We start from the raw sequence: 57,671 nt of genomic DNA, 5'->3' as shown, positions 1-57,671 counted from the left end.
GCCGGCGGCGTGCTGGCCGGCATCCCCGGGGCGATCGCGGCCGTGCCGTTCGTCGCCGTGGTGAACCGGGTGGCCGGATATCTCGCGGCGACCGGGAAGCGTCCGCCTCCCTGACCGGTTCTAGTCCGGCAGGCGCAGCCGTCGATCGAGGAGGCCTTCCATGACCACCGAGACCCTGACCACCCCGGCACCGGGATCGGCGGCGGCCGAGGACGAGCCCGGCACTGTCCTCGCCGACCTCTGGTTCGACCCGCTGTGCCCGTGGGCGTGGCTGACGTCGCGCTGGCTGCTGGAGGTGGAGAAGGTCCGCCCGGTCCGGGTCCGCTGGCACGTGATGAGCCTCGCCGTGCTCAACGAGGGGCGCGACCTGCCCGAGCAGTACGCGGCCATGATGGCGAAGGCGTGGAGTCCGGTGCGGATCTGCATCGCCGCCGCCGAGCGGCACGGTGAGGGCGTCCTCGCCGCGCTGTACACCGCGCTCGGCCGCCGCCGGCACGTGGAGAAGGCCGAGTTCGACGAGGCGACCTTCGCCGCCGCCCTGGCCGAGGCGGGCGCGGATCCCGCGCTCGTCGCCGCGGCGACCTCGACCGAGTGGGACGCGAAGCTGCGGGCCAGCCACGCCGACGGCATCGGCCGCGTCGGCATGGACGTCGGCACCCCGGTCGTCGCGGTCGGCGAGAACGCGTTCTTCGGGCCGGTCATCACCCCGGCACCCAAGGGCGAAGACGCCGGCCGGCTGTGGGACGGAGTGCTGCTGGTCGCCGGCACGCCCGGCTTCTTCGAGCTCAAGCGCTCCCGGGACGTGGAACCGATCTTCACGTGATCAGGCATGATGACGCATCATGCGCGTCCATCTAGGTTCTGACCATGCAGGCTTCCACCTGAAGGCGGCGCTCGCCGAGCGTCTGGTGGAGCTGGGCCATGCGCCCGTCGACCATGGTCCCGTCGAGTACGACCCCGACGATGACTACCCGCCGTTCGTCCTGGCGGCGGCGCGGGCCACCGCGGCCGAGACGGACAGCCTCGGCATCGTCATCGGCGGTTCCGGCAACGGCGAGGCGATCGCGGCTAACAAGGTCGTGGGTGTGCGCGCGGCGCTGGTCTGGAGCGAGCAGACCGCGACGCTGGCTCGCCAGCACAACGACGCCAACGTGCTCAGCCTCGGCGCCCGCATGCACACCGTCTCCGAGGCGCTGGCGTTCGCGGAGGTCTTCCTCGCGACGCCGTTCAGCGGCGAGCAGCGGCACGTGCGTCGGCTGCGGATGCTCTCCGCCTACGAGCGGACCGGCGAGGTCCCCTCGGCGTCCGGCACGGCATCCCCGGCGTCCTGACCGACGACTGACCGACCTGGCGGGGCGGGGGCTGGCAGGCGGGGCGCTGGCGCGGGTCGGCGAGGTCCGGCGGACCGCCCGTCGGGTCGCCGCGGCGACCGCGGCCGGCCGCCGTCGCCCTGACCGGCCGCCGTCGTCTGTGCGTCCGCCGTCGTCCTGCCGCGTTCCGCCCCCTGTCCGTGCTCCGCCTCCTGCTTCGTCGCCTGTCCGTGCTTCGTCGCCGAACCCAGGTCCGTGGCCTGGCCATACCGCGCCGTAGGGAGATCGGGGTCGGCCGCCGGGGTGGTGCGTTGGCCGAGGCGCAGCACCACCACCCGTTCCGCTTCGGCGAGGTCGTCCTCGCTGGGCCGGGCGATGTCGCGCGCCCGCATCGCCGTCGCTGGGGGCAGCCGCGAGCGTCCGGCGCCGACCAGGCCGCGTAGCTGAGCATCGGGATCGCCGGCCTGGGGCGGTCGTACCCGCGGGCGGGCGGCGCGTTCGGATCGCGGCATGTGCCCTCCTTCGGCTGCCGTCCTTGCGGCGGCGCCGCCGGCCGGGCGCGGCGTCCACGAGTGTCGCCGGCCGTCGGCGCCGTGATCGTAGCCCGCGGAGAGCTGATGTGCCGGTCACATGTACGGGATCGGAGTCGGATCTGGCGATCCGAATCGATGACGCAGCGCGATTGCGCCCGCCGTTTGCGTCTCTTTCCGGGTGTCCCGGCTTACCTCGCGGGTGTCCGGATGCCCGCACAGGAGACCGCGCCGATGTCGGGCGCGATCGGGCCGCGTGGCGTCGGGTGGGACGGTCGGCCGCGGCGGCCGTCGGCCCTGGCAGCACCGGTCTGCCGGCAATCGTGGGGCCCGCCGTTGCGGCGTGCCGGCGAGGGAGTGGCGGATTCCGCAAGCCTCGTGGCGTGGCGAATCGGCGCCCGAGGAATGCCCGCATAGTGCTCCAGGTGGTCTTTCCTTGTTGTACGCGAGACCGGGCGGATATCTGACCGTCGGGAGTTCGTCGCTTTCCGTGATGGATCATTCTCGCGCGCCCGGCCGGCCGGGTCCACCCGCCGTCCGATCTGTTCTTCGGTGTCCGTATGCTGGGCCCGCTGGAGGAACGCCCGATTAGCCAATGTATGGCCGATAAGTGCCTGCCATGGAGTAAGGGGACGAAGGTCGGGATGGCGGACTTCGGGACACATACATTGACACTCTTGGTGAATCGTCTGAAACTGCATGCTGATCTCGTCCAGCCGTCACCAACCGCTGCGCCCTCGTTGGCGTCTGTCACCGGTCCCGCCGTCGCAGCCTAGGAGTTGAGTCTTGGACAGCGTGCCCGTGAGCGTCGTCATCCCGGCCTACAACGAGGCGATGCGCCTGCCCGGTTCGCTGCCCCAGCTGGTGTCGGTGATGCGCAAGATCCCCGACGCCGAAGTGATCTTGGTTGACGATGGGAGTACCGACGGCACCGCCGCCGTCGCGGAGGGGTATCTCGCCGGGTTGCCGGGCGGCCGGGTGCTGCGGCTGCCGTGGAACTCGGGCAAGGGCGCGGCGGTGCGCGCCGGTGTGTCGGTCGCGCACGGCGCCTCGATCGTCTTCATGGACGCCGACGGCGCCTCGGACGTCAACGATCTGCCGTTGTTGCTGGCCGCACTGGAACATGCCGAGGTGGCACTCGGCTCGCGCCGCATCGGCGACGGGGCGGTGCGCAGCAGCGGCCGTCGGGTCGGTAGCTGGGCCTTCAACCAGATCACCCGGTCGCTGGCCAGCCTGGACGTCGCGGACACCCAGTGCGGATTCAAGGCGTTCCGTGGTCCGGAGGCGAAGCTGCTGTTCAGCCTCGCCCGCTCGTCGGGATTCGGCTTCGACGTCGAGGTGCTCTCGATCGCTCGCTCGATCGGCTACCGCATCGCCGAGGTCCCGATCCACTGGGCGGAGATCCCCGGCAGCACGTTCCGGGTGACCCGGCACACGCCGTCGATGATCGTCGACGTGGTGCGGGCCCGCCGCTACCTCGGCCGCGCCACGCCCGGCCTGGTGGTGCCCGCCAGCCCTGCGTCGGCCGTCTCGCCCGCCCCGCCCGCCCCGGCCGACCCCGCCCCGGCCCCTCAGCCTGCCTCCGCCGGCCCGACTGACCTGGTTGTCCCGTCCGACCCGGTTGCCCCGCCGGACGCGGTTGCTGCTCCTGACCTCGCTGTCTCACCCGATACGGCTGTCCCGTCCGACTCGCCCGCTCCGCCGGCGCGAGAGGGTCCGGTGGCGCGAGAGGGTCCGGTGGGGCGAGGGAGTCCGGTGGGGCGCCCCGACCGTGCCGGCGCGCCTGCCCGGTCGGTGGGCGGCGCATTCCCGCGGGCTCCGCTGTCGCCGCCGCGCCGCCCGCGGCCCGAGGCGGTCCAGCCCACCGCGGCGCGCCGGATGGACCCGGCTGCGGGGGCCTCCGGCGCCGGGCGGTCCCTGGCGGACCCGGTCGTGCTCGGGTCGGCCGCGGCGGCCGCCGGCGCGGGCCGCACCTCGGACGCCGGGGGTGCAGGGTTGATCCTTCCGGGTGCCACGATCAGTCTCCCGAGCCCGGGTGTGAGCCGGCTCCCGAGCCCGGGGGTCGCCCTCGCGCAGGCGGGGGGGTCCACCGACGAGGCCGTCGTGACCATCCCGTCGCCGGGTGGGGAGCCGACGCCGGCGGCGACGGCCGCGCTCGCCGCGGCGCTGACGAGGGCGAGGGCGACGGCGACGGCTGTGGGCGGCGCCGAGGCGCCGGTGCGCCCCGCGCCTGAGCGGGATGGCGCGGGGCGCTCGTCGTAGCGCTGGCCCCCGGGTCCGTAGACCCTGGGGCATCTCGAGTGAGCGGGACGGGGCGCAGGGGGTGCTATCGGGCGGGGAGGGGCGAGACATCCCGATTCCGGCACCCTAGGTAAGGTCGGGCGTACCAGTTCTCGACCCTGGAGCCAGCGATCTTCTCCCCCGCCCGCGGTCCCGTCGCGACGGCGACCGGCCCGCGCGTGGCCCGGTCATCCGCCGCATTCACCTCCGCCCCCGCCTCCTCACCACGCGCCCGCCGGACCTCGCGGTGGCCGCTGCTCGGGATGGCGGTGGGGTTCGCGGTGCTCTACCTGCTTCAGGCGCCCGGCCGGCTGACCGCGGACACCAAGCTCGACGTCCCGCTCGACCCGTGGGGCTTCATGGGCCGGGCCACCCACCTGTGGAACTCCCTCGCCGAGTTCGGTTACGTGCCGAACCAGTACGTCGGCTACCTGTTCCCGATGGGGCCCTTCTTCGGCCTGGGCAAACTGGTCGGCCTGCCGCCCTGGATGACGCAGCGGCTGTGGATGGCGTTGCTGCTCACCGTCTCCTCGTGGGGCGTCGTGCGCCTCGCCGACGCGCTGCGCCTCGGCGTGCCCGTCACCCGGGTCCTGGCGGGGCTCGCCTACACCCTGTCGCCGATGTTCCTCGGCAAGGTCGGGGCGACCTCCGTCGCGCTCGCCGGCGCGGCGATGCTGCCCTGGATCACCCTGCCGCTCATCCTCGCGCTGCGCCCCGACGGCGCCCTCGGCGCGGACACCGGCACGGCCGCGCCCCCCGGCCCGCTGGACGGCTACGGGCGCCCCGAGGAGCACGACCCGGCCGTCGATCCGGCGCGGCGGCTCTCCCCGCGCCGCGCCGCCGCGCTGTCGGGCCTCGCCGTCCTGGGGACCGGCGGCATCAACGCCACCGTCACGCTCTGCGTGCTGCTGTGCCCGGCGGTGGTGCTCGTGTTCGCGGGCGGAACCCGCCGGGCGTGGGCGCTGCGAGCCTGGTGGGTGGTGGCGGTCATCCTCGCCTCGACCTGGTGGCTGCTCGCGCTGATGGTGCAGGGCCGCTACGGGCTGAACTTCCTCCCGTACACCGAGACCGTCGAGACGACGACGGCGACCACGTCGGTCGCCGAGGCGCTGCGCGGCGCGACGGACTGGATGGCCTACCTCCAGCTTCCGCGGCCCTGGCTGCCCGCCGCGACCGAGTACGTCTCCCGGCCGGTGCCGATAGTCGGCTCCGCGGCCGTCGCCGCGATCGGGCTGTGGGGGCTGTCCCGGCCGGACCTGCCCGCCCGCCGGTTCCTGCTGGTGACGCTCGCAGTCGGCACCGTCTCCGTCGCCGCGGCCTACCCGGGCGATCCGGGCAGCCCGTTGTCGGGGGTGGCGCGCGATCTGCTCGGCAACCAGCTCGGCTTCCTGCGCAACGTCTACAAGTTCCAGCCGGTGGTGCGGCTGCCGATCGCGCTGGGCGTCGGGCATGCGGTGGTCGCCCTGCCCGTTCGGGTCCGCCGCGCGCCCGCTCGACTGCGCCGCGCCGCCGGCCGGCGGAGCCCGGTGCGTCCTCGGACCGGCGTGATGACGGGCGCCGCAGCGGTGACGGTGGTCGCGCTCGTCTGCGGCATGACTCCCGCGTTGTCCGGCCGCGGGTTGCAGCCCCGCCCCTTCACCGCGGTGCCCGACTACTGGGTGCAGGCGGCCGACTGGCTCAGCGGGAACCCGCATGGCGGCCGGGCGCTGGTCCTGCCCGGTTCGCCGTTCGCCGAATACGACTGGGGCCGTCCACTCGACGAGCCGTTGCAGTGGCTGGCGAAGACGCCCTGGGGGGTGCGTAGCCTCATCCCACTCGGCGGAACCGGGGTGACCCGGCTGATGGACGGCATCGAACGCGAACTGGCCACGGGCTCCGCGCCGGGACTCGGTGAGGCGTTGGCCCGGGCCGGCATCGGCCAGATCCTGCTGCGCAACGACCTGGAGCAGAAGGACTGGGACATTCCCCCGTCCACCGACGAGCTGCACCGCGCGCTGCGTTCCTCCGGGCTGACGCCGGCCGCCTCGTTCGGCCCGCAGGTGTCCGCGCGCGCCTCGGCCAAGGAACGGCTCGTCCCGGAGTTGCGCAACCCGAAGCAGAAGGTGCCGGCGCTGGAGGTCTGGACGGTGCCGACGGGCGCGAAGCTGGTCCAGTCCTACGCCGCCGACAGGGCTGTCGTCGTCTCCGGCGGCCCCGAGGCGACGGTGCAGCTCGCCGCGCAGGGCCTGCTCGGCGCGGATCGGCCCGTCGTGCTCGCCGGCGACCTTGCCGACCCGTCCGCCCCGGCGGCGGCGTCGACCAGCCCGAACGCGATCAAGGCCGCGCCTGGGGAGGTGATCGAGCCGTCGACCGCCTGGGTCGACACGGATACCCTCACCCGCCGGGACAGCACCTTCGGCATCGTCCACGACGCCAACTCCTACCTGCTCGGGCCGACCGGCAACGCGGTGGGCAGGACCGGCGAGCCCCACCAGTGGGCCGAGGACGACGTGGCCGGTCACCAGACCGTCGCCGGCTTCGTCGACGGCATGTCGGTCACCGCCTCCTCCTACGGCTACGACCTGCTCGCCGCGCCGGATCTCGCGCCCCCGGCCGCCGTCGACGGGTTCGACGCGACGGCCTGGACGGCCATGCGCAAGAAGGGCACCACCTCCGCCGGCCAGTGGATCCAGCTCGACGTCGGCCGCCGGATGACCGTGCCCTACATCGACATCAGCCTGCTGTCGGAGGGCCCCTGGCGACCGGCTGTGCGGGCGATGCGGGTGACCACCGAGGCCGGTGCGGTCGTGACCGAGGTGTCCCCGGTGGAGGACATCCAGCGCCTCGCCGTCCCACCCGGGGAAAGCCGCTGGTACCGGATCACGTTCGAGCGGGTCGACCGGGAGAACGACGACACCCTCGGCGCCGGCATCCGGGAGATCACCATCCCGGGCGTCACGTTCCAGCACTACGCGCAGCTCCCCGACGACGTCGGCCGGCTGTTCACCGGGGCCGACCAGGGAGACGTCGCATTCTCGCTGGCGCGGCAGCGGGTCGACCCGGCGCAGCCGTTCGGCGGGTCGGAGGAGCTGGCGCTGTCCCGACGCTTCGACGTGCCCCGGGAGATGACGTTCACCGTCAACGGTACGGCGAGCTTCCTGCCGCCCCCCCGGGGTACCCCGCCGGCGAACGACGCGGCGCTGGTCGTGCCCTGTGGCAGCGGCCCCACCCTGGTCGTCGACGGCGAGCGCTACCCGTTGCGAATCACCGGGCGCAACAGCGACGTCACCTCGGTGCTGCCGGTGCAGGTGTCGCTGTGCTCCGACGGCAGCCGCCTGACGCTGCCGGCCGGGACGCACCAGCTTCGCGTCGACCAGGGCCAGACCTCGATCCTCGTCGACTCCCTGGCGCTGATGGGTGCCGGGCGCCAGCCGGTAGCGCCGGCGGCGCGTGCGACGGTGGTGGGCCAGTGGGGTGCGGAGCGCCGGACCGTCCAGATCGGCGCGGGCGAGCGGGCGTTCCTCGCCGTCCGGGAGAACGCGAACACCTCGTGGTCGGCGAAGCTCGGCGGCACCACGCTGACGCCGGTGCGCCTCGACGGCTGGCAGCAGGGCTGGATCGTGCCGGCCGGCGCCGGCGGCACCATCGTCATCGACAACATCCCCGGCGCCGAGTACCGGCGTGACCTGATCGTCGGGCTGGTGCTGGTGCTGGTGCTCATCGGGCTGGCCGTGCTGCCGGAACGCTTCCGGCTGCGGCGCCGCTCCGACGAGAACGGGTACCCGGTCTTCCCGCGGCTGCCGCGGGCCTACCGGGCGCCCGGCGTGGCGCGCCCGTCGGGTGTACCGCCGTCGGGCCGTGCCGTGCGGGTGCTGTGGACCGGGCTGGCGATGGTCGCGCTGGTTCTGGTGGCCGGCCCGGTCGCCCTGGTGGTGCCGGTGTTCGTCTGGCTCGGGCGGTCGCGGCCGCAGGTGCTGGGATGGCTCGCCGCGCTCGCGATGCTCGGCGCGGGCATCGGGGTCGCGGTGGAACCGAACAGCCAGCCCGGGTCGGGGCACGGCGCGTTCGGGGTGCCCGTGCAGGTGCTCGGTTCGCTGGCGTTCGCCGCGGTGCTCGCCGCGCTGGCCGCCTGGGTCTGGGAACGGCCCGGCGCCCCGGACACCCCCGAGCGCGCCGACCTCACCGCGAACGGTGCCACCCCGGGCGCTCGCCGCCCCGACGGCCTCCGCCCCGACGGCCTCCGCCCCGACAACCCCCGCCCCGACGGCCTCCGCCCCGGCAACCCCCGCTCCGACAACCTCCGCCCCTTCGCCGACGGCGGTGGTGGTTACGGCGGTCGTGATTCCTCTGTCGGGCGGCAGACTTCCGGTGGCGGCAGGTGGACCGGAAGCAAGAGACTCGACTAGCGGCGCCGCGACACCGGCAGTTCGAACCTTGGCCGCCATCCGTTTCAGAAGGAGTCACCGGGCCATGACAATGGTTGTGAGCGGATCCTCGACCCGGCGGTCCGGAACGGCCCCCGCATCCGCGGCGGGCACGTCGCCGTTGATCGACACGGGGTGCGTCGAGCGGATGGCGCAGGCGATCCACCGCCGCTACCTGGACCACGAGCTCGGAAAGCGGCACGAGGCGGGTTCACGCCCGGGGCTGCGGCCGTGGGCGGAGCTGGCCGAGCCGCTGCGGGAGGCCAACCGCGCGCAGGCCGCCCAGTACGCGGCGATCGTGCAGGCCCGCGACTGGTCGATCATCTCCGCCGGGCCGGACGGCGACACCTTCACCTTCACCGACGCCGAGATCGAGGAACTCGCCCGCGACGAGCACGTGCGGTGGCGGCGGCACAAGGAGCGGCAGGGCTACTCCTACGGACCGCTGCGCAGTGACGCCGAGCCGGACAGGCGGCACCCGTCGATGGTGGACTGGGAGGAGCTCACCGAGGAGGACCGCGACCGCGACCGCGACGTCATCCGCAACATGCCCGCCGTGCTGGCGCAGGCGCGGCTGCAGGTCATCCGCCGGCCGGCCGTCGACGCGGGCTGAACCGCGCCGCGTCAGTCGAAGCCGTTCTCGCGCAGCCACCGGCGCCGCTGGCGGGCGAGCAGGAGCCGGATGGCCCGGGGCCGGCGGGCGTAGTCCTCCTCCAGGATGCGGCGACGGATGGTCGCGTCGCTGACGTAGCGGAAGCCGTCCTCGTCCGCCGATTCGCGAAACCCCATCTCGACCAGATCCTGCAGGTCCGGGGTGCGGTCCACCCACCCCAGCAGGAACCGCGACGCGTCGGGGAGCTCTACCGCCGCGGCGGTGAACTCGTGGGATGGGTCAAGGCGCAGCAGGCTCGCCGTCCGCCAGAGCGGGGCGAGCGCGCCTAAGTCGTCGCGGTGGTCCATGCTGCGCAGGCTGGCGAGGGCGACGGCGAGCAGCCCCAGGCGCAGCAGGTCGGGTTCGGTACGGCGAACCGCCAGTGAGGCCATCCGCACCCCGAAGGCCCGCAGGGTCTCCGCCTCCACCTCCGGTCGGATCAGGTCGAGTAGCTGCTCGAGACCGCCGCCGCGTCGCACCTTGCCCAACAGTTCGACGATGGCGAGGTCGCGTTCATGGGGAATCGTTTGATTCGCGTAGTGTGTAGACGATCCGCCCGTGAGGCAGACGAGATCCGCGAGTTCAATCCGGTCCGACGGGCACCTCTCGTCGCCGTTCATGGCACTCCTTTCGGGAATCGGCCGGCCGGCGCAGTCCTGCGACGAGATGGCCGAGTGCCCCGATCGCGCAGAGTGTCGCCATGATGACCGAGAGGATCATGAGGGCATCCTCTCAGGTCCCGCCAGTGCCGACCAGTGGGTAACACTCGGTGACAGGGTGCCCGTTTCGGGGCGGGGGGTAGGACGAGGGTGCGGGCCGCAGCCGACCTTTGGAATTCGTTACACCCCTAAATCGGCTACTTTGCGTGAGGAGCGGGCTGGTGCCCTGGATGGGCCGTATGCCCCGACCAACCCAGCTTTTATGGCCTCTGCCTGCCATGTCCCTGTTCGGGGTGACCTTGCGGAGGTGGGTTCGGACAGGCCGGCGACGGGTGACCTCTCTCCCAAGCAAGCGATTTCCCCTGGTTACGCTGGACCTGCTCCTCGACGGCGACGCGCGCCATCGCCGTGAAACCGCGAAATCCCCCCAGAGAGGCCGGCCTACGACAATGGGATTGGCGCAGGACGGCGGGGCTCCGGCACCGCCGATACCCGACCGGGTGTTGACTCCGGGTGAGCAGATTCTCGCCGCGTCGGACCGGGCGAGTGCGCCGCTGACCTGCGGGCTGTTCGTCCAGACGACGGGGCGGCTGGACCCGGCGCGGCTGCGGGCAGCCGTGTGGTCAGCGATCCGTCGTCATCCGATGGCCCGCGCTGTGCTGTATGGATCCCGCCAGCACGCCTGGCGGTTCGCCGCCGAACCCACGGCCGATCCGGTCGGCTTCGTCGACGACGGAACCGACGGGTGGCGCATCCACGAGATCCTGTCGTCGGCGCCGTTCGACCTGCGCCGCTACCCGCCGATCCGGGTGGCGCTGATCCGTCGGGCCGACGGCGACCAGCTCAGCGTGGTGGCCCATCACCTCGCCTTCGACGGGCTGCGACTCGCCGCGCTCGTCGCCGAGATCCTCGAGCACTACCGCGCGACGGCCGACGCCGACCGAGACGGTGCCGTCGCACCGGGCGAGGGTCACCGCGGCGTGCCGGCGGGCGTGCAGCCGCTCGCCCGGGCCGGTGCGCCCGGCTGGGCCACACTCGTCCGCCACTCCGGGCGCTACATCACGCCGCTGGCGGCGGGCGGCGACGGCTACGGATTCCATCCGCTGATCCTGCCGGCGCCCACCGACCGGCGGACGTTGCCGGACGGCCGGCAGATGACCATCAACGATCTGCTGATCGGCGCGGCGCATCTGGCGGTCGACCGGTGGAACTCCCGCCGGGGCGGGGGGTCCAGCCGGCTGCGGGTCCGGATGCCGATCGCCCTGGCGTTCTCGCCGTCACCGTCGCCGTCGGCCGCGGGGTCGTCGATCCCCGCGCCGGGCGAGATCGGCGGCAATCAGACCGGTCTGAAGATCATCTCGAGTGAGGTCGCGGACCGGGTCGACGCGCTACAGCTCGCCGTCCGCGTGGTGGAGCAGACCGACCTGGCCAAGCAGGCCGCCCCGCCGGTGGTGCCGGGGCTCTCCGGTGCGCTCGGGGTCGCCGCGGCGCGGTTCGTGCCCGGCCCGTGGCGCAGCACGCTGCTGCGCTGCGGAGTGGCCGCGGGGCGCCCGGTGCTCGCCCCGACCGCCGCGGTGAGCAACCTCGGTCGCTTCGACGACCTGGCCGGGGCTGCCGGGCTGCCGATCAGCGCCGTGTACTTCACCGGGACGGCCGGGATGCCGCAGGGGTTGTTCATCGGCGTGCTCGGGATGGGCGACAGCCTGAACATCACGTTCGGCTATCACCGCCATCTCCTCGGGCCCGGCTCGGTGCCGGCCTTCGCGGATCTGTTCCGAGCCGCCTTCGCCGAGCTGGGTGCCACCGGTGCCAGCGCGCCGACACCGGTGACCGTGCCCACGCCCGCCGTGGCCAGGGCCCCGCGGCCGGACCGCGCGGTGGGGCCCGCGGTGACCACCCGCCGCGGCGGAGCCGTCCCGTCGCGTTGACGCGGGGCCGGGTGGCGCGACGGCGGGCCCTGGGCACCGCCCGTCCGGGACCGTCACCCGCGGCCGGCGGACACCCGGGCGGCCGCCCGCGGGAAACCGGGGGCCGGCGGTGCGTCGGCCCCCGACACCAGCTCGCGGCTCGCGGCGAGCAGCAGGTCCTCCCCGGTGCCGGGGCGCAGCCGAGGCTCGGCGGACACTCCGGCCCGGGCCAACGCCGCCCGCGCGGCGGCCTCGCCGGCGCCGTAGAGGATGGCGACCACCTCGTCGGCGTCGAGATCCGGCCGGTACACCAGGTCGGTGCGGCGCAGGGCGGGGCGGGGCGCGCCGGCCGGCAGGGTGAACGCGGCGCGGGTGAGCTCGTCGTCGACCCGGCGGCGATCGCGCGCCGCCCGTCCGCCGTTGCCCGCGCGACGCGGCTGCGCCAGCCGGTCGATCTCGGCGGTGACGACCCGGGCGAGCAGCTCGGCGCCGGCGTCCCAGGTGAAGCCGGCCGCCCAGGCGCGCGCGGCCGCGCGCAGCCGGGCTGCGGCGGGCGGATCGGCCATCGTCCGCAGCGCCTTGCCGATTGTTCCCGCCAGCGGCACGCCGTCGTCGACGAGCCAGCCCGTCGTCCCGTCCCGGACCGCGTCACGCAGCCCCGGCACCCGGAACGCCACCGCCGGTACTCCGAGGGCGGCCGCCTCCAGCACCGACAGCCCCCAGCCCTCCCCGTGCGAGGGGTTCACCGTCAGCCAGGCCGAGGCGAGCAGCCGGTCGCGGGTGGCCGCGTCGGTGTAACCATGCCACCGAACCACGTCGCCACCGCGGGAGCCGCCGCCGCGGGAGTCGCTCTCCCCGAGGGCGCCGTCCCCGGGCGCGGTCGTCAGGCCGAGCGCAACCGCGCGGGCGACCAGCCGCTGCCGGTCGGGGCCGTCGCCGACGACATGGACGGTGAGTCCCGGATGAGCGGCGACCAGCGCCGGCAGCGCGTCGAGGAGCAGGTGCAGCCGCTTGTGCGGCACGAGCCGACCGACGCACACGATCGTCGGCGCCGCGGCGGGACGTCCCGCCGCCGGGTCCGCCCCATCCCCCGAGGACGCCATGCCGGCGGCGGTCGTGGGGGAGGGGACGGGGACGGTCGTGGGGGAGGGGACGGCGGCGGTCACGCCGTTGGGGACGAGGAAGCGCGGGCCGGGCAGGCCCAGCACCCCGCGCGCCTCCGCCCGGGTCGAGGGGGAGACGACGACGACCGGGCGGCGCCGGTAGACCAGCCGGCTGCCCGGTGCCTCGAGCACCTGCCCGACCTTGGCCACCGGACCCGGGAAGTACAGCGGGAACTGCTTCTGGTGGACGTGGTGCAGCACCTGGACGATCGGCGTGGACGCCGGCAGCACCAGGGGGCTGAAGAACGGGATCCCGTTCTGGCAGTCGACGACCGCGTCGACGCGGTGTCCGCCCCGCCCGAGGCCCGCCAGCCGGCCCAGCACGGACGGATAGACCCCGAAGGTGCCACCGCCGCGACGGACGTCCACCCCGGCCACGTGCTCGGCCACCGGGAGCGCCGGTTCCCCGTCCTCGGCGGGCCGGGAGGTCAGCAGCGTCACCCGCGCGCCGGCTGCGGCGAACCGCTCGGCGATCGACTGGCAGAACAGCTCCGCCCCCCCGGCCTGCGGGTGGTCCTGATCACGCCAGTTGAGGAACACCACGTGCCGGCCGGCGAGGGTGGGCAGGTACCGGTGCTCCCCGAGCCCGACGGGATGCGGCGTGCTGGGGCTTCCGATCACCGGTGGCGTTCCTCTCGGTCCGATCGACAGGGCTTAGCATGTTCGCCTGCAACCTACAGATGTCGGAAAAATCGGCGCGCACATACCATTGCCGGTGTTCCGCCACGGGTGATCGACGTGTTCCGTTCCCGATGGGGAGACTGATGGCGAAGCCCTCGCGAGAGGCTGTGTCCGGCCTGCTGGCCGGCCCGGCAGCCCTGGCGGTCGCCGGCATGCTCGTCAACGGCTGTAACCTGCTGATGAACCTGATCGTCGCGCGCGCGCTCGATTCCGACGCCTACGGCGCCGTGTCCGTTCAGGTGAGCATCTTCCTGATCCTGTCGGTCGCCGGCAACGCCCTGCTCATCGCCGTCGTGCAGCACGAGACGTCCGGGACCGGGGACACCCGCCGCGAGCAGTGGTCCTGGATTCGCCGGCTGCGCGGGGCCTGCGGCGTCGGGATCGTCGTCGCCACCGTCGCCGCCCTGGCGTTGTCCCGCCCGGCGGCGGCGCTGATGTCCTACCCCCACCCGGTGGCGATCGCCGAGGCCACGATCGGGGCCGCGCTGTGGACGCTGCTGTGCGTCGAGCGCGGCCTGATGCAGGCCCGTGGCGCCTATCAGCGGCTGGCCGTGAACTTCGTGGTCGAGGGCTTCGTCCGGATCGGTCTGGTGATCGTCTTCGTGGTCTCGGGCATGGGGGTCAACGGTGCGGGGCTCGGCATCGTCATCGGCGTGATCGTGGGCGCCGAGCATGCCCGCTGGGCGGTCGCCCGCACCCCGCGGCTACCCCGTCCGGCCGCCGTCCGCACGTGGTCGGCGCCGCTGCCCGACGACGGCACCCCGCCGGCCACCGGCCCGATCCCGATTCCGATTCCGGCCCCGCGAGCCAGCGCCCGCCAGAGTGTCATCGCCGACACCACCGTGGCGCTCGGTGCGCTCATCCCGCTGGCCCTGCTGCAGAACATGGACGTCGTCATCGTCGGCTGGCTGGGCACGGACGGGGTGGGCGGTTACGCGGCGATCTCAACGGCCTGCAAGGTGCCGGTCTTCATCGGGCTGGCGGTGGCCAACTTCCTGCTGCCCGAGGCGGCCCGCCGGCGCAAGGAGGGCCGTCCGGCCGGGGCGACCCTGGCGGTGGCCCTCGCGTTCGTCGTCGCGCCCGGCCTCTTTCTTGCCGCGATCGGCCTGGTCGGGGCGAAGTGGCTGCTGGGCCTGGTGTTCGGGCCCCACCTGACCGGTGCCGCCCCAGCCCTGTGGGTGCTGGCGCTAGCCATGACGCTGCTGGCCGTCACCCTCATGTTCACCACCTACCTGCTCGGCGCGGGGGTGCGCCGGGTGGTCGGGGTGCTGGCGGTCGCCACGGTGGCGACGGCGGCGGCGCTGGTCTCGGCCGGGGGCGGCTCGATGGCGACGGCCACGGCGGCGCTTGCCGCCGAGTCGGTGACCGCGGTCGCGGTCGGGCTGCTCGTGGTCCAGCTCCATCACGCCGACCGGCAGGCGGCGGGCAGGAGGGTCAGCGACGACGGGCGCGGCGGCGAGGACGCGCCGCTCGGCGCCGCCTCGATCAGCGACGCGCGGCCCGAGGAGGGCTTCCCCGCACCGGTCTAGGCGCCCCCGGACGGGCGTGGTCCAAAGACCTTGTCCGATATGTCGTTCTGATCCGTCGGGTACGGTCGTCCTACTCGGCCGGGGCCCCCACCCTCCGGCCTCGAGAGGGCCCACCGGCGTTGAGAGGCGAGGCCACCGCACATGCCATCCAAGATCCGTTCGGATGCCGACGGCGGTGAGCGCGGGCGCACCACAGTCGGCAGATATGGCCGTCGCGGCAGGGACACCCCCGACGGCCAGGACCGGACAAGCCGTCCCGACACCGCTTCTCCGGCTGCCCCTGACTCGGCTGCCCCTGACTCGGGCGCCGCTGACTCGGGCGCCGCTGACTCGGGCGCCGCTGACTCGGGCGCCGCTGACTCGGGCGCCCCTCCTTCGGGCGCCGCGCCCTCGCACGCACGTGCCTTGGGCGCCCCGGACTCCGCGGCCCCGGACGGCGTGCCCCGGGATCGCGACCCCACCGGTCGGGGTGGTACCCCCGGCGACGGCACCGACGACCACGACACTCTGCCCGGTCGCGGCAGGCAGGTCCGGATCGGCAGGCAGGTCCGCTTCGGGAAGGGCCATGCCTCCGACGGCGGCCATGCCCCCGACGACAGCCGCGCCTCCGGCGGCGGCCATGTCCCTCCCGGCGGCCAATCCCCTCCCGGCGGCCATGCGCGTGCCGGCGGCCATGCGCGTGCCGGCGGCCACAGTGCCGACGGGCACGACGGCGGCGCCGGCAGCGACGATCACGACACCCTGCCGGGGCGTGCCGGTGCCCTCTACGGCGGCGACACCGACACCGACCAGACCGAACGCGGTCGCCGCGCTCGCCGCCGGGGCCGCGCCGGCCGGCGCGAGCGTGCCGCGCAGGCCGCCTGGATCGGGGCCGCGGACCTGCCCGGCGCCGACCAGCCGGAGAACCCCCCCACGCCGGTCGCGGTCGCGGAGAACGACCCGGCCGCGGGTGCGGAGCAGACCCGGCTCAGTCGCCGCCGGCTGCTCGTGACCGCCGTGGGGCTCGGTGCGGCCGCGGGCGGCGGGCTCATCGCCGGGCGGCTGCTGTCGTCGGAGGGGGCGGTCCCCGAAGGCCTGCCCCGGGGTCGGCCGTCCGCGCCGGTCGGCGGGGTCACCGCCGGCCCCTCCGTCTCGGCCGGTTCGGTGACGAAGCTGCCGGAGAACCTGCTGACCATCTACGGCGCGCCCGGCACCTTCGGGGAGTTCGACGGCGGCCAGACGACGGTCCGGGTCACCGAGGTGCCCGGGTGGGGCTTCGGCCCCGGCCAGGCCGCGTTCATGTCCGCGGTGTCGGCCGACGGCACCGTGTTCGTGACGACCACGCCGTTCTCCGACGACCAGTCGAAGCTGACCGGCACCGACATGGAGATCGAGGTCTTCGAGCCGGACATCGAGCGGTTCACCCGGCTGGTGATCCCGTCGACGAAGGGCCGGCTGAGCCTGCCCCGGCTCGATCCGAACTACCGCGGCGTCGGCGGCGGGGACACCTCCGACGTGATCGTCGTGCCCGGCCCGGACGGCGCCCAACGGGTGCTGTTCACGTCGCTGATGCCGTACTTCGGCTGGAACACGGCCGTGGACGGGGAGCTGCCGAGCGTGGGCCAGCTCCGCCGGGACCAGCCGACCGCACGGTGGGTCTACGACCCGCAGGAGTCCTGGACGGCGGAGCAGTTCGCCACGACGGCCTCGCCGTCCCTCGCGGCACGGGCCTTCCCGGTGCTCGGCCCGTTGCAGCCGCGTTCCTCGCGCGGGCCGGCGTCCATCGCCCGCCTGCCGCGCAGCGGGCACCTGGTCATCGCCCAGTACCTGGGCGCCGGCGGCGGCGGAACCGACAACGGGGCGCTGATCGTCATCGACCCGGCCGGCCGGGTCCTGGCGCACTGGCAGTATCCGCAGGTCCGACCGCTGGGCATCGCGCTGGTCGTCAACCCGCGAGAGGTCGTCGCCGATCCGACCAGCGAACCGGACGACGAGCGGTTCGTCCTGATCAGCGACGTGCGGGGCCTGGACTACAGCACCCAGCCGTTCCCGATCCAGGAGTTCTCCTACTCGGCGTCCCGCGGCACCATCACCCCGTGCAGCACCGCGGTGCGCGCCGTGCAGGACGGTTCCCGGATGGAGTCCGCCGTGTTCGGCGCGGACGGCACGCTCTACGTGGCGCGAACGAAGAGTGACGGCCTGCGCGCCGAGACCGTGGCCGTCTACCCGAAGCTCGGCCGCGAGCGCGGCCTGGTGACCCGCGCGCCGGCGACCGGCAACTGGCCGACGGACACCTGGGGTATCGCGAACCAGCCCGACTACCTGGTGGCCGGCACCGACCAGGGCGGACTGGTCCGCAGTGTCACCCTCGACCCGCGGACCGGCGCGATCCTGCTCGCCGGCCTCGACGGCCTGGTGCAGGTCGTGCGGCCGGCGGGGCGCGGCGCGCGGATGACCTTCCGCACCGAGCCGCCCATCGACGTGGGCCTGAACATGCTGCGCGGCCCGTCGACCCGCTACGTCGGGGTGCGCCGCGGCGCGGTCGACCCGCTGCGGCGCAGCCTGTGGCTGCCCGTCAACCAGATGGTGCTCGACGGCCTGCCCTGGCCGTACCCGCCGTTCAAGCTCGACCAGTGGCTGATGCGGGTCGACCTCGACGTTCTGCTGGGCGATGACTCAGGGTGACGACTCCCTAAGGGCTCAGGCTCTCTAAGGGTTCAGCCGCCGGCCACGGCGCGCAGCGGCAGCGCCAGCAGGTAGGGATCGAACCGGGCGTCGCGGAAGCCGACATGGCGGTAGAAGGCGCGCCCGGGTTCCCGCATCGCATGGGCGAGCAGCAGGGGTAGCCCGACCATCCGATGCACGGTGAGTGAGCGCATCACCGCGTCGCGGACGAGCCGGGCGCCGATCCCGCGGCCCTGGTAGCGCAGATCGACGGCGAGCCGGCCGACGAACATGGCCGCGACCGGCTCGGTCGGCCGCCGCGAGCGTCGGCGCGAGCCGGGGATGCGTTCCACGGCAGCCGTCGCCAGGCAGTAGTAGCCGGCGATCCGGTCGGCATCGAGGATCACGAACGTGTTCGTGGTCCGATCCTGCTGGTGTTCGAGGGCTCGGTGCCGCAGCCAACCGTCGAGCAGGTCATCCCCGCTGTTGAAGGTCGTGCGATCCATGGCCTCGGTCAGGGCCGCGGGTTTGGTCAGGGGCACTGCGTGACATCCTTCTTGCCGGGTCGGGGACGCGGTCGGGAGGCGGTGGGGGTGGGCGGTGGCTGACTACTCCGCGCCCGGCTCGTCGTCCAGCAGTCGGCGCAGCCGCGGGGCGTCCGCCGACGGCCCGTCGAGCAGCGCCTCGAACGCGGCCCAGTCCGTGTCCGGCACGCGGAACAGCCGCCTGTCGGCCAGCACCTCCTGGGCGTACCGCTTCATCGCCTCGACGGCGAAGTCCTCGAGGGACAGGCCCTCACCCTCCGCGGCGGAACGGATGACGCCCGCCGAGTCCGCGGGCAGCTGCACGGCGAGTCTGTCGTCCCTGGCGGCACTCATGCTGGCAGTCTGCTCCCCGCGCGTCCGGGCCCGCTCGCTGGGTCTGCCTCATCGTGACAGAAAGGACTGCGCGCCGTGCCGCCTTCGCCTGTTCCCACCGTCCCCCTCGCGCACGGCGCCCGGATGCCCCAGCTCGGGCTCGGGACCTGGCCGCTGGACGACCACACGGTCCAGGGCGTCGTGGAGCAGGCGATCGGGCTGGGCTACCGGCTGATCGACACCGCCCACAACTACGGCAACGAGAAGGGGGTCGGCGCCGGCCTGCGCGCAGCCGGAGTGGCCCGCGAGGAGCTGTTCGTCACCACGAAGTTCAACAAGCGCTCACACAGCGTGCGGGGGGTGCGCCGGGCAGCCGCGGAGAGCACCCGGCGGATGGGCCTCGACTACGTCGACCTGTTGCTCATCCACTGGCCCAACCCGTGGCGGGACCGGTACGTCGCCGCCTGGAAGGGCCTCGTCGACCTGGTGAAGGACGGTCAGGTGCGGGCCATCGGCGTGTCGAACTTCAAGACGACCCACCTGGACCGGCTGCTGGCCGAGACCGGGGTGGCCCCGGATGTCAACCAGATCCAGCTCGACCCGCGGCTCGGCCGGGGCGCGGTCCGCGCCTACCACGCCGAGCACGGCATCGTCACCGAGGCGTGGAGCCCGCTGGGTGCCGGCACCGGTCTGCTCGACGAACCCGTCATCATCCGGATCGCCGCCGCGCACGGCCGCACACCCGCGCAGATCGTGCTGCGTTGGCACATCGAGCTCGGCGTGGTGGCGGTGCCGAAGTCGGCCAGTCCGGCCCGGCTGGCCGAGAACATCGACGTGTTCGGCTTCAGCCTGACCGCGGCGGAGATCGCGGCCATCTCCGGCCTGGACCGCGGGGCCGCCGGCGAGGCCGACGCCCTGGACTCCGACGTCTTCGGACACTGACGTCCTCGGACACTGACGTCCTCGGACACTGACGTCCTCGGACACTGACGTCCTCGGACACTGACGTCCTCGGACACCGACGTCTCCGGACACCGACGTCTCCGGACACTGGCGTCCTCGGACACTGGCGTCCTCGGATACTGGCGCGGGCGAGCGGGCGCCGCCACGGGCGGGCACTGACGCCGACCGGCGTCGGTCAGGCGGTCATGTCTCGCCGCCGGAAGACCATCAGGGCGAGCAGCACCATGACGCCGGCGTAGACCATCCCGCGCAGCAGCGCGTCGGCGTAGGGCATGGGATCGGCGGCACCGCCGGTGGCGATCTCCTGCATGAGCTGCACCGGCAGCCAGGAACGCGCCGGGTGGTAGATGCGCGCGATCAGCATCTCCACCGGAAGCGCGTAGGCGAGCGCGACGGCGATCGCGGCCGCCGGTCCGCGCAGCAGGATCGCGGCCAACGCCCCGATGGCGGCGTACCCCAGCGAGCCGAGGCACAGGTTGACGAAGCCGGCGCCGAGATCAGCCAGCCCCGCCCAACTGCTCCAGGCGGCGGTGGACACCCCCCGGGTCGGTGCGAGCAGGAACGACAGCCCCACCGAGACGGCCGTGGCCGCCGCGACGACCAGGACGATGAAGGCTGCCAGGGCCAGCAGCTTGCCGGCGAGCAGCCGGGCCCGGTGCGGTCGGGCGACGAGTTGGTTGCGCAGGGTGCCGTGACTGTGGTCGCCGGCCAGCGCGGCGGCAACCACCGACAGCGCCACCACCCCCAGCAGGATGCTGACGGCCTGCACCCCCTGGATCAGGCCGTCCGACCGGGACAGGTCGGCGGCGGTGACCGGATCGCCGTCGAAGTCCCGGCGCCCGACCGAGAAGAAGGTCAGCACGGTGCCAAGGAGGGCACACGAGATCACGGCGCCGAGCGTGCCCAGCAGGAACCGGGGCCGCAGCAGCGGCACCCATTCGGCCCGGAATGCCGCGATCAAGTGGCACCCCCGCGGCTGTGGGCCGGGTCGAGCCCGGCGCCCGCGGGCGGCGGCACGCTCCCGTCCGGCTCCTGCCCGGCCTGGGCGGTACGGACCAGGTCGCCGTCGATCTCTCCGGTGACGCGCAGAAAAGTCTCCTCCAGGTTGGGCCGGTGGGTGCGCAGCGAGCGCAGGGTGATTCCGGCGCGCATCGCGAGCCGGTTGAGGTGGGCGGCCAGTCCCTCCGGGGCGTGCGCGGTGACGACCGGCAGGCGGCCCCGGGTGGTCGAGGCGTCCGGGGGACCGTTGCGCAGATCGATCTCGACACGCAGGCCCTCGTCGCCGAGCAGCCCGGCGAGCCGGCGCGCGTCGGCATCGTGCTCGGGGATCATCAGGATGCGGGGGTCCTCGGCCGCGAGCAGGTCGGTGACGTGGCCCTGGAACAGCATTCGCCCGCCGTTGATCATGACGAGGTGGTCGCAGATCTGCTCGACCTCGGTGAGCAGGTGGCTGGAGACGAAGACGGTCATCCCCCCGCCGGCGAGCTGGCCGAGCAGCGCCCGGATCTCCCGGATGCCCGCCGGGTCCAGACCGTTGGTCGGCTCGTCCAGGATGAGCAGGCACGGATCGGGCAGCAGGGCCGCGGCGATGCCCAGGCGCTGCTTCATGCCGAGCGAGTACGTGCTGAACCGGTCATCGGCCCGCTCGCCCAGGCCCACCTGGCCCAGCACCTCCTCGACGCGGCGCTGCCGGCGGGTCCCGCGCCAGCCCCCGATCCCGCGCAGGATCGCGAGCTGATCGAGGTTGCGCCGGCCCGACAGGCCCGGGTGGAAGGTCGGGCCCTCGATCATCGCGCCGACCCGGTGCAGGTAGCGGTCCGGCTCGGTGATCGGCTCGCCCAGGACGTGGCCGTGGCCGGCCGAGGGCCGGATGAGGCCCAGCAGCATCCGCAGCGTGGTGGACTTGCCGGCGCCGTTCGGCCCGACGAAGCCGGACAGCGCCCCGCGGGGCACCTGGAGGTCGAGATGGTCCACGGCGCGCCGAGCGCCGTAGCGCTTGGTCAGCCCGCGGGTCCAGATCGCCGTGTCGGCGCGGGCCAAGCCCGCCGCACCGTCCATGACGGCCGGTGTGGCGGCTGTCCCGTGGGCCGGGTCGTGGTTCGCATGGGCCGGGTCGGTGGCCGAACCGGAAGTCATCGTGGTGCTGCTCCCACCCTGTGTGTCGGATGCCCGCTGCAGGGGGCGCCCCGCAACGGCGAGCGTCGGGGACTGCGACCGGGGCGGTCCGTGAGCGCCCGCGGCCCGGTCGGGTGACGCGCACCCGCGAAAGTCAGGGGGCGGCACGTCCACGGATGTCAACGACCAGCCCGCGGGCCGGGTTCCGGCTCCACGGCTTCAACCTGTGTTTTCCCGCCGGTTGACCTCGTCACGCGCCGAGGCTCGGCGTGGACGAGCAAAACCGCCTTTTTAGCTGTATTGCCAGGCCAGATTCGTTTTTCGTACTACAGTTATTTGGCCCCTTTTTTGGACGAGACGTGGCGGTACCGCCGGCATGGCCCGGTCGCTCGGATCGCCTTACTTCGGCTGGCGGGCGCGCCGGCCCCGTCGGGTTGCAGGTCGGGGCCGCCCGCCAGACGAGCGGCGGGACACTCGGGACGCGGGACGCCCGTCACCCGGCACAACCCGCCCCCGACAGGTGGACGACAATCCTGGCGTGGGCGAAACGGCTGGCCTCCGGCGCGGCATCCGGACGCTGACGCTGCTCGCCAGCATCGCGATCATCGTGATGCTGGTGCTGGCCGTGGCCTCCGCCCTGCGGTCGCGGCACGCCGCCACCGAGCGGGGAAAGCACCTGGACCCCGCGGCCACGACCACCGCGATGCTCCTCGCCGACTTCGTCGATCAGGAAAGCGCGTTGCGCGGCTACATCGTCACCCGCGACCGCGGCTTCCTGGAGCCCTTCGACGACTCCCGGCGTTCGGTCCCCGCGCTCAACGCACGGCTGGACGAGCTGCTGGCCGACTTCCCCGACCTGCGGGCGCAGCGGACCCGGGTGGACGTCGCCTACGGGACCTGGCGGCGCGAGGTCGTCGAGCCGGAGCTGGCCGCGATGGCCCGCGGCGACGTGGCCGGGGCCGCCGGCATCGTCCGCGCGAACGCCCGCCGCGACTTCGACGAGCTGCGCGGCCAGGCCGCTCGCCTCGCCGGACAGATCGACCGCGAGCAGGTCGAGGCGTCCGGTCGGGTCGAGAGCTCCTCCGTGCTGCTGCTGAGCTCGCTGGCCAGCGCGATGTTCGTCATCCTCGGTGTCCTGGTGACGATCATGATCGTGTTGCGGCGCTGGCTGCTGCGTCCGATCGGCGCCTTGCAACGCTCGGTCAACTCCGTGGCGGCCGGGCGATACGACACGCGGATCCCCTCGGTGGGCCCGGCGGAGATCGTGGCGCTGGCGGCCGACGTCGAGACGATGCGCGCCCAGCTCGTGCGCCTCGTGCGGCAGAACGAGCGGTCCTGGGAGGCCCTGGCGCAGCAGGGACCCGCCGTCATCGCCCTGCGTGACGCACTCACTCCCTCACTGCTGCGAGCCCGCGGGCTGATGTTGCACGGGCGGGTCGATCCGGCCCAGGGGGAGCTCGCGGGGGACTGGTACGACGCCTTCGAGCTGCCCGACGGACGCGTCGCCGTGGTCGTGGGCGACGTCTCGGGCCACGGCGCCGCGGCGGGCGTCTTCGCCCTTCGGCTCAAGCAGCTCCTCGACGCCGCGCTGTCCACCGGCGCCGGGCCGGCCGCCGCGGTGGAATGGGCGGTGGAGAACCTCGGCGAGACCGAGGAGATGTTCGCCACCGCCATCATCGCCGTCGTCGATCCACGCAGCGGGGAGCTGCACTACGTCAACGCCGGCCACCCGGACGCGCTGCTGCTGCGCCGGGCCGGGCCGGCCTGGGCAATGGCCGCGCCGGCCACCCCGCCGACCACCCCGCCGGCCACCCTGTCGACCACCCCGCCGGCCACCCTGTCGACCACCCCGCCGGCCACCCCGCCGTTCGGTGCTGCGCTCCCGGCCATTCCCCGCCCCGCCGCGCCGGCAGACCCGCCGCCCGACGCCGTGGTCGACGCCGCCGACCCGGCCCGCAAGCGGGAGGCCGGCGCCGCGGCGAGCAACGCCGGCGCCGCGGGGACCCGGCCGTCGGCGAGCGTCAGCGCGATCGTGGGGCCGGCGGCCGGCGCGCGCCGGGGGTCGACGAACCCGGCGCCCGCGCCGAAGGGGAACCGCCGCCACGCCGCCGCCCAGATCGTGCGGCTGCCTCCGACGGGGCCGCTGATGTCGGGCCTGCTCGCCGCGCCCGGCGCGTGGGAGATCCGGACGTTGCACCTCGAACCGGGGGACATGCTCATCGCCTACACAGACGGGCTGGTCGAGGCGCGCGACGCTGCCGGGCGCCAGTTCGGCGCGCACCGGCTGATCGCGGAGATCCTGCGCGACCCCGGCCGCACCCCGGTGGGCCTGCTCGACGACGCCTTCGACGCCGTGCGCCGGCATGCCCCGGGCCGGCAGGGCGACGACCGCACCGCGATCATCCTGGCTCGCACCAGCGAGCCGGCGTCGATCACCGGCGGCCGGTCGTAACGCCGACAATCGGCGTGGTTACCGGGGTTTTCGGGTACATCTCCCACCATGAACGACGAGCCCGGCACGGACCGGCCCACCCGCTCGAACCGGACCCTGCGCTCCCTGCCGTCCCGCTTCAGCCCGCTGCGGCTGATCGCCACCATCCTGCTCGCCGTGCTCGTCGTCGGCCTGATCGCGGTGGTGGCCGGGTGGCGGCCCAGCCTCAACCCGTTCAAGGAGCGGACGATCGACCGCAGCTCCCCGGCGGTGCTGCGCTCGTTGGAGGACCTCAGCTCCTACCACGCCGCCGGCGCCCACCTCGAGGTCGTCGTCGATCTCGAGGACGACACCAAGTGGATCCCGGCGGCGCTGAAGGGCGAGCGCACGCTGTTCGTGGGGGTCGGCACGGTCGACTCGACGGTCGACTTCGGTCACCTCGACGCCGATGCCGTCACCGTCTCGCCGGACCGCCGATCGGTGACCATCGAGCTGCCGAACCCGACCCTGTCCACGCCGGTGCTGGACCTCGACCACAGCTACGTCGTCGCCCGCCAGCGCGGGGCGCTGGACCGGGTTGGCGGCCTGCTCGGCGGGGTCAGCAGCGACAAGGCGCTGTACCAGAAGGCCTCGTCGAAGATGACCGACGCGGCCAAGACCGACGGCCAGGTCATCGAGCTGGGCAAGAAGAACACGACCGCCATGCTGCGCGGTCTGCTGGGGGCGCTGGGCTTCACCGACGTCCGCGTGACCTACGCCGCCGACCGCCGCTAGCCGGACGGCTCGCTGGTGGCCTCCCGGCACCGCCCGGCCGCTGGACACGGCCCGCTGGACACGGCCCGCTGGACACGGCCCGCTGGACACGGCCGCCGGATGCGGCCGGAGGACACAGCCGTCCCCCGGCCGTCGCCCGGACGGACGGTACCGGCGGCTCAGCGCCGAGCCGCCTGCTCGGCCACCACCCGGTCGATCTCCGACCGGAAATGCTCGGAGATCTTTATGACGTGCGGTTCCCGAAGCAGATAAAAATGTTCACAAGGGACATAGTGAGTGTCGTGGCTGCCGGTGAGGAAAGCTGACCACGCGTCCTCCGTATCCGGATTTTCGGCCGATCGGTAGACGAGGGTCCGGCCGGCCCACGGCTGCGGCCGGTAGAACCGCTCGAGCAGCCTGCCGTGATTGAAGAAGACGTCGAACTGCTCCATTCCGCCGAACTGCACCACTCCGGTCAGCGGAATCTGCACCATTTTCTTGAGCGTCGCGATGTTGGTGAAGTTCGTCCGCTGTTCCGGCAGTAGCCGCTGGGTGAAGCGCGCCAGCCGGTGGCGGTAGGTGCGGGCGTGTTCCTGCGCACCGCCGGGCGCTACCGGCGCGCCGGCACCGTTCGCGGTGTCGGCGCCCGGCGTTGCGCCGTCCTCCTCGCCGGGCGTGATCCGCAGGGAGGACGGCATGTAGGTGTCCATGATCGACAGGAAGCCGACCTCGTCACCGGCCGCGGTGAGCTGCTGGGCGATCTCCATCGCGATCAGACCGCCGAGGGAGTGCCCGGCCAGCAGGTAGGGGCCCCGCGGCGCGATGATCCGGATGATCTCCAGGTGGCGGCGGGCGGTCTTCTCCACGCTCCAGTCGGGGAAGCCGCGCCGTTCCAGGCCGTGCGCCTGGAAGGCGTAGACCGGCTGGTCGTCGCCGAGCCGGCGGGCGAGCGAGTGGAAGCCGAGCGCGAGCGCGCCGGCTCCGGCGAAGCAGAACAGCGGCGGGCGCGAGCCGGTGGTGCGCAGCGGCACGACGGTCGGGTGGCGGGGGCCGGCCTGCTGGGCCAGCGAGACCGTCCGGGCGAAGGCGCCGAGCGTGGGGGAGTCGACCAGGGCCGACGACGGCAGGGAGACCCCCAGCTTCTCGCCGACGAGGGTGAGCAGCTCGTTGGCGGCGAGCGAGTCGCCGCCGAGCTCCATGAAGTCGTCCTCGATCCCCACCTCCTCCAGGTCCAGGACCCGGGTCCAGATGTCGGCGACGACGATCTCCCACTGGGTCCGCGGCCGGGCGGACCCGGCGGGGGCGGCGGGCGGGGGCGGCAGGGCGCCGCGGTCGACCTTGCCGCGCTCGTTGCGGGGCATCTCCGCCAGCGCCACGATCGTCGTGGGCACCATCCAGACCGGCAGCCGTTCGCGCAGCGCCCGGCGGATGCGCACCGGGGACAGCGTGTTGCCGTTCACCGCCGGGACGACGTAGGCGACCAGGCGGTTCTGCACCCCGGTGGTCACCGCGGTGACCACCGCCTCGGCGATTTCCGCGGAGTTCAGCAGGGCCGCCTCGACCTCGCTCGGCTCCACCAGGTACCCGCGGATCTTCACCGCGGCGTCGCGCCGGCCGAGCAGCACCACCGTGCCGTCGGGTTCGAAACGGCCGAGGTCACCGGTGCGGCAGGTGGTCCGGCCGTCCGGACGCGGGGTGAACTTCTCCGCCGTCAGCTCCGGGCTGCCCCAGTAGCCCGCGGACAGGTACGCCGAGGTCACCTCGACGTCGCCCGACTCGCCGGGCCCGGCGATGGTGCCGTCCTCGCGGCGGAACACCACCTCCTTGCCCGGCGCGGGCAGCCCCGCCGGCACGGTGCCCGCGGGCACCGGCGCGTCCGGCCCGATCTCGAAGAAGCCCAGCGAGGCGATCTCGGAGGCACCCGACCAGTTCACGTAGGTACAGGACGCCGGCACGTGTGGGCGCAGCGCCGCGATGTCGCGGCCGTACGCGGCCTCCCCGCAGGTGGTGACGATCCGCAGGTCGGCGAGGACCTCGTCCGGTTCGAGCGCGCCGAGCAACGCCCGCAGCAGCGACGGAGTGGTCTGCAATGCCGTCAGGTGCTGGGCGTTGATCCAGTCACCGAGACCGGGCAGCCCCGCCGACCGCGGGTCGTAGGCGTAGAGGCCCGCGCCGTTGAGCAGGCCGAACACGACCACGGTGATCCCCGCCGCGAACGAGTACGGCAGCACCAGCGCCAGCCGGTCGCCGGGCGCGAAGCCGAGGCGCTGCGCGCCGGCATAGGCATCGCACAGGAACGTGCCGTGGGTCCACACGACGCCCTTGGGTGCGCCGGTGGAGCCGGAGGTGAACACGATGCAGGCCGGGTCGGTGAGCTGCGGCTCGGGCCACCAGACCGCGTCGGACCCGTTGGCGGCGATCCACTCGGCGCCATCGCTGGCCGCGGCCGCGAGGTCCAGCACCAGCCGGGGACCGTTGCCGGCCAGCAGCTCCAGCAGCGGCTTCGGGTCGACGGTCGCTGCGGCGGGCGCCTGCGCGTCCGGTGACCCCACCGGCCGCAGACCCACCGTGGAGCGGGCCACGGAGCCATCGCCCAGGTCGGTGACCAGCGCCACACAGCCGGCCTGACGGATGATCTGAGCCATCCGCTCGGCCGGCACCATCGGATCGAGCGGGACGACGGGCCGGCCGGTCTTCATCGCCGCCAGCACGCCGAGCAGCCCGGGGACCCCGTGCGGAAGCAGCGTCGCCACCGGGCCGTCCTCGGTCGCGTCGAGGCGCCCCAGCACGGCCACCGCGATGTCGTCCGTGCGGCGGTCGGTCTCGGCGAACGTCATCGTGACGCCCGGGGACACCAACGCCGGGGTGTTGGGCAGGTGCGCGGCGACCTCGCGGAACCGGCTGACCACCGAGGCCGGTAGATCATCGAAGTCCAACGCGGGGAAGGGGACGTCACCTCCGGGCGTCGCGACCGCCAGAGCCGCGCGCCGATCGCTCTCGTTCAATGCCACTCCTTGTCTTCTGTGCTGCCGGCGCCATCGGTCCGTGACAGATGACCCGCGACCACGTGCTCTCGCCGATCGTGGGATCGTCAGTCGCGCGCGACCGGGCGGTCCGTCGAGACCGCCCCGAAGGGCCGTCGCCGCAGCGACGGACGGGGCTGTCGGCGGGATGCCGCCTGACGGGAGTGGGTCGTTCTGGGCGACCCCGCCAAGGAAACACGTGCGGCGCTGCAACCGTTCGCTCGAGGTACACGAACAGCCTCCCCAGCATGCAGTCCGGTATAGCGTGGGACTTTATACCACGATGGTGTGGCTTACTTGTCGTCACCCCTCGTAACCTTGACGGAAGTGTCGGTTTACCCGCTCGTAATCGGGGCCGACGTTTCTCCACTCCGTAAGGATTTGCTGGTCTTGCCGGGTATTCCGGCTACGGCGCGAACCGGTCACCGGTGCCGATCTGCGCTCCTCGGACATTCTCCCGACGGGCGCGTCACGGCGCCCGTCGCCGCCCGGCGCGCCGGCCGGTCGGCGTGTCCACCGGTCGTCGGCGGCCCCGGCCCACTGTCGCCCACGGGTGGTGGGTGGTGGGTGGTGGGCTCGCGCGCGCCCGCCCGGATGCGCACGTTGTTCCTGTTCCGGTACGCAGGCCGCGCGGGCGTTCCCTCGCTCCCCCGCCCCCGCCCGGGGGAGGGGCGAGCACTTCTCGGGCAGCCCGAACGGGCCGGGCGCGGCGCCGGGGCGGCGGGCTGCGGGTACCCCCGCGGACGATCGTGGCAGTCGCCCCGGCGACCACGGCCGCGCCATCGCAACCTCGGTGTCACCTGTGTCACTCTCCACCAGAAGTGCTGCCGAGGGTTGCATCCCGAAGATTGAGCGTCCTAGACTCATGAACTGTGAACGACGGGAGGGCTCAAAGCGGAGGCGGAACGGCGAAGGATCGCCGGGATGCGCCTCTGGGCGGCCCTGCCCGCCGTGGCACCCAGAGATCGATCAAGACGAGGGAGGCCCTTGTGAGCACCTACCTGTGGGACCCGTTCGCGGCGCTGGGGCGGATGGACCGGGAGTTCGACGAGATCGTTCGGCGCGCGTGGGGTACCCGGCGCCCGGCGCTCGCCGGCCGCTCCCAGAGCGCGGAGCTCGCCGTTCCCTCGGCCGACGTCGTCACCGAGGGCGAGGACGTGCTGATCAACCTCGAGTTGCCCGGGATCGATGTGGAGCACGACGTGGTCGTGGAGATCGACCGTGGCCGCCTGGTCGTCCGTGGCCGGCGCGGTGGGCGGCGCGAGCAGGAACGCGCCGGTCGCGTCCACCGCGAGAGCTGGTCCGGCAGCTTCCGCCGGGAGTTCCAGCTCCCCGAGCGGGTCGACGCCTCGCGGATCTCCGCGGGCTACGACCGGGGCGTGCTGACCGTCCGGCTCGCGGGTGCGGCGGCCGAGCCGAAGGCGACCCGCATCGCCGTCACCGCGGCGAGCGGCGGCCACGAGCCGGCCGACGGGGCGAAGCCGGTCGAGGTCGCACCGGCCCAGCCGAGCGAGGCTCCGGCCCTGTCGGCGCAGCCCGCGGCGCAGAGCGAGGGCGGGCGGCCCGAGTCCGCGAACACGCCGGCCGCGTGACGGCGCACCCGGGGTGCGAGTCCCTCCGCACCCCGGCCCGCCGCGGCGTCGGGCCCGGGGCGCATGACCTCCCGGGCCCGCGCCGGCGTCAGCGGCGGCGCAGCGAGTCGCCGGTGGACGACGGCCGGCCGCCGCCCGCGCGGCCCGTCGAGCCACGGCTCGACGGCGGCGGCACCATGGGGCCCACGTCCCCGTCCGGCGCGACGTCCAGGTCGACGACGACCGGCGCGTGGTCGCTGGTTCCGGTTCCCTTGCGGGCTGCCCGGTCCACCCACACCGCGCGCACCCGGCCCGCGACGTCGGCGGACGCCAGCGTCAGGTCGATGCGCATGCCGAAGTTCTTCGGGAAGCAGAGCTGGCGGTAGTCCCAGTAGGTGTAGACGACGTCGTCGGGCCAGCGGGTGCGCAGGACGTCGACGAGACCGGCGTCGACGAGCTCCCCGAGCGCGGCGCGTTCGGCCGGTGTGACGTGCGTGGCGCCCTCGAACTGCGCGACGTCCCACACGTCGGCGTCCGTCGGGGCGATGTTGAAGTCGCCCAGTGTCATCAGCGGGCCCCGGGCCACCTCCGCGGTGACGACGTCGCGCAAGGCGGCCAGCCAGGACAGCTTGTAGGCGTAGTGCGGGTCGTCGACGGTGCGCCCGTTCGGCACGTACAACGACCAGACCCGGATGCCGTCGCAGGTCGCGGCGATCGCGCGGGGTTCTGGGTCGGGGAAGCCCGGGCCGCCCGGCAGGCCCCGTACGACGTCGTCGAGGCTGCCCCGCGACAGGATCGCCACGCCGTTCCACCGGCCGTCGCCGTGATGGGCGACCCGGTAGCCACGCCGGAACAGGTCCTCGTCGAACAGCTCCAGGAAGGCGTCGTCCGACAGCTTCGTCTCCTGCAGGCACACCACGTCCGGTCCGGCGCGGTCCAGCCACTCGATCAGCCGGGCCTGCCTGGCCTTCGCGGAGTTGATGTTCCACGTCGCGATCCGCACAGCAGGTCACGGTAGTCCCGTGCCGCGGCGGCCCCGCGGCCGCTCCCGATCGGCATGCCATGCTGACGCGTGGACGGCGAGCGCACGGTGGCGGGGCGCCCCTACGTGATCTGTAGCTGCGCGATGTCGCTGGACGGCCGGATCGACGACTGCTCGGATGCGCGGCTGATCCTCTCCGGGCCGGCGGACCTCGATCGGGTCGACGAGGTGCGCGCCGGGTGCGACGCGATCCTCGTCGGCGCCGCGACCGTCCGGCGGGACAACCCCCGTCTCGCCGTGCGCGCCGAGCATCGTCGCGCCGCGCGGGTCGCTGCGGGCCTGCCGCCGACCCCGGTCAAGGTGGTGCTCTCCGGCGGCGGCGACCTCGATCCGCGTTCCCGCCTGTTCGGCACCGACCCGGTCGACACGCTCGTCTACCGGCGCGCCGGCAGCGCCGCACCGCCGCCGTCCTGGTCCGTAGCGCCGACCGGCGTCGCCGTCGACCGCACCCGAGCCCTCCCTGCGCCCACCCCCGACGGGGTGCCGGAGGCTGGCGGTCCCGGCCCCGGTCCTGGCGGGCGGGTGAGCGTCGTTGACCTGCCCGGTCGGCCGCTGGTGGACGTCGCCGCGGTGCTCGCCGACCTCGCCCGCCGGGGCGTGCGCCGCCTGCTGGTCGAGGGGGGAACCTCGGTGCACACCGCCTTCCTGACCGCCGGCCTCGTCGACGAGCTCCACCTCGCCGTCGCCCCGTTCTTCGTCGGCGAGCGGGACGCGCCGGCGTTCGTCGGCCCCGGAGCCTTCCCCCAGGGAGTCCATTCCCCGCTGCGGCTGGCCGAGGTCCGACAACTCGACGATGTGGTGCTGCTTCGGTATCTGGTGCCGACGTCGGCCTGAGCGCGCCTCGTCCGGTTTTGTGCGCCCCGGTTTTGTGGGCCTCCGGCCGGGCATCGCTCCATCCGGATCAACCGATCCCATGGTCCGAGGGAGTGATCACTGTGTCGGTGCAGACCGGCGGCCGGCTGCGGCACGCCGTCACCAGCGGCGGCGACGCTGGCAGCCAGGCGAAGGGCGCGGCGCGCCAGGCTCGCCACAGCCGGACGGTCGACATCACGGCCCGCATCGGACTCGCCGGACGGGGCCTGGTCTACGTCCTCATCGGGGTGCTCGCCTTCCAGGTCGCCTTCGGACTGAGCAACGCCCAGACGAACCGTAACGGTGCGCTCGGGGAGATCAAGGACAAGCCGTTCGGGTCCGCGGTCCTGGTCATCATGGTCATCGGTTTTCTCGGGTACGCGGCCTGGCGGCTGCTCGAGGCCGCGGTCGGTGTCCAGGACGAGAACGACGAGAAGAAGCGGACCGCGAAGCGGGTGGTCTCCGCGGCGCGTGGCGTCATCTACCTGGCGATCGCCGGCAGCACGATCAGCTTCCTCGTCTCGGGCGGCGGCGGGTCCGGCGAGCCGGCGCCCTGGACGGCGCGGGTCATGCGCAACGACGCCGGCCGGATACTCGTGGGCATCGTCGGCCTCGTGGTCGTCGGCATCGGCATCGGCATGATCATCCGTGGGGCGAAGCGGAAGTCCGAGGAGAAGCTGAAGACCGGGGAGATGGGCGCCCTCGCCCGTAAGATCGCCAAGCCCGCGGGGCTCGTCGGCTACATCGTGCGCGGCGTCGTGTTCGGGCTGGCCGGGGTGTTCGTGACCAAGGCGGCGATCGAGTTCGACCCGAAGGAGGCCAAGGGCCTCGACGGCACGCTGAAGACCCTCGCCGGGCAGGCGTACGGCCAGTGGCTGCTCACCGTGTGTGCGATCGGCCTGGCGCTGTTCGGCGTCTACTCGTTCTTCGAGGCTCGCTACCGCAAGCTCTGACCGGCGGCGGCCCCCGCGACGGCGGCCCCTTTCGGTGCCCGCGGGCACCGAAAGGGGCCGCTCTCGCGCGCCGGGAAGGCCGCCCGGATGACCGGTCCAGCGCGGTAGCGTGCCTCCTGCCCGGAATCGGCGGCCGCCGAGCCGCGGCTCGGCTCGGCTCGGCGGAGGGGACGCGGATGCGGGCTGGCAGGTCGGCCGGCGGGGCGACCCCGGGACCACGCGCACGCCCCGCCAAGCTGCTCGCCGACATCTCCCCGCTGCGCGAGCATCCGGCCTACCGCCGGCTGTGGGTGGGGGAGACGATCTCCGCCCTCGGCTCCCAGATCACCGCCACCGCGGTGCTGCTGCAGGTCTTCGCCGTCACCCGCTCGTCGTTCCAGGTCGGCCTGGTCAGCCTGGTGGCACTGGTGCCGCTCGTCGCCGGCGGGCTGTTCGGTGGCGCCATCGTGGACGCGGTCGACCGCCGCCGCCTGGCGATGATCACCTCGGGTGGGCTGGCGGCGGTCTCGGCGGCGTTCCTGCTGCTGACTCTCGCCGGCGCCGTCGACGACGTCGCCTGGCCGCTGATGTGCCTGGTCGCCGTGCAGTCCGCGCTGCTGGCCGCCGATCAGCCGGCACGCCGGGCGATGACGCCCAACCTGATCCCGCTCGAGCACCTGCCGGCCGCCAGCGCCCTGGCCCAGATCGGCGGCACCGCCGCCGGGGTGTTCGGCCCGCTCATCGCCGGCGTGACCGTGGCTGCCGGCGGCTTCTCGGTCGCCTACGCAGTCGACCTGGTCACCTTCGCCGCCCCCCTGCACGGGCTGGCCCGGCTGCCGGCGATGCCACCGCGCGGCGGCGGGCGCGGCGCGGGGGTGGCCAGCGTCGCCGAGGGGCTGCGGTTCCTGCGCGGGCAGCCGGTGCTGTTGATGACCTTCGTGGTCGACCTCATCGCGATGGTGTTCGGGATGCCGCGGGCGTTGTTCCCGGCGCTCGCCGAGGGCCGCTTCGGTGGGGGGAGCGCGACGGCGGGCGCGATGTACTCGGCGGTCGCGGTCGGCTCCCTGCTCGCCGCCGGGCTGTCCGGCCCGCTCGGCGGGGTCCGCCGCCAGGGGCTCGCGGTGGTGGTCTCGATCGCCCTGTGGGGCGGGGCGATCGCCGGCTTCGGCCTGGCCCACGACATCGCGCTCGGCCTGGCGCTGCTGGCGCTCGCGGGGGCCGCCGACATGGTCAGCGCCATCCTGCGCAACGCGATCCTCAACGTCGCCACCCCCGACGAGATGCGCGGCCGGCTGCAGGGCGTGTTCCTCGTCGTCGTCACCGGCGGGCCACGGCTCGGGGACCTGGAGGCCGGCAGCGTCGCTGCGGTCACCTCGCCGGCGTTCTCGGTGATCAGCGGGGGACTGGCCGGCATCGGCTGCCTGCTGCTGGCGACGGCCGCGGTACCCGCGCTGATCCGCTACGACGCGAAGGCCGCCGTCGCGCAGGCGAAGGCACTGTCGTCGGAGCCGCCCCCGCCCCCGCCTGCCACCGCCTCACCTGCCTCACCCGCCCTGCCCACCTCACCCGCCCTGCCCGCCCTGCCCGTCCTGCCCGCCCGGGGCGAGGCTCCGGCGGTACCCCATCCCTCCGGTGGCACCCCCCGGGACACCCTCGATCCGAGCGCCTAGACGAGTGCGTCCTGTCGAACCTCCGACCACGAACCTGCATCGGTACCGGCCGGTTACGGCGCGCGGGACGCGTTGCGGTGCGATTCGTACGGTCTCGAGGTTCAGACCGTGCTGAACGCACCGCATTCCTCCCGGAGCGCATCGTTACGGGATCGTTACTGTGACGCCGTCCCGCCGACATCGTCCTCTCGTCGAATGTCAGTTGACGATGGTTCATGTGGGGAGACATGTCGGGGGTGGTCGACCGTGACCGGCACGTCGGGCTCCGGGTGCACGTCGCTGGCGGAACGGGCCGCCGCCGACGGCACGACCTTCGTCCTGGCGACCTTCGTCGATCTCGACGGCAAGCCGTGCGCCAAGCTGGTCCCGGCCGCGGCGCTCGACCGCGCCCAGGCCGACGGGGTCGGGTTCGCCGGCTTCGCGGCCGGCGGCACCGGTCAGGTGCCGGGTGATCCGGACATCATCGCGATGCCCGATCCGGACTCGTACGTGGCGCTGCCGTCCGTCCGGCCGGGGCTGGCGATGGTGCAGTGTGACCCGCACGTCGACGGCGCGCCGTGGCCGTTCGCGCCGCGGATCATCCTGCGCCGGCTGCGCGAGCGGCTGGCCGGCGCCGGGATGGCGATGCAGGTCGGCGCCGAGTGCGAGTACTTCCTCGTCCGCCGCGGTCCGGGCGGGACCATCGCCCCCGCCGACGCCGAGGACGCCGCCGTGAAGCCCTGTTACGACGCCCGCGACCTCACCCGGATGTACGACCACCTCACCGACGTCTCCGCCGCGCTGAACGCCCTGGGCTGGGACAACTACGCCAACGACCACGAGGACGGAAACGGCCAGTTCGAGCAGAACTTCGGCCATGCCGACGCCCTCACCACGGCCGACCGGGTCATCGCGTTGCGCTACCTCGTCCGGATGACGGCCGAGCGGCGCGGGATGATCGCCACCTTCATGCCCAAGCCGTTCACCGGGCTGACCGGCAGCGGCATGCACCTGCACGTGTCCCTGTGGGCGGGCGATCGGGCGCTGTTCCCCGACGACTCCGACCCGCGCGGCCTGGGTCTGTCCTCGCTTGCCTACTCCTTCATCGGCGGGGTGCTCAGCCACGTGCCGGCCCTGCTCGCGCTGCTCACCCCGACGGTCAACTCCTTCAAGCGGACGGGCGCGCCGCCGCCGACCTCCGGCGCCACCTGGACGCCGACCCGGGCTACCTACGGCGGCAACGACCGGACCCACCTGATCCGGGTGGTCGACGGCGCGGCGAACCCCTACCTGGCGATCGCCGGGCTCATCGCGGCGGGCCTCGACGGCATCAACGCCGGGCTCGATCCGGGCCCGCCCGGCGGACCCGCCGGGCCGGGCCGCGCCGCCGCCGTGGCCGCGGAACTGCCGCCGACGCTGCTGCACGCCGTGGAGGCGTTCGCGGCCGATCCGGTGATCACCGCGGCGCTCGCGGCCGCGGGCGGTGCCGGCGTCCCGGCGTACTACGCCGCACGGCGGCGGGCGGAGTTCCTGGACTGGCACAGCCGGGTGGGTTCCTGGGAGATCGAGCGTTACCTCACGGCGTTCTGAGGTTGTGACGTTCGGGCGGGGCGCCGGGTCGGAACGTCCGCGGGCGAGAGGAGAAGCGTCGGCATGTGTGGCATCGCTGGCCTGCACCTGAAGGACGACACCTACCGGGATCGGCTCGGCGCCCTGATCGCGGGCATGCTGCGCGGCGTCGCCGAACGCGGCCCCGACTCGGCGGGAGTCGCCATCCACTCCGACGGGCTGGAGGTCCTCAAGGCGGTCGGTGACCCGGTCGCGTTCGCCGCCCGGATCGGCCTCGCCACCCGGTCGGGGGTCCGCGCGCTCGCGCACACCCGGATGGCGACCGAATCCGCGGTCACCGCCGCGCACTGCCACCCGTTCGCGGTCCGCCCACCCGAGCCCGCCGGCGGAACCGTCGCCGGCGGACGGGCGATCGCGACCGCGGCCGCGTCGCCGACCGCCACCGCCACCGCGATGCCGACCGCCGGACCGGTGCCGGGGCTGGGGCTGGGGGCGAAGCCGGTCGACACGGCACTCTGCCTGGTCCACAACGGGTCGTTCGCGAACCACGCCACCATTCGGCGCCGGCTCGCCGACGAGGGCGTGACCACCGAGACCGACAACGACTCCGAGGTCGCCGCCCGCTACCTCGCCGCGCGTCTGGCCGCCGGCGACGACCTGGCTGCGGCCCTGCGCCGGCTCACCGCGACCTTCGACGGCTTCTTCACTCTCGCCGTGACCACCGCGGACAGCTTCGCGGTCGTGCGCGACCCGATCGCGTGCAAGCCGGCGATCATCGCCGAGACCGACCGGTGGGTGGCGATGGTGTCGGAGTACCGGGCCCTGCTCGGCCTGCCGGGACTCGCCGACGCGGCGGTGTTCGAACCCGAGCCGGCGGAGGTCTACCTGTGGGCAAGCTGACCGGCGCCGTCCGCGGCGCCGCTACCACCGCTACCACCGCTACCACCGCTACCACCGCTACCACCGCTACCACCGCTACCGCCGCTGCCGCTACCGCCGCTACCGCCGCTACCACCACCACCAGCACCGGCGCCGAAACGACCGACCCGGCCGCCGGGGTGGTGCCGGGAGAGCTCGTGCTCGACCTTGCCGAGATGCCGACCCGGCACGTCAACGCGGCACTGCGCGCCCTGCCGGACGGCGCGCGGGCCCGGCTGGTCAACCCCGCCGGCCGGCACAACCTCGCGGTGGGGCTCACCCAGGCGGTCCGGGTGACGATCGCGGGGCCTGCCGGCTACTACATCGGCGGTCTCGGCGAGGCGGCCGAGGTGACCGTGGACGGGCCGGTCGGCTGGGGCGCGGGGGAGAACCTGATGTCCGGCACCGTGCGGGTACGCGGCGCGGCCAGTCAGAGCGCGGCGGCGTCCGCGCACGGCGGTCTCGTCGTCGTCGAGGGCGACGCGTCGCTGCGCGCCGGCATCTCGCTCAAGGGCGGCCGGCTCGCGGTCGCGGGGGACGTCGGCCGGTACTGCGCGTTCCTGGCGCAGGCCGGGACGATCCTCGTCGGCGGCGACGCGGGCGACGCCCTCGGCGACTCCCTCTACGAGGCGGTGATCTACGTGGCCGGGCGCGTGCGCGGCCTCGGCACCGACGCCCGGGTCGAGGACCTCACCGCCGCCGACGTGGCCGCGGTGCGGGCGCTGGCGGCGCAGGCCTGCTTCGACCACGTCGATCCGGAGAACGTCACCCGGGTGGCGTCGGCCCGCCAGCTCTACCACTTCGACACCGCCCATCACGGCGCCTACTGATCGGAGTCGACGATGCCCCACCCCGACACGATCGATGGTCCGCACCCGCGGCCCGCGGACGAGTGGTACCCGCCGCACCACACCTTCGGCCCGCCGGTCCTCGCCGAGATCCGCGAGCGCGCGGAGCTGGGGCGCTACCCGATCCGCGGCTGGGGCGCGCGCCGCGCCGTCCCGGACTTCGACGACCTGCTGCTGCTCACCGCCAGCGCCTCGCGCTACCCGCTGGAGGGCTACCGCGAGCGCTGCGACACGCGGACCGTCCTCGGCGCCCGCCGCGCCGCCCGCCCGGTGGTCCTCGACATTCCGATCACCATCGCGGGGATGTCGTTCGGCTCGCTGTCGGCGAATGCGAAGGAGGCGCTGGGCCGCGCGGCGTCGCTGGTCGGGACGTCCACGACGACGGGTGACGGCGGGATGACGCCGGAGGAGCGGTCGGCCTCGACGACGCTGGTGTACCAGTGCCTGCCGTCGCGCTACGGGTTCAACCCGACCGATCTGCGCGCCGCCGACGCGGTGGAGATCGTGCTCGGTCAGGGAGCGAAGCCGGGCGGTGGCGGGATGCTGCTCGGGCAGAAGGTCGGCGCCCGGGTGGCGGGAATGCGCACCCTGCCCGAGGGGGTCGACCAGCGCTCGGCGAGCCGACATCCGGACTGGACTGGCCCTGACGACCTGAAGATCAAGATCGAGGAGATCCGCGAGGTCACCGACTGGCAGGTGCCCGTCTACGTCAAGATCGGCGCGACCAGGGTGGACCATGACGTGCGCCTCGCCGTCGCCGCCGGCGCGGACGTCGTCGTCGTCGACGGGATGCAGGGGGGCACCGGAGCCACCCAGGACGCCTTCATCGAGCACACCGGGATCCCCACCCTGGCCGCGGTGCGCCTGGCCGCCACGGCGCTGGCCGACCTGCGGCTCACCGGCGACGTGGGGCTGATCATCTCGGGTGGCGTCCGCACCGGGGCCGACGTCGCCAAGGCGCTCGCGCTCGGCGCGGACGCCGTCTCCCTCGGCGTCGCCCCGCTCGTCGCGCTGGGCTGCAACGCCCCGACCTACCGCCGCCTCGCCCCCCAAGCCCCTCGCGTCGATCGGGCCGGCGGGTCGGGCGGTGCCGGCGATGGTCCTGGCGCGGCCTTCAACGGCGTGGAGATCGACGTGACGCGGGAGTACGCCGCGCTCGGCACCGTGCCGGGCCACTGCACGCACTGCCACACCGGCCGCTGCCCGGTCGGCGTCACCACCCAGGACGACGGGCTGGCCGCCCGCCTCGACCCGGCGCTCGGCGCCCACCGGGTGGCCAACTACCTGCGGGCGCTGGCGATGGAGACGGCGATGCTCGCCCGCGCCTGCGGCAAGAGCGACGTGCACCGCCTCGAACCCGAGGACCTCGTCGCGCTCACCGTCGAGGCGGCGGCGATGGCCGGGGTGCCGCTGGCCGGAACCGACTGGATTCCCGGCCGATGACCGTGCAGGCGAGCGCCGACGTCGTGATCGTCGGCGGCGGCATCGAGGGGGCCGCGACCGCCTGGGCGCTGACCCGCAAGGGCGTGTGCAACGTGCTGGTGCTCGAACGGGCCACCGTCGGCTCCGGCGGGACCGGCCGGTCCAGCGGCATCGTCCGCTGCCACTACGGGGTGCGTTCGCTCGCCGTGATGGCCTGGCACGGCGTGCAGTTGTTCACCCATGCCGCCGAGATCCTCGGGGTGGCCGACGGAGTCGGCTTCGAGCAGGTCGGCTACCTCGTCGGCGTCGGCCCGGGTGATGCCGCGGCGCTGGCGGCCAACGTCGCGGCGGCGGCGGCGGTCGGCATCGACACCCGCCTCGCCGACCCCGCGGAGGTCGCCGAGCTGTGGCCGGGCGCCGATCTCGCCGACTTCGCGGCGTTCGCCTACGAGCCGCGCGGCGGTTACGGCGACGCCTACCGGACCTGCCACGCGTACCTGGCCGCGGCCCGCCAGGGCGGGGTCCGGGTCCGCCAGGGCGCCCCGGTGACACGCATCCTGACCTCGGGTGACCGAGCAGACGGGGGCGCGCGAGCAGACGGGGGCGCGCGAGCCGGCGGGGATGAGAGTGCCGGTGGCGGGCGCTTCGAGGGGGGCGAGGGGCCCGGCGGGCGGGCGATCGGGGTGGAGCTCGCCGACGGCAGCCGGATCGCCGCCGGCACGGTCGTGCTCGCGGCGGGCGTGTGGTCGGCGGCGCTGGCCGCCGGGGTCGGCGTCGACCTGCCGCTGCGGGCCCAACGGGAGCAGATCCTGCTGGTGGCGCCGGGCGCGCCGGTCGGGAACGTACCGGTGCTGTCCGACCTGGTCGGCCTGCAGTACGTGCGCCCGGAGCGCTCCGGCGACCTGCTGGTCGGCAACAGCGACCACAGCCGCCCGCAGTGGGTCGACCCCGACGCCTACCCGGGCGCCGCGGACCCGCAGTACGTGGAGCGCGCGGTCGGCCGGTTCGCCCGTCGTTTCCCGGGCCTGCCCGAGGTGGCGCTGTCGTCGTCCTACGCCGGCTGCTACGACGTCACCCCCGACTACAACCCGATCATCTCGGCGACGCCGGTCGACGGGTTGTTCGTCGCGGCGGGGTTCAGCGGCCACGGCTTCAAGATTTCGGTCGCGGTCGGTGAGCTCGTCGCGGACCTCGTCGTCGACGGGGATTCCAGCCATCCCCTCATCCCCGCCGCCGACTTCCGTCTCTCCCGCTTCGCCGAGAACGCCCCCCTGGTCAGCCCGCACCCCTACGCCGCCGCCGGCCAGATGCGCTGAGCCAGGTCGGGCGTCAGGGGCGGTCGTGGGAGCCGTAGGCGGTGACGGACAGGAAGCGGATCGGCAGCTCCAGCAGGCGGACTGGGCCGTGTGGCCCCTGGCCATCGAACATCAACGCGTCGCCGGGGTGCAGCACGTAGCGGGCCTCGCCGTGCCCGTACTCCAGCACGCCGTCGAGGAGGTAGAGGAACTCGGTGCCCTCGTGCTGGAACAGCGGGAAGACCTCGCTGGCCTCGGTCAGGGTGACCAGCAGGGGCTCCATCCGCTTGGCTCCCCCGCGCAGGGTGCCCAGCAGCTCGTAGAGGTGGCCGACCCGGCTGCCGCGGCGCACGATCCGGGCGCCGTGCCCGGCGGGCACGAACACCGCCTCCCGCTCGTCGTCGACGCCGCGGAACAGCGCCGTCACGGGGACGCCGAGCCCGGCGGCGAGCCGACCGAGGGTGGACAGGCTGCAGGAGGTCTGGGCATTCTCGATCTTCGAGAGCATCGCCTTGGACATCTCGGTGCGCCGCGCGAGCTCCGCGACCGAGAGCGCGGCGGCGAGGCGGTACTCGCGGACCCGGGCGGCGATGACCCGTTCGAGGGCCTGCTCGCCCGGCTCGGTGGACACAGCATGCAGCGTAGGGCGTCGAGACCGGGGCACGGTCGGCCCGGCATCGACGTCAGGCCCCGGCGGACGGCTCGGCCGGGAAGCGCGCGGCGGGCCGCCGTCCCGCGGCCGACGCTCGGACTGGCAGATTCTGCCGGCCACACCGGTGAACTCGGCAGTCCGCGGGAGTCCGGGAGCGTGGCTCGGGCGGCACGCTCGGGACATATGGAACAAATGACGTTCGCGGCCGCCGTCCGCGCGGTCAACGACATCCTGTCCCGCCGGTCGGCCCGCCACGGCGGGATGCCCTGCCCCGCCGGGCCGCGAGCGATCCAGGACGGCGCCCTCGCCGCCTGCGACCTCGGATGCTTCGACGACGCCGTGCCCCTGCTGGAAAGGGTCGTCGACCGGCTGGGACGGCGGGGCCCCGCCGTTCCGCACGGCTACCTCGTCCGGGTGGTGCGCTCGGCCCTCGGCGAGCTGCACCGCGACCGGCGACGCGCCCACGGCCTGCAGCAGCGGCCCGAACGCGTGCCCGACGCGGCCTGGGCTCACGAGGCGCTGCCCGACGCCGCCGACCGGGCCCTGCTGGCGCACCTGATGACGTGGCTGGGCAGCGATGTGCCCGCCGTCGCCGGCACCGGCTGGCCCCTGTCGGCCTGGGCCGACCGCTACGGCACCACTCCGGCCGAGATGGCGGCCTGGATCCGCCGGGTGACGGCGGCCGTCGAGGCGACCTCGCCTCGGCGCCACCGGCGCTACCTCGCGCGGCCGCTGGCCGACAAGGCGCCCGTCGTGCCGCCGTTCAGCGCCTTCACCGGCCGCGGTGGGCGGCTCGACGGGCTGGCGTCGGCCCGGCCGCTCTGGCCGGCCGCCGGGGCCGCGGCGCCGGCCGGCGAGGCGGTGCGGCGGGAGGTCACCGGCTACCGGATCGTCGGGCTCGCGGCGACCGTCGCCGGCCTGCACGGCACGGGCGCCGTCGCGGTTCGCGCGCTGCGCGCGGCGCTGGTCGAGGCGTTCGGACCGGCCGCCGCGCGGGCCGCCGACGACGACCTCGCCGACGCGCTGCGGCGCGCCGCTCAGCCCACGGCGCCGATCGCCGACGGCACCGGACCCGCTGACTGCGGTGGCGGTGCCGCCGGTGCCGCCGGTGCCCGCGCCGCGGGATCGCTGCTGCTCGCGGCCTGAGCGCCGCCCGCGACCAGCGCCGCGAACGGGTCGCTCAGCCGGGCCTGCGCCGGGACGAGCGCGCTGACCGGCCGGTCGCCCGCGAGCCGGCGCAGGGCGTCGAACGCCGCGTCGACGGAGGCGTCGAAGTAGGCGTCGAGGAAGCGGGGATCATCGGCCCGCAGCACCGAGCCGTCCGCGGCGCGCGGGGCGGACGCGGGCACGTGCAGCAGCCGGGGATGCGGCGCGAGCAGTTCACCCCAGGCCCGGCACTGCGCCGCCAGCTCCACCGGCGCCGTCCCCGACAACGCCGCGATGATCTCGATGAGCTCCGGCTCCGGCACCACCATGACCACCCGCACGTCGGGCCCCGCGTCCCCGAGCAGCCGCGCGCTGGGCGCGCTCGGCTCCGGTGGCTCGGTGAGCACGTGTGCCCAGATCCGGCGCGGGGAGTTGCCCGGGCGGCGCAGCCAGTCCTGCATGATCTCGTCGGCGAGGGCGAAGTCGAGCTGCGCCCCACCGTGCACCGACCGGGCCGCGCGGGCGAAGCTGCCCAGGCCCCAGCCGAGCGCCTTGGCCAGCAACGCCGCGACCGTGTAGGAGCCGGTCCACTGCAGGCCGGTGACGACGACGCCCTGCGCGCCGATCCCGGACGCGTCGGTGGGGGCGTGGTGTGCCGTGGGCTCGTGCGGCGCCGTGAAGCGATGGACGATCAGTGGCGGCAGCGGGCCCGCGGGCAACCCGTCGACCAGCAGCGGCGTGGCGTCCCAGCTCGCCGCGGTCCGCTCGAAGACCTCGGCGAAGTCTCGTTCGGCGTCGGCCCGCTCGCTGATCGCGTCGACGCGTTCGAGCAACACGTGGTCGGCGAAGTGGCAGCGGTGGCGCCGGCCTCGCCAGTGCGGCCGGACGGTCACCGACCACCGCCCGCCACGGGCCGCCGCCGCCGCGAACAGGGCGCCGCCGGTGGTCCGGCCCTCCTGGGCGGAGCGGGCACGAAGCTGCCGCTCCCGCTCCTCGGCCTCCTCGGCCCGGCGGACGAGTTTGCTGATGGAGGGGCTGCGCAGGCCGTAGGCGGCGAGCATGTCGCTCTCGTGGCGACCGACCGCCCGGGCAAGCTCGATGATCGCGTGCGCCGGGATGGTCGTCTCGTTGCTCAGCCAGCGGCGCAGCTTGTGGGTGCCCTGCAGCTCGAGCGGGCCGGCCACCCGCTCGGCGAGCGCGGGCAGGCTGATCTGCTCGAGGTTGAGCACCGTCTTCATCGCGTCCGCCCAGCGGGCCTGGCGCGGATCGTCGCCGATCCGCGTCGGCAGACTGTGCGGCTGGAATCGGCGCGCCTGCCGGGCGGAGCCGCGCCGCGGTGCGTCCCTGTCGCTCACCGACTCCGCCCCACCGTTCCCGGCCGCCCCACCGTTCCCGGCCGCCCGATCGCTCCCGGCCACTCCACCGTTCCCGGCCATTCCACCGCTCCCGGCCACCCCTCCATCTCCGGCCACGCCTCCTTCCCGGACACGGCCACCATCGTGACTGATACCACCGGTTTGCCGGCCTAGAGTTGCCGGGCATTGACCAGAAGGTAGTTATCCATTTACAGCATGTGATGATAATGGAGGTGGGAGTGATGGCACTCTCCACCCGAGGCACGCCCGACCGCGCGGCCATCCTGGGCCGCTGGGATCCCTTCCGCGAGATCGAGGAGGCCTGGAGTCGGATGGGCAGCCTGCTCGGCGACGTCGCGGGCGGATCCGGCCGGCCGCTCGGCGTGCTGGCCGGGGCGGTGCTGCCGGTCGACATCGAGGAGACCGACGACGCCTACGTCGTCGAACTGGAGCTGCCCGGCGTCCGCCGCGGGGACGTCTCGATCGATCTGCGGGACGACGAGCTCCACGTCACCGGGGAGATCGGTGAGCGTGAGCGGACCGGTGTCGTGCGCCGCCGGTCCCGACGGGTCGGCCGGTTCGACCATCGGATCACCCTGCCAGGCGAGGTCGACATCGAGGGTGTCTCGGCGAGCCTGGCCGACGGGGTCCTCACGGTCACCCTGCCCAAGGCGCGGCACAGCCGGCCACGGCACATCGAGATCACCGCGGGTGACCGTAGTGAGGTCGAGGCGGGCTCCCGGCGCCCCGCCGAGTTCTCGGGCGGCGCGACGTCGACGGCGGGCGAACGCGTCGGCCAGGGCGGCCTGACCACCGGTGACGGCGGGCTCGACCGCGGGCTGGCCGGCGGACGGGAGGCCGGGTCGGCCGCGCGGGAGGCGGGACTGACCGGTCGGGACGCAGGTGCACCTGGTCGGGACGCCGGGACACGTGGTCGGGAGGCAGGTTCCGGGGGGAGGGATTTCCGCTGATCCGCCGCCTGGCGGACCTGCCTGGCAGATGACGGTCGGCTTTCGGACATGTCGCGGAAGGAGGCCGGAAAACGACCCTCGCGCAGGCACACTATGGTGCGTCTGGCGATCGAGGGAGAGTGCTGGTGTCTGGGACCCCGCTGCGCGTCAACACCCCGGCCGGGGAGGTGACGCTGACCGGCGACGCGCCCGCCGTGGTGGGGCGGGCCCGGTCCGCGGACATCGTCATCAACGACGGGCGGGTGTCGCGTCGGCATCTCGTGCTGCACCCCACGGCGGTCGGCTGGCGCGTCGAGGACATCAGCGCCAACGGGCTGTGGTGCGACGGCCGCCGGCTGGGCGACGTCGACATCGTCGGTGAGCTGCGGCTACGCCTCGGCGCCGCGGACGGCCCGGAGGTGGTACTCCTGCCGCGGCCGGCCCGGCCGATCATCCCGCCGACGGCCCCGACCCGCGGGCCGGACGCGGCGCCCATCTCCATCGAGGGCCTTGCGGCCTTCGCACCCACCCCGGTGACGTCCGCGCCGGTGGGACCGGTGGGGCCCGGCGGGAACGGCGGCGTGCCCGGGAGCGCGGAGCCGCCGGTGCCGGTCGGGGCCGGGGTGCCGGTGCGGGCGGGGGTGCCGGGGCAGCCGTCGGGGTCGTCGGCAGGCGTCGCGCCGGGGGTTTCGGGGGGCCTGTCGGTCGATCCGGCGACCGCGCAGAGCGCGGTCGTGCACGACCGGCGCCGCGTGCATCCCCTCAAGCCCGGCCGGATGCGGATGGGGCGCTCCCGCGACAACGAGATCAACGTCGGGGATCTGCTCGCCTCCCGTCACCACGCCGAGCTGCACATCTCGCTCGGCGGGGTGGAGCTGGTCGACCTCGCGTCGGCGAACGGCACGTTCGTCAACGGCCATCGGATCAGCCGGGCCCCGGTGATGCAGCGCGACGTCATCGCCATCGGCCACCACCTGTTCCAGCTCGAGGGCAGCTCGCTCGTCGAGTACGTCGACTCCGGGGACGTCGCCTTCGAGGTCCAGGACGTCTCCGTCTGGGCCGGCAGCAAGCAGCTCATGCACGACATGACCTTCCGGCTGCCGGGCCGGTCCCTGCTCGGCGTGGTCGGCCCCAGCGGGGCCGGCAAGTCCACCCTGCTCAACGCGCTCACCGGCTTCCGGCCCGCCGACCGCGGCTCGGTGCGCTACGCCGGCCGTGACCTCTACGCCGAGTACGACGAGCTGCGCCGCCGCATCGGCTACGTGCCCCAGGCCGACCCGCTGCACGACCAGCTCACCGTCCGCGAGGCCCTGCTCTACGGCTCGGAGCTGCGCTTCCCGGCCGACACCACCGCGGCCGAGCGCCGCGCCCGCGTCGAGGAGGTCATCGGCCAGCTCGGGCTGTCCGCGCACGCCGGCACCCGGGTCTCCCAGCTCTCCGGCGGCCAGAAGAAGCGCACCAGCGTCGCGCTGGAACTGCTCACCCGACCGTCGCTGCTCTTCCTCGACGAGCCGACCTCCGGTCTCGACCCGGCCAACGACCAGTCGGTGATGGAGACGCTGCGCGGCCTCGCGAAGGGCGGCGGCGCCGGGTCCACCGACGAGAGCGGCCGGACCGTCATCGTCGTCACCCACAGCGTGCTGTTCCTGGACCTGTGCGACTTCATCCTGGTGCTCGCGCCCGGTGGGCACGTCGCCTACTTCGGCCCGGCCGACGGGGCGCTGCGCTTCTTCGGCAAGCAGGACTTCCGCGAGTTCGCCGCGGTCTTCCGGGAGCTGGAGGCCACCCCGGGCGAGGAGATGGCCGCCCGCTTCCGGGCGTCGGAGTTCTTCGTGCCCTCGGCGGTCGTGGCGCCGGCGGTGCGCAAGGCGCCGCCGGAGCTGCCCAGTGTCCGCCAACAGCCGGTGACCGCGCAGCTCTCGACGCTGACCCGCCGGTACTGGCGGGTCGTCCTCGCCGACCGGTCCTACCTGCGACTGATCATCGCCTACCCGTTCCTGCTCGGCATCGTGCCGCGGGTGCTCAAGGCTCCCGACGGCCTGGGCCCGCTGCCGCAGTCGCCGAACGCCGACGCCACCAAGGTGCTCGTCGTGCTGGTGCTGTGTGCCTGCTTCATGGGGATGGCCAACTCGATCCGGGAGATCGTCAAGGAACGCGCGATCTACCGGCGGGAGCGGACGATCGGGCTGTCCCGCACCGCCTACCTCGGTTCCAAAATCATCCTGCTGACCGCCATCACGACCGCGCAGTGCCTGGTCTTCACGCTCATCGCCGTGGTGGGTCGCACTCCGCCGCAGGCCGCCGCGCTCGGCTCGCCGCTGCTGGAGTGCCTGCTGGCGGTGATCGTCGCGGCGCTGGCGTCAATGATGATCGGTCTGTTCGTCTCCACCCTGATCGACAACGCCGACAAGGCGATGCCGATCCTCGTCCTGGTCACGATGGGTCAGCTCGTGTTCTCCGGTGGCCTGACCTCCATGACCGGGCGGCTCGTGCTGGAGCAGATCAGCTACCTCGTCCCGGCCCGGTGGGGATTCGCGGCGCTGGCCTCCACCGACGACATCAACGTGGTGAGCAAGCTCGGCAACCCGACCCTGCGCACCGACCCCCCCGACCGGCTCTGGGAGCACAGCGCGGGCACCTGGGCGCTCGACATCGTGATCGGCATCGCCATCGGCGCCGTCGCGCTGGTGCTCACCACGCTCATGCTGCGCCGGATCGAACCCAAGGTCACCCGGGCGGCGGCCGCCGTGCCGGCGGAGGGCGCGGCCGGGCCGCCCGGGTTCATACCCGGCCCGGTCCACGGCCAGCCGCAACCGCCCGCGGGTCGAACGCCCCTGCGCGGCTGAGGAGGTCGGCGACCTCCTCGCACCAGAAGGCCAGACCGCAGAGCTGGTAGGTCAGCGGGCCCTCGGTGAGCGCGGGGCGGTTGTGCTCGAACAGCACGTGCCCGGCGATCTGCACGGCCCAGCTCGCCGCGAACACCGGCAGGCCGATCCTGGGTCGGACGAGCACCACCGGCAGCGCGAAGGCCACCCCTGGAATGCCGACGAGATGGGTCAGCCGGATGGCCCGGCCGGTGTGCTGGGACCGGTAGTACGCCATCTTCTCGGCGAACGGCGCAGAACGGTCGGGCACCGCCCCGCCGGCCGTCCCGGACCCGTGCGCCCCGCGTCGGATGTTCATCGTCGCCCACCTCCTGCCGACCGTGGCACCGAGGTCAAGGTCCCCCCGGGCCCGGCCGGCTCGCCCGCCGGTCGCTCGTCCGGCCGTATTCACGTTGCCAGGTACCGCGCCCGCGGGGTAGGACCCTGGGATGGGCAAGGCGAGCAAATCGGTGCAGGCGGGCACGTCCCGCCCGGGTCGCCTGCTCGCCGTCCTGACGGCCGCGACACTGCTGCAGTGGCTCGGTTCCTTCGCCATCGCCCCGCTGCTGCCGCTCTACCTGGCCGACCGGCACATCTCCGCCGCCGGCGTCGGGGTCGTGATGGCGGCGTTCTTCCTCGGGGCGCTGCTGTCGCAGTACCCCGCCGGCCGGGCGGCGGCGGCCCGCGGTCACCGTGGGGTGCTGCTCGCCGGGCTCGCCGCCTACGCCGCCGGCTGCCTCGGCCTGTTCGCCTCGACGGGGGTCGGGATGGACGCGGCCATGCGTGTGCTGCAGGGGGCGGGCGCGGGCGCGTTCGAGGTCGCCGCGCTGACCGCGGTCGCCGCGACGGTCGCCCCCGGCACGCAGGGGCGTGCGTTCAGCGCCATCTACACCGGGCAGCTTCTCGGCGTCGCGCTCGGTCCGTTGCTCGGCGGCTTCGCGGGCGAGCACCGGATGGACCTGGTGTTTCTGGGCAGCGGCGCGGCCGCGGTGCTGGCGTCGCTGCCGGTGCTGTGGCTCCTGCCCGCGAGCGTCCGCGCCGGATCGGTTCCCGCCGCTCCCGCCGCTCCCGCAGTTTCGACCGCTCCTACCGGGTCCGTCGCTCCCACGGTTGCGACCGCTGCCGTGGGAAGCGGCGCCCCGACGGGTCCAGACGGTGGTGCCCCGCCGACCCGGCTGCTGCTGCGCCGCGGCGTCGTGGGGCTGCTGCTGGTCGCCGGCTGTGACGGGCTGATCAGCGGTGTGTACGAGACGTGCTGGAGCCTGCTGATGGAGCGCGACGGCGCGTCCACCACGCTGATCGGCCTCACCTTCACCCTCTTCGCGCTGCCATACCTCGTCTTCGCCTGGCCCGCCGGCTGGCTCGCCGACCGGTGTGACCGGCGCCGACTGATCGGGGCGACCACGCTTGTCCTGTCGGTGACGGTCGCCAGCTACCCGTTCCTGCACTCGATCCCGCTCATCATCCTGTTGAGCTGCCTGGAGGCGGTGGGCCTCGCCGTCGCCTACCCCGCGGCCCAGTCCCTGCTCGCCCAGGAAAGCGCCGCCGGTGACGGCACCGGCCGCGGCCAGGGCCTGTTCGCGACGACACAGACCGCCACGACCGTGTTCGCCGCGCTGGCCTCCGGGGCGCTGTTCGCGGCGGATCCGCGGCTGCCGTTCGTGCTGGCCGCGCTCGCGGCGCTGGTCACCGCCGCCCTGCTGCCGCCGCTGTGGCGGGAGGTCGCCGGCACCGTGGCGCAGGCCCAGGCGCGGTCCGCTGCCGGGGGGTCGGGTCTGGCCCGGCCAGTCACGGCGGTCGGGCCGGGCGTGGCGGTCGGGCCGAGCGTGGCGGTCGGGCCGAGCGTGGCGGTCGGGACGGACCCGGGGCGAGAGGCCGCGGCGACGCCCGGCCGGCCGTAGGCCTCGGGTCGGTCCGGAGGAGGCGCTCGCGGATCAGTTCGCGAACCCGGGCGCCCGTTCGGCCACCGCATGCAGGGCCTCCGCGAGCAGGCCGACGGCGGTCGGGATGTCCTCGGTGCGGATGCCCGCGTAGGACAGGCGAAGGTGGCCCGCTTCCTGCTCGCCGATGGTGAAGAACCGTCCCGGGGCCACGGCCACCCCGAGCCGCCCGGCGCTGGTCGCCACCGCGAGGTCGTCGATCCCATGGGGCAGACGCAGGAAGAGGTTCACCCCGCCGCGCGGCGGGGTGAAGGAGCACTCGGGCAGCTCGCGGGCGAGCGCCGCGCCCAGGGCCGCGGCCCGCTCCCGCAGGGCGCCGCCCACCGCCCGGACCTGCGCCGACCAGGCCGGCCCGCTGACCAGCTCGATCGCCGTGTGCTGGACCGGGCGGGCGACGAAGGAGTCGTCGACGATCCGCATGGCCGCGATCCGGCTCATCACCGGCCCGCGGGCGATGACCGCGCCCACCCGCAGGCTCGGGGCGAGCACCTTGGTCAGGGAGAGAATTGTGATGACCTGCCCGTGGTCGTCGTCCTGCCACAGCGGGGGCGGCGGTGTGACGGCGGCGAAGCCGAGCCAGCGGGCGAAGTCGTCCTCGACGACGAACGCCCCGGCCCGCCGGCAGATGTCGAGCACCTCGCCGCGGCGCTGCGCCGCGAGCACGCTGCCGTCCGGGTTGGCGTACGTGGGCTGGATGACCAGCAGCCGGGCCGACGTCCGCGCGAACGCGTCGCGCAGCAGCTCGGGCCGGATCCCGTCCCGGTCGCCGGGCACCGGGATGGGGATGTGCCCGGCGCTGCGGGCGACGGCGAGCGCGCCGGGGTACGTCGGGGTGGCGAACAGGACGGGATGGCCGGCGGGCAGGATCGCGCGGAACGTCGCCGACAGCGCGCCCTGGCTGCCCGGGGTGATCAGCACGTTCTCCGGCTCGGCGCCGATCTGCCGGCCGAACCAGCTCCGCAGCTCCGGGATGCCTGCCGTGGGGGAGCTGGCCCAGGCATCCGGCCGCCGTGCCGCCCGGCTGGCAGCGGCGGCCAGCCGGGTGTCCGCCCGCAGCCCGGGATCGAGGTAGCCCGCCCCCAGCTGGAATCCCGGGCTGCCCATGAGCTGGAACAGCACGTCGAGGCCGGAGGTCTGCACGGGGCTCGGACCGAGCGCGACCTGCTGCCAGTCGGTGTCGCTGGCCTGGACGGTGCGCCGCGCCGAGACGAACGTGCCCGCGCCAGGCCGGGTCACCAGCCGACCCTCGGAGACCAGCCGGCCCAGCGCCCGCTGCACGGTCACCGGGCCGACGCCGAGCCGCTGCTGCAGCGTCCGCGTGCTGGGCAGTTTCTCCCCGACGGCCCCGCTGTCCGCGAGCCGGCGAAGCTCCCCCACGACCCGGTCGATACTGCTATCGTTGACCATGACGTTAGACAATAGCGCTATCGTTTGTCGGCCCGCGGCGCTTTCGCGCCTCGACCTTCTCGGGCGGGTCCACGATGCCTGAACTCCTGTTGCTGGGACTGTTCGCGGTGCTGATCGGACTGGCCGCGGTGTTCGGGCCGGATACCCGGGACCGCGGCTACGGCCTGCCCGCCCCGCGTCCCCGCCGCCGGGTGTCGCGGCCTGGCTCCGATCGCCGAGCAGTCGGCCTCCGGCTGGTGTCGTCTCGCTGATCCGCCGCTGTCCGGCCGGTGCCCGTCGCCGTCCGGTCGGCGCCGTGCCGTGCTGTGCTGCGCCGGTGGTGCTGTGGCTGTCCGGGTGGTGCCGTGCCGGTGGCGCTGCGCTGTGCCGGTGGCGCTGCGCTGTGCCGGTGGTGCTGTGGCTGTCGGAGTGGTGCTGTGGGTGTCGGGGTGGTGCCGTGGCTGTCGGGGTGGTGCCGTGGCTGTCCGGGTGGTGTCGCCTGCGTGTCCGTGTGCCTCTGGTCGGCCTGCGGGGGTAGGCATTCCGGCCTGGTGGTTTCCTGTTGGGCCGCGTGTCAACGCGCAGGTCAGACCGTGTCCGGGCAGCGCTTCTCTTACGTTAAGGTTAAGATCCTCAGCGTTTGCTAAAGGGTGAAACCCCCCGCGGGCGCTCGATAAGCTGGCGCTATGGTGAGCCGTCCGGAGTTCGCCGCCGTGGGGGATGGGTATGGAGATCGTCTTCTTGTGCGAGCAGTATCCGCCGATCATTTGGGATGGGGCGGGTGTCTACACGCACGACATCGCTCACGCGCTGGCCGCGCTCGGTCATCAGGTCCATATCCTCTGCGCGCAGGGGCGTCGCCGCACCGACGAGGACCATGACGGCGTCAAGGTGTACCGGCGCCCGTTGCTCCGTTTGCCGGTCAGTAGATATCTGGGCCCGCTGGGCCGGTCGTTTCAGGGGAAGAACCATCCACGCGATTCCCTCGCCCTGCGGGTGGTCCTCGCCGTCTCCTACGCTTTCTGGCTGCGCCGCCTCGGGCTGCACCCCGACGTCATCGAGACCCAGGACGGCGAGACCCGTGGTTTGCGTACCGCGGTGCGCCGCGACGTTCCTCTCGTGATCCACCTGCATACGCCGACGATGATGGACGTCCGCCTGCGCGAGGGTGAACTGCACGGCCGGGGCGCGCTGGCGGACCGGATCGACCGGTTCTCCGCGCTGCGCGCCGACGCGCGGACGGCCCCGTCCGAGCTGATCGTCACCACCCTGCGTGGCTTCGGTTGGCTGAAGAAGAACACCGACGCCGACGTCATCCCCTACCCGTTCGACCGCTCCCCGTACGTCGCCGTGCCGCCGCCGCAGGAGACCGACCCCACGCTGCTCGTCGTCGGCCGGCTCGAATGGCGCAAGGGCCTCGACGTGCTGATCGAAGCCGCCGCGCTGCTCGGGGAGCGCGGCGTCAAGCCGACAGTGGTCTTCGCGGGCCAGTCGTCCGGCCTCATCGACGACGTCCCGACCGGCACCTGGCTGGCGCGTCGCGCCGCCGAGCTCGGCGTCACCTGCCGCTTCGCGGGCCACCTCACCCGGCCCGAGCTCGTCAAGGCGTACGAGGAGGCGCGGGCTGTCGTCGTCCCGAGCCGGTTCGAGAGCTTCTCCATCGCCGGCCTGGAGGGGATGGCCTCGGGTCGGCCGGTCGTCGCGACCGCGACCACGGGCGTCGCGACCTGGGTGGCGAAGTGGGAGGGCGGAACGGTCGTCCCGCCGGAGGACGCGCCCGCGCTCGCCGACGCGCTGGAGCCCTTCCTCGCCGACCCGGAACTCGCCGCCGCCGTGGGCGCCCGCGGCCGGGTCGGCACCGAGGAACTGGAGCCGAAGCGGATCGCCGCCCTGCGCATCGCGGTCTACCAGAAGGCCATCGACCGGCACCGGACGCGTCGCCGCTTCGGCAGGAGGCCGGCGGCCGTCGCCTGACCAGCGGGTGCCGCGGTGGCGGCCCCTAGGCTGGCGGGCATGAGTGCTCTGGCGGGCGTCGCCCTGGAACACCCGGTCATGAACGCGGCCGGCACGTGCAAGTCGGTGGAGGACGTCGACGCCTTCGCCCGGTCCGCGGTCGCGGCGATCGTCGTCGGCTCGATCACCCGCCAGCCGCGGACCGGCAACGCTGGCAACGTCTACTGGCCCGGGCGGGTCTACTCGATCAACGCACTCGGGTTGCCCAACCGCGGCCTGGACTACTACGGCGCGCACCTGCCCGGGATGGCCGAGCGGGCGCACGAGGCGGGCAAGCCGCTGATCGTCAGCGTCGCCGGGTTCGACGTCGGGGAGTACCAGGAGATCGCCGAGGTCGTCGCTCAGGCCGGCGTCGACCTCATCGAGCTCAACCTGGCCTGCCCGAACGTCTGGGACGGTGGCGCCCAGAAGCGCATCGCCTGCTTCGACCCCGGCCAGACCGCGGCGATCTGCACCGCGGTCGGCGACGCGCTGCTCGCGCGGGCCGGCGGTGATCCGGCCGGCCGCGTCCCCTACGGCGTCAAGATCTCGCCGTTCTCCGACCCGGCGGCGCTCGCCGAGCTCGCCGCGGTACTCGCCGAGCTCGCCGGGCGCCCCGGCGGTCCGCGCTTCGTCACCGCGGTGAACACCTTCCCCAACGCCCTGGTCGTCGACGCCGACCACCGTCCCGTCGTCGACGTGGAGCTGGCCGGGATGAGTGGCCCTGCGCTCAAGCCGGTCGGTCTCGGCCAGGTGCGCCAGCTTCGCCGGCTGCTGCCGGAGACCGTCGACGTCGTCGGGGTCGGCGGGGTCGGCGAGGGACGGGACGTCGCCGAGTACCTGCGGGCGGGGGCGGCTGCGGTGCAGGCGGCGACGGTGTTCTGGAACCGTGGGGAGGACCCGTCGGTGTTCGGGTCGATCCTCGCCGGCTGGATCGACGCCGACGGGGCCGACGCCGGTGGGGCCTGATGCCGGTGGGCCTGGCGCCGGTGGGATCGGCGCCGGTGGGATCGACCAGGTGGACTCGGCGGTCCTCTGACCCGGCGCGGCCCTGGCTTGCCCCGCACCGTCGGGGAGGCCGTGGCCCCGACGCGCGAGGCGGCCACGGCCTCGCCGCGGTGGGCGGACTCAGCCGCCGGCGGCCAGGCTTCTCGGCACCTCGACGTCGGTGGGACTCGTGGGCTCGGCGGCCGGCTCCGGACCGCTGCCCGGTACCAGGGAGATCCGCCGATCCGGCGGGGGGAACGTTAGCCGGAAGGTGAACGCGGTCGCGGTCGGCCCGTGCGTGCGCAGGTGCCGGACCCGTTCCTCGGCCTCCGCCGTGCCGGGCCGGTGCCCGGCAGGCACCCACCACAGAGCGTTGGTGGCCCGGGCGGTCGGATGGAACCACTCCCGTCGGCGCCGCAGGAACGCGCCCTGATCGTGGCGGAAGACGAAGTCGGCGAGCGCGTCCGCCGACTCCCACACCGTCAGGTTCACGATGACGGTGAGGTCGGCCTCGGCGTCGAGCCGGAACGTGTGCACGGCCGCGGCGCCCTGCTCGGGCTGCAACCGCCAGACGAAGCCGGGCTGCCCGTCGCCGCGGTCGCTCACCGGCGCGAGGCCGGCCAGGATGTCATCCGGCGCGGGGGAGTCGAGCGGGGCGAGTACCCGGGCGATGTTCACCTGGGCCAGATGGTAACCCGTCATGAAAGTAGCCTAGGGACGTCGCCCCGCATCCGCCAGGAATGACGCGCAATCACTCCCTGATGGAGATCGGCGTGCCGATGGGGAGGATTCCCGCCAGTTTTTCGATGTCGGCGTTGCGTAGCCGGATGCAGCCGTGGCTGGCGTCCGTCCCGACCAGGTCGGGACGGTTCGTGCCGTGCAGCCCGATGATCCCGCCGGCGCCGTTGAACTGGGTAATCACGTCAGAGAAGCCCGACAGTCCGAAGGCGTAAGGCCCCCACGGCCCCTTCGGATCCGCGGGGCGCAGCGGTTCCGTGAGGTAGAACCGGCCGGACGGCGTGGGAGTGCCGCCGAGCCAGTGAGCTCGGCGTTCCTCCACCGCGAACACGAGCGGCACGCCCTCCCGGTTGGGGTTGGCGAGCTGACCCCGCCGGGTGCCGGTGTCCGGGGTCGCGAACCAGGTGATCTCGGGCACCACCGCCCGGGCCACGAGGTGCCGTCCCTTCGCGGGGCCGGCGGCGCTGGCACCGGCGGGGGGAGGCGTCGCCCGGGTCTGCGATGCCGGGGCCGCGGCGGGTCGCGTCTGCGCGGCCCGGCCGGAGCAGGCGCCGAGCAGGCAGTTCGCGGCCAGCAGGGCCGTGGCCATGAGCAGGAGGCCGGCCGGACCCGCGGTGCGGCGCCGAGGCGAGCGGACGAGGCCCCGTGTCGGCGGGCGGCTCGTGTTGGTGCTACGCATCCCAACCCCCTCGGCCATCCGATGGTTACTTTACGTAGTCGGAGGGGCGACTGCATCCGCGCCGGCCGGGCGGGCTTCGACGCGGCTGGCCGGCCATCCCTCGCGGACCGGGGCATGTCGGCCGATCCCGGCGGCTGGCCGCGTCGCCGCCGGCACGCGCCCCGCCGGGCGCGGCGGTGCGCCGCGGCGCCGAGCCGTCGAAATTTCTTTCCGGTGATTCTCCGGTCATCTGTGGAGACGTGCGGGAAGGCAGGAGGAAACGTGAAAAAAGCCGAGGGTGAGCGGCTGGATTTGCGGTCCCCAACAGGCCGGATACGCTTTCTCGCGACCTTGGTTGGTTGCTTTTCCGAAACCGTAGGGGAGAACTGTGCGGAGATCAATGAGGACCCGGGCGGCAGTCGTCGCGCTGTCGAGCATGGCGACCATTTTCGTCGCGCTGGGACCAGCGGCTTCGAGCGCCTGGGCGTCCGATGGCACTGACACCGTCAAGCAGGCTCAGAGCTGGGGCGGCGACGACTGGCGCAAGGACGACTGGCGTAAGGACGACAAGCGCAAGGACGACTGGCGTAAGGACGACAAGCGCAAAGACGACTGGCGTAAGGACGACAAGCGCAAGGACGACTGGTTCGACGACGACTGGTTCGGCGACAAGGACAAGGACAAGGACAAGTGGCACAAGGATAACTGGCGTAAGCACGATAATCGCAAGGACGACTGGTTCAAGGACGACAAGCGCAAGGACGACTGGTTCAAGCACGACAAGCACAAGGACAGGTGGAAGGACGACGGCTGGGACTGGTGACTGAGTCGTCGAGCCGGTTACTCCGGTCGGCGGGTGGTACACCGCGCTGGCGGTGAGCTCTCCGCACCCTGGTGACCTGCCGGCCGGGAACCCGTCCCACGGGTCCCGGTGACACGGCCGCCGGGTGGGCCTGGCGCTGCTCCGGGCCTGCCGGCGATGGTGCCGGTCGTCAACGTCGACGGCCGGCACCATCGCGACGGCGTCCGTGCTCCGGGCGGCGGGCCCGCCGCCCGGGATCGCGGCATCGGCAGTGCCCACGAGAACCCGCGACGCAGTGACTTGGGCCCGAGCGGAGCCGGTCTCCGCACTGCCCGGCTAAAGCCGGCGGGCGAGGATCCGGTAGGCGTTCGCGCGCGAGCCCGACGTCAGATAGGGGCGGCTCACCTCGTCCAGGACCAGGCCGGCGGCGAAGGCCGGCACCAGCGCCGCCCCCGTCAGGGCCCGCACGGCCTGCGCTCGGCCGGGAGGCGCGGCGGTGCGCCAGGCGGCCGACGGCGACGGCGCGAGCCGTTGCAGCAGGCCGTACAGGGCCATCACCGGGTCACCCTTCTGATGCACCTCGCCGAAGCGGGTCTCCTGCACCGCGAAGCCGCGTTCCTGCAGTGCCACGGCCACATTGGCGGCGGGCATCAGGTGTTGGTGCTGCGGGATCAGCCAGCCCGGCCACAGCGCGCCGTACAGCCGGGCCGCCGGGCTGTCGGGATTCGGCACCTCGATGAGCAGATGACCGCCCGGTTCCAGTACTGCCGCGGCCGCATCCAGCTCGGCCCGCGGATCCCTCGTGTGCTCCAGGTAGTGGAACATGCTGATGACGTCGTAGCGCCCTTTGACCTCGGTGGCGAGCTCGGGGAAGAAACCGCGGTAGGCGTGGTCCACCCAGCGCCGCCGGGCGGCCTCCTCGATGCCGGCGCCGATGTCCAGGGCGTCGAACCGGGTCCCCGGCCAGACGGTTCTCGCGACATTGCAGAAATGCCCGTGTCCGCCCCCCACGTCCAGCCAGTTCCGGGGAGTCGGAATGGCCTGGCGGGCGCGGTCGAGGTAGGGCTCCGGGCTGAACCCGAACACTTCCTCCAGCGCCGTTGCGCCGAGTCCGTCGTAGAAGTCCCGGTAATAGAACTCCAGCCCGTCGAGAGACAGCCGCGGGTTCTGGAAGACGTGGCCGCAGGCCGCGCACCGGTCATACCGGAACTCTCCGGGCTTGCCCTGCGCCACGTCGCGGCCGTGCAGGCGGGCGGTGAGCTCGCCGCCGCCGCACCACGGGCAGGTGGAGCGCGGCCGCTCGAAGAAACGGTCGAGGCCGGCGGCGAGGTCCGCCCGGTAGCCGGCGCGCTGGCGGGCGATCTCGGCCGGGTTCGGCCGCCCGCGCGAGCCGCCGACCGTCGCGGCTGCGGCATCCGGTGTGGCCGACGGGTCCGGGAGAGCGCCGAACAGCTCCCGCAGGCGGCCGCCCGACCCGCGTACCTGGGCGGTGGCGACCCGGCGGCGGGTGAGCGCGCTGCGGCGCAGTGTCCCCGACGTCACCCGCACCCGGCCGCCACCGACGATCACCGGCTGTAGCCAGGACATCCCGAGCGCGGCGAGGGCGGCCGGCGGATTGCTCGCCGCGCCGAGCAGGATCGCGCCGTCACGCAAGACGGGCAGGACGCGTCGAGCGGGCTCCCAGGCGTAGGCGGCGCGTTGGACGGGCAGTCGGGTGGCGCCGTCGTCCGGCGCCTGCCCGGCCAGCCCGGGCAGGACGGCGAGGTCGGTGCTGGCCGCGGCGTGCCGCTTGCAGACCTGGATCACCGCGACGAGCTCGGCATCGGCGAAGTCGGAGAGCTCCGGGCGCTCGGCGAGCCGGGGGTCGGCCGCGGCCGGAAGTCCGGTGCGCGCCAGCACCCCGCGATCGACGAGCACCGCCTGGAACGCCCCGCGGCCACGGGCGAGGCGGGCCGCCCGGTAGGTCGCCGGCTCCACCATCCGGGCCAGGTCGAGTACCCGGTGCGCGGCCAGCTCCGCCGGGACCAGGTCGAGCACCTCCAACCCGTGCCGGCGGGCGTGTGCCTCGGCGGCACGGCGCTGCCCTGAGGTGAGCGTCAGTCCGGGTACGGAGAGCAGGACATAAGGGGAGCTCAGCCCGGTACCGGGCGCCCCGGACGCGGCCTTCTCGCCCGCTCCGATCTCGCCCGCTTCGATCACTTCGA

The 57,671-nt window shown here is 73.9% G+C and carries 44 protein-coding genes (2 of these 44 running past the window's edge); 28 read left to right on the top strand and 16 right to left on the bottom strand.

The window, feature by feature from the left end; translation table 11 throughout:
* The 3 genes in view from AC5R91_RS11320 to AC5R91_RS11310 are tightly spaced (at most 46 nt apart) and all read left to right on the top strand, a layout consistent with a single transcriptional unit that may run on beyond the window.
* Positions 1-114, top strand: the 3' portion of a protein-coding gene (locus AC5R91_RS11320; RefSeq protein WP_495397101.1) for an AI-2E family transporter. Its footprint begins 1,089 nt before the window's first position; only the last 114 of its 1,203 coding nucleotides appear in the window; the start codon falls outside the window, past its left edge; its stop codon occupies positions 112-114.
* 46 nt (positions 115-160) lie between these two features.
* The gene (locus tag AC5R91_RS11315; protein ID WP_495397100.1) at positions 161-823 is read left to right on the top strand and encodes a DsbA family protein; all 663 of its coding nucleotides are present in this window, start codon (positions 161-163) and stop codon (positions 821-823) included.
* Between the two features lie 19 nt (positions 824-842).
* Complete coding sequence (locus AC5R91_RS11310) at positions 843-1,331, top strand: ribose-5-phosphate isomerase (protein ID WP_495397099.1); 489 nt, start codon at positions 843-845, stop codon at positions 1,329-1,331.
* On the opposite strand, the gene AC5R91_RS11305 is transcribed toward AC5R91_RS11310, so the two are convergent.
* Positions 1,274-1,822, bottom strand: coding sequence for a hypothetical protein (locus AC5R91_RS11305; protein ID WP_495397097.1), 549 nt, complete (start codon positions 1,820-1,822; stop codon positions 1,274-1,276). The genes AC5R91_RS11310 and AC5R91_RS11305 overlap by 58 nt on opposite strands.
* 813 nt (positions 1,823-2,635) lie before the next feature.
* Between AC5R91_RS11305 and AC5R91_RS11300 the strand changes: the two genes are divergently transcribed.
* The 3 genes from AC5R91_RS11300 to AC5R91_RS11290 all read left to right on the top strand — a co-directional run bounded on the left by AC5R91_RS11300 (position 2,636) and on the right by AC5R91_RS11290 (position 9,136).
* Complete coding sequence (locus AC5R91_RS11300; protein WP_495397944.1) at positions 2,636-4,102, top strand: dolichyl-phosphate beta-glucosyltransferase; 1,467 nt, start codon at positions 2,636-2,638, stop codon at positions 4,100-4,102.
* A gap of 281 nt (positions 4,103-4,383) precedes the next feature.
* Positions 4,384-8,505, top strand: coding sequence for an alpha-(1->3)-arabinofuranosyltransferase domain-containing protein (locus tag AC5R91_RS11295; RefSeq protein ID WP_495397096.1), 4,122 nt, complete (start codon positions 4,384-4,386; stop codon positions 8,503-8,505).
* Between the two features lie 64 nt (positions 8,506-8,569).
* Entirely contained in the window at positions 8,570-9,136 is a 567-nt protein-coding gene (locus AC5R91_RS11290; protein WP_495397095.1) for a RyR domain-containing protein, read from the top strand.
* A gap of 11 nt (positions 9,137-9,147) precedes the next feature.
* Here AC5R91_RS11290 and AC5R91_RS11285 read toward each other — a convergent pair whose 3' ends face one another.
* The gene (locus tag AC5R91_RS11285; RefSeq protein WP_495397094.1) at positions 9,148-9,795 is read right to left on the bottom strand and encodes a hypothetical protein; all 648 of its coding nucleotides are present in this window, start codon (positions 9,793-9,795) and stop codon (positions 9,148-9,150) included.
* Positions 9,796-10,334: 539 nt separating this feature from the next.
* Between AC5R91_RS11285 and AC5R91_RS11280 the strand changes: the two genes are divergently transcribed.
* Positions 10,335-11,762, top strand: a complete 1,428-nt coding sequence (locus AC5R91_RS11280; protein WP_495397093.1) for a condensation domain-containing protein — start codon at positions 10,335-10,337, stop codon at positions 11,760-11,762.
* 53 nt (positions 11,763-11,815) lie between these two features.
* Here AC5R91_RS11280 and AC5R91_RS11275 read toward each other — a convergent pair whose 3' ends face one another.
* On the bottom strand, positions 11,816-13,525 hold the full coding sequence (locus AC5R91_RS11275) for a glycosyltransferase family 4 protein (RefSeq protein ID WP_495397092.1): 1,710 nt from the start codon (positions 13,523-13,525) through the stop codon (positions 11,816-11,818).
* Between the two features lie 143 nt (positions 13,526-13,668).
* Here AC5R91_RS11275 and AC5R91_RS11270 point away from each other — a divergent pair, with 143 nt between their 5' ends.
* Positions 13,669-15,114, top strand: a complete 1,446-nt coding sequence (locus AC5R91_RS11270) for a lipopolysaccharide biosynthesis protein (protein ID WP_495397091.1) — start codon at positions 13,669-13,671, stop codon at positions 15,112-15,114.
* A 405-nt stretch (positions 15,115-15,519) separates the two neighbouring features.
* Positions 15,520-17,778, top strand: a complete 2,259-nt coding sequence (locus tag AC5R91_RS11265) for a hypothetical protein (protein ID WP_495397090.1) — start codon at positions 15,520-15,522, stop codon at positions 17,776-17,778.
* 32 nt (positions 17,779-17,810) lie between these two features.
* Here AC5R91_RS11265 and AC5R91_RS11260 read toward each other — a convergent pair whose 3' ends face one another.
* Both AC5R91_RS11260 and AC5R91_RS11255 read right to left on the bottom strand, forming a co-directional pair.
* Complete coding sequence (locus tag AC5R91_RS11260; protein ID WP_173667257.1) at positions 17,811-18,299, bottom strand: GNAT family N-acetyltransferase; 489 nt, start codon at positions 18,297-18,299, stop codon at positions 17,811-17,813.
* 66 nt (positions 18,300-18,365) lie between these two features.
* On the bottom strand, positions 18,366-18,635 hold the full coding sequence (locus AC5R91_RS11255) for a type II toxin-antitoxin system TacA family antitoxin (protein WP_495397089.1): 270 nt from the start codon (positions 18,633-18,635) through the stop codon (positions 18,366-18,368).
* A 75-nt stretch (positions 18,636-18,710) separates the two neighbouring features.
* Between AC5R91_RS11255 and AC5R91_RS11250 the strand changes: the two genes are divergently transcribed.
* Positions 18,711-19,556, top strand: a complete 846-nt coding sequence (locus AC5R91_RS11250; RefSeq protein ID WP_495397088.1) for an aldo/keto reductase — start codon at positions 18,711-18,713, stop codon at positions 19,554-19,556.
* A gap of 196 nt (positions 19,557-19,752) precedes the next feature.
* Here AC5R91_RS11250 and AC5R91_RS11245 read toward each other — a convergent pair whose 3' ends face one another.
* Together AC5R91_RS11245 and AC5R91_RS11240 are read right to left on the bottom strand one after the other, a co-directional pair.
* Positions 19,753-20,538 carry a DUF2705 family protein gene (locus AC5R91_RS11245; protein ID WP_495397087.1) on the bottom strand — a complete coding sequence of 262 codons (786 nt, stop codon included), beginning with the start codon at positions 20,536-20,538 and terminating at the stop codon, positions 19,753-19,755.
* Positions 20,535-21,713 (bottom strand): ABC transporter ATP-binding protein, encoded by a 1,179-nt coding sequence (locus AC5R91_RS11240; protein ID WP_495397086.1) that lies wholly within the window; start codon positions 21,711-21,713, stop codon positions 20,535-20,537. The genes AC5R91_RS11245 and AC5R91_RS11240 overlap by 4 nt, the downstream gene beginning before the upstream one ends.
* Positions 21,714-22,230: 517 nt before the next feature.
* On the opposite strand from AC5R91_RS11240, the gene AC5R91_RS11235 reads away from it, so the two are divergent.
* Both AC5R91_RS11235 and AC5R91_RS11230 read left to right on the top strand, forming a co-directional pair.
* On the top strand, positions 22,231-24,144 hold the full coding sequence (locus AC5R91_RS11235; RefSeq protein ID WP_495397085.1) for a PP2C family protein-serine/threonine phosphatase: 1,914 nt from the start codon (positions 22,231-22,233) through the stop codon (positions 24,142-24,144).
* A gap of 48 nt (positions 24,145-24,192) precedes the next feature.
* Positions 24,193-24,897, top strand: coding sequence for a DUF4230 domain-containing protein (locus AC5R91_RS11230; RefSeq protein ID WP_495397084.1), 705 nt, complete (start codon positions 24,193-24,195; stop codon positions 24,895-24,897).
* 158 nt (positions 24,898-25,055) lie between these two features.
* Here AC5R91_RS11230 and AC5R91_RS11225 read toward each other — a convergent pair whose 3' ends face one another.
* Positions 25,056-27,887: an alpha/beta fold hydrolase gene (locus AC5R91_RS11225; protein ID WP_495397083.1), complete on the bottom strand. Its 2,832-nt coding sequence runs from the start codon at positions 27,885-27,887 to the stop codon at positions 25,056-25,058.
* Positions 27,888-28,888: 1,001 nt separating this feature from the next.
* Here AC5R91_RS11225 and AC5R91_RS11220 point away from each other — a divergent pair.
* Positions 28,889-29,491, top strand: coding sequence for an Hsp20/alpha crystallin family protein (locus tag AC5R91_RS11220; RefSeq protein ID WP_495397082.1), 603 nt, complete (start codon positions 28,889-28,891; stop codon positions 29,489-29,491).
* Positions 29,492-29,579: 88 nt separating this feature from the next.
* Here AC5R91_RS11220 and AC5R91_RS11215 read toward each other — a convergent pair whose 3' ends face one another.
* Positions 29,580-30,473 (bottom strand): exodeoxyribonuclease III, encoded by an 894-nt coding sequence (locus AC5R91_RS11215; protein ID WP_495397081.1) that lies wholly within the window; start codon positions 30,471-30,473, stop codon positions 29,580-29,582.
* Positions 30,474-30,560: 87 nt separating this feature from the next.
* Between AC5R91_RS11215 and AC5R91_RS11210 the strand changes: the two genes are divergently transcribed.
* From AC5R91_RS11210 to AC5R91_RS11175, 8 genes are all read left to right on the top strand, one after another.
* The gene (locus tag AC5R91_RS11210; RefSeq protein WP_495397080.1) at positions 30,561-31,346 is read left to right on the top strand and encodes a RibD family protein; all 786 of its coding nucleotides are present in this window, start codon (positions 30,561-30,563) and stop codon (positions 31,344-31,346) included.
* A 101-nt stretch (positions 31,347-31,447) separates the two neighbouring features.
* Positions 31,448-32,317 carry a DUF1206 domain-containing protein gene (locus AC5R91_RS11205; RefSeq protein WP_495397079.1) on the top strand — a complete coding sequence of 290 codons (870 nt, stop codon included), beginning with the start codon at positions 31,448-31,450 and terminating at the stop codon, positions 32,315-32,317.
* Between the two features lie 176 nt (positions 32,318-32,493).
* Positions 32,494-33,966, top strand: a complete 1,473-nt coding sequence (locus AC5R91_RS11200; RefSeq protein WP_495397078.1) for an MFS transporter — start codon at positions 32,494-32,496, stop codon at positions 33,964-33,966.
* A gap of 246 nt (positions 33,967-34,212) precedes the next feature.
* Positions 34,213-35,535 (top strand): type III glutamate--ammonia ligase, encoded by a 1,323-nt coding sequence (glnT, locus tag AC5R91_RS11195; protein ID WP_495397077.1) that lies wholly within the window; start codon positions 34,213-34,215, stop codon positions 35,533-35,535.
* Between the two features lie 63 nt (positions 35,536-35,598).
* Complete coding sequence (locus tag AC5R91_RS11190) at positions 35,599-36,414, top strand: class II glutamine amidotransferase domain-containing protein (protein ID WP_495397076.1); 816 nt, start codon at positions 35,599-35,601, stop codon at positions 36,412-36,414.
* Positions 36,402-37,262, top strand: a complete 861-nt coding sequence (locus AC5R91_RS11185; RefSeq protein ID WP_495397075.1) for a glutamate synthase — start codon at positions 36,402-36,404, stop codon at positions 37,260-37,262. The genes AC5R91_RS11190 and AC5R91_RS11185 overlap by 13 nt, the downstream gene beginning before the upstream one ends.
* Before the next feature lie 12 nt (positions 37,263-37,274).
* A complete protein-coding gene (locus AC5R91_RS11180) occupies positions 37,275-38,723 on the top strand; it encodes an FMN-binding glutamate synthase family protein (protein WP_495397074.1) in 1,449 nt (482 codons plus the stop codon).
* On the top strand, positions 38,720-40,018 hold the full coding sequence (locus AC5R91_RS11175; protein WP_495397073.1) for an NAD(P)/FAD-dependent oxidoreductase: 1,299 nt from the start codon (positions 38,720-38,722) through the stop codon (positions 40,016-40,018). The genes AC5R91_RS11180 and AC5R91_RS11175 overlap by 4 nt, the downstream gene beginning before the upstream one ends.
* A 13-nt stretch (positions 40,019-40,031) precedes the next feature.
* Here the strand turns inward: AC5R91_RS11175 and AC5R91_RS11170 are convergent, their stop codons facing one another.
* Positions 40,032-40,628 (bottom strand): helix-turn-helix domain-containing protein, encoded by a 597-nt coding sequence (locus tag AC5R91_RS11170; RefSeq protein WP_495397072.1) that lies wholly within the window; start codon positions 40,626-40,628, stop codon positions 40,032-40,034.
* Positions 40,629-40,841: 213 nt separating this feature from the next.
* Here AC5R91_RS11170 and AC5R91_RS11165 point away from each other — a divergent pair, with 213 nt between their 5' ends.
* Entirely contained in the window at positions 40,842-41,795 is a 954-nt protein-coding gene (locus tag AC5R91_RS11165) for a hypothetical protein (RefSeq protein ID WP_495397071.1), read from the top strand.
* Here AC5R91_RS11165 and AC5R91_RS11160 read toward each other — a convergent pair.
* A complete protein-coding gene (locus AC5R91_RS11160; protein ID WP_495397070.1) occupies positions 41,687-43,150 on the bottom strand; it encodes a hypothetical protein in 1,464 nt (487 codons plus the stop codon). The two genes, AC5R91_RS11165 and AC5R91_RS11160, sit on opposite strands and share 109 nt — an antisense overlap.
* A 242-nt stretch (positions 43,151-43,392) precedes the next feature.
* On the opposite strand from AC5R91_RS11160, the gene AC5R91_RS11155 reads away from it, so the two are divergent.
* Positions 43,393-44,121, top strand: coding sequence for an Hsp20/alpha crystallin family protein (locus tag AC5R91_RS11155; protein WP_495397069.1), 729 nt, complete (start codon positions 43,393-43,395; stop codon positions 44,119-44,121).
* A gap of 119 nt (positions 44,122-44,240) precedes the next feature.
* Positions 44,241-46,946, top strand: a complete 2,706-nt coding sequence (locus AC5R91_RS11150) for an ATP-binding cassette domain-containing protein (RefSeq protein WP_495397068.1) — start codon at positions 44,241-44,243, stop codon at positions 46,944-46,946.
* Here the strand turns inward: AC5R91_RS11150 and AC5R91_RS11145 are convergent.
* On the bottom strand, positions 46,882-47,283 hold the full coding sequence (locus tag AC5R91_RS11145) for a DUF962 domain-containing protein (RefSeq protein ID WP_495397067.1): 402 nt from the start codon (positions 47,281-47,283) through the stop codon (positions 46,882-46,884). The genes AC5R91_RS11150 and AC5R91_RS11145 overlap by 65 nt on opposite strands.
* Before the next feature lie 130 nt (positions 47,284-47,413).
* On the opposite strand from AC5R91_RS11145, the gene AC5R91_RS11140 reads away from it, so the two are divergent.
* Entirely contained in the window at positions 47,414-48,865 is a 1,452-nt protein-coding gene (locus tag AC5R91_RS11140; RefSeq protein WP_495397066.1) for an MFS transporter, read from the top strand.
* Positions 48,866-48,898: 33 nt separating this feature from the next.
* Here AC5R91_RS11140 and AC5R91_RS11135 read toward each other — a convergent pair whose 3' ends face one another.
* Positions 48,899-50,311: an aminotransferase-like domain-containing protein gene (locus tag AC5R91_RS11135; RefSeq protein ID WP_495397065.1), complete on the bottom strand. Its 1,413-nt coding sequence runs from the start codon at positions 50,309-50,311 to the stop codon at positions 48,899-48,901.
* A 705-nt stretch (positions 50,312-51,016) separates the two neighbouring features.
* On the opposite strand from AC5R91_RS11135, the gene AC5R91_RS11130 reads away from it, so the two are divergent.
* Together AC5R91_RS11130 and AC5R91_RS11125 are read left to right on the top strand one after the other, a co-directional pair.
* Positions 51,017-52,264 (top strand): glycosyltransferase family 4 protein, encoded by a 1,248-nt coding sequence (locus AC5R91_RS11130; RefSeq protein ID WP_495397064.1) that lies wholly within the window; start codon positions 51,017-51,019, stop codon positions 52,262-52,264.
* 39 nt (positions 52,265-52,303) lie between these two features.
* A complete protein-coding gene (locus tag AC5R91_RS11125; protein WP_495397063.1) occupies positions 52,304-53,251 on the top strand; it encodes a beta/alpha barrel domain-containing protein in 948 nt (315 codons plus the stop codon).
* A gap of 159 nt (positions 53,252-53,410) precedes the next feature.
* Here the strand turns inward: AC5R91_RS11125 and AC5R91_RS11120 are convergent, their stop codons facing one another.
* Both AC5R91_RS11120 and AC5R91_RS11115 read right to left on the bottom strand, forming a co-directional pair.
* On the bottom strand, positions 53,411-53,971 hold the full coding sequence (locus AC5R91_RS11120; protein WP_495397062.1) for a DUF3291 domain-containing protein: 561 nt from the start codon (positions 53,969-53,971) through the stop codon (positions 53,411-53,413).
* Between the two features lie 49 nt (positions 53,972-54,020).
* Entirely contained in the window at positions 54,021-54,686 is a 666-nt protein-coding gene (locus AC5R91_RS11115; RefSeq protein ID WP_495397061.1) for a L,D-transpeptidase, read from the bottom strand.
* A 379-nt stretch (positions 54,687-55,065) separates the two neighbouring features.
* Between AC5R91_RS11115 and AC5R91_RS11110 the strand changes: the two genes are divergently transcribed.
* Complete coding sequence (locus AC5R91_RS11110) at positions 55,066-55,488, top strand: peptidylprolyl isomerase (protein WP_495397060.1); 423 nt, start codon at positions 55,066-55,068, stop codon at positions 55,486-55,488.
* Positions 55,489-55,803: 315 nt separating this feature from the next.
* On the opposite strand, the gene AC5R91_RS11105 is transcribed toward AC5R91_RS11110, so the two are convergent.
* Positions 55,804-57,671, bottom strand: partial view of a class I SAM-dependent methyltransferase gene (locus tag AC5R91_RS11105; protein WP_495397943.1) — the 3' portion only. The gene runs 85 nt beyond the window's last position; 1,868 of the gene's 1,953 nt are visible here — the last part of the coding sequence; the start codon falls outside the window, past its right edge; the stop codon is at positions 55,804-55,806.

The sequence above is a fragment of the Frankia sp. BMG5.60 genome (assembly GCF_059428125.1).
Note: the sequence above shows the minus strand (reverse complement) of the source record. Positions and strands in the feature narration are given on the sequence as shown.

Coding starts and splice junctions, on each gene's coding strand:
- AC5R91_RS11315 (WP_495397100.1), top strand. CDS start 161: ATGACCACCGAGACCCTGACCACCCCGGCACCGGGATCGGCGGCGGCC.
- AC5R91_RS11310 (WP_495397099.1), top strand. CDS start 843: ATGCGCGTCCATCTAGGTTCTGACCATGCAGGCTTCCACCTGAAGGCG.
- AC5R91_RS11305 (WP_495397097.1), bottom strand. CDS start 1,822: ATGCCGCGATCCGAACGCGCCGCCCGCCCGCGGGTACGACCGCCCCAG.
- AC5R91_RS11295 (WP_495397096.1), top strand. CDS start 4,384: ATGGCGGTGGGGTTCGCGGTGCTCTACCTGCTTCAGGCGCCCGGCCGG.
- AC5R91_RS11290 (WP_495397095.1), top strand. CDS start 8,570: ATGACAATGGTTGTGAGCGGATCCTCGACCCGGCGGTCCGGAACGGCC.
- AC5R91_RS11285 (WP_495397094.1), bottom strand. CDS start 9,795: ATGAACGGCGACGAGAGGTGCCCGTCGGACCGGATTGAACTCGCGGAT.
- AC5R91_RS11270 (WP_495397091.1), top strand. CDS start 13,669: ATGGCGAAGCCCTCGCGAGAGGCTGTGTCCGGCCTGCTGGCCGGCCCG.
- AC5R91_RS11255 (WP_495397089.1), bottom strand. CDS start 18,635: ATGAGTGCCGCCAGGGACGACAGACTCGCCGTGCAGCTGCCCGCGGAC.
- AC5R91_RS11240 (WP_495397086.1), bottom strand. CDS start 21,713: ATGACTTCCGGTTCGGCCACCGACCCGGCCCATGCGAACCACGACCCG.
- AC5R91_RS11230 (WP_495397084.1), top strand. CDS start 24,193: ATGAACGACGAGCCCGGCACGGACCGGCCCACCCGCTCGAACCGGACC.
- AC5R91_RS11200 (WP_495397078.1), top strand. CDS start 32,494: ATGCGGGCTGGCAGGTCGGCCGGCGGGGCGACCCCGGGACCACGCGCA.
- AC5R91_RS11190 (WP_495397076.1), top strand. CDS start 35,599: ATGTGTGGCATCGCTGGCCTGCACCTGAAGGACGACACCTACCGGGAT.
- AC5R91_RS11180 (WP_495397074.1), top strand. CDS start 37,275: ATGCCCCACCCCGACACGATCGATGGTCCGCACCCGCGGCCCGCGGAC.
- AC5R91_RS11175 (WP_495397073.1), top strand. CDS start 38,720: ATGACCGTGCAGGCGAGCGCCGACGTCGTGATCGTCGGCGGCGGCATC.
- AC5R91_RS11165 (WP_495397071.1), top strand. CDS start 40,842: ATGACGTTCGCGGCCGCCGTCCGCGCGGTCAACGACATCCTGTCCCGC.
- AC5R91_RS11155 (WP_495397069.1), top strand. CDS start 43,393: ATGGCACTCTCCACCCGAGGCACGCCCGACCGCGCGGCCATCCTGGGC.
- AC5R91_RS11145 (WP_495397067.1), bottom strand. CDS start 47,283: ATGAACATCCGACGCGGGGCGCACGGGTCCGGGACGGCCGGCGGGGCG.
- AC5R91_RS11140 (WP_495397066.1), top strand. CDS start 47,414: ATGGGCAAGGCGAGCAAATCGGTGCAGGCGGGCACGTCCCGCCCGGGT.
- AC5R91_RS11135 (WP_495397065.1), bottom strand. CDS start 50,311: ATGGTCAACGATAGCAGTATCGACCGGGTCGTGGGGGAGCTTCGCCGG.
- AC5R91_RS11130 (WP_495397064.1), top strand. CDS start 51,017: ATGGAGATCGTCTTCTTGTGCGAGCAGTATCCGCCGATCATTTGGGAT.
- AC5R91_RS11125 (WP_495397063.1), top strand. CDS start 52,304: ATGAGTGCTCTGGCGGGCGTCGCCCTGGAACACCCGGTCATGAACGCG.
- AC5R91_RS11120 (WP_495397062.1), bottom strand. CDS start 53,971: ATGACGGGTTACCATCTGGCCCAGGTGAACATCGCCCGGGTACTCGCC.
- AC5R91_RS11115 (WP_495397061.1), bottom strand. CDS start 54,686: ATGCGTAGCACCAACACGAGCCGCCCGCCGACACGGGGCCTCGTCCGC.
- AC5R91_RS11110 (WP_495397060.1), top strand. CDS start 55,066: ATGAGGACCCGGGCGGCAGTCGTCGCGCTGTCGAGCATGGCGACCATT.